This is a genomic window from Acinetobacter sp. ANC_7654 (assembly GCF_056779855.1).
The window spans coordinates 57,672-115,342 of sequence record NZ_JBWYIR010000001.1 but is presented as its reverse complement, the minus strand read 5'-3'; the positions used below and the strand labels follow the sequence as shown (position 1 = coordinate 115,342).

52 protein-coding genes and 1 pseudogene (1 of these 53 only partly in view) are annotated in these 57,671 nt (G+C 39.1%); 24 read left to right on the top strand and 29 right to left on the bottom strand.

Going from position 1 to position 57,671, the window contains the following annotated elements; all coding sequences use genetic code 11:
- Positions 1–55 precede the first annotated feature (55 nt).
- The 11 genes from dnaB to ppsA form a co-directional block, all read right to left on the bottom strand.
- Positions 56–1,501 (bottom strand): replicative DNA helicase, encoded by a 1,446-nt coding sequence (dnaB, locus tag AC1M86_RS00560; RefSeq protein WP_035267619.1) that lies wholly within the window; start codon positions 1,499–1,501, stop codon positions 56–58.
- Between the two features lie 203 nt (positions 1,502–1,704).
- Positions 1,705–2,151 carry a 50S ribosomal protein L9 gene (gene rplI / locus AC1M86_RS00555; protein ID WP_035267617.1) on the bottom strand — a complete coding sequence of 149 codons (447 nt, stop codon included), beginning with the start codon at positions 2,149–2,151 and terminating at the stop codon, positions 1,705–1,707.
- Between the two features lie 9 nt (positions 2,152–2,160).
- Positions 2,161–2,388, bottom strand: coding sequence for a 30S ribosomal protein S18 (gene rpsR, locus AC1M86_RS00550; RefSeq protein ID WP_004719336.1), 228 nt, complete (start codon positions 2,386–2,388; stop codon positions 2,161–2,163).
- 11 nt (positions 2,389–2,399) lie between these two features.
- Positions 2,400–2,786: a 30S ribosomal protein S6 gene (gene rpsF, locus AC1M86_RS00545; protein ID WP_035267614.1), complete on the bottom strand. Its 387-nt coding sequence runs from the start codon at positions 2,784–2,786 to the stop codon at positions 2,400–2,402.
- 305 nt (positions 2,787–3,091) lie between these two features.
- Positions 3,092–3,970, bottom strand: coding sequence for a heme o synthase (cyoE, locus tag AC1M86_RS00540; RefSeq protein WP_481607000.1), 879 nt, complete (start codon positions 3,968–3,970; stop codon positions 3,092–3,094).
- 10 nt (positions 3,971–3,980) lie between these two features.
- Positions 3,981–4,313 carry a cytochrome o ubiquinol oxidase subunit IV gene (cyoD, locus tag AC1M86_RS00535; RefSeq protein WP_171076771.1) on the bottom strand — a complete coding sequence of 111 codons (333 nt, stop codon included), beginning with the start codon at positions 4,311–4,313 and terminating at the stop codon, positions 3,981–3,983.
- Positions 4,310–4,927, bottom strand: a complete 618-nt coding sequence (gene cyoC / locus AC1M86_RS00530; RefSeq protein WP_035267060.1) for a cytochrome o ubiquinol oxidase subunit III — start codon at positions 4,925–4,927, stop codon at positions 4,310–4,312. The genes cyoD and cyoC overlap by 4 nt, the downstream gene beginning before the upstream one ends.
- Positions 4,928–4,931: 4 nt before the next feature.
- Positions 4,932–6,920 (bottom strand): cytochrome o ubiquinol oxidase subunit I, encoded by a 1,989-nt coding sequence (gene cyoB / locus AC1M86_RS00525; RefSeq protein WP_035267062.1) that lies wholly within the window; start codon positions 6,918–6,920, stop codon positions 4,932–4,934.
- A 3-nt stretch (positions 6,921–6,923) separates the two neighbouring features.
- Complete coding sequence (gene cyoA / locus AC1M86_RS00520; protein ID WP_481595475.1) at positions 6,924–7,988, bottom strand: ubiquinol oxidase subunit II; 1,065 nt, start codon at positions 7,986–7,988, stop codon at positions 6,924–6,926.
- Between the two features lie 289 nt (positions 7,989–8,277).
- Positions 8,278–9,039, bottom strand: a complete 762-nt coding sequence (locus tag AC1M86_RS00515; protein WP_481595474.1) for an RDD family protein — start codon at positions 9,037–9,039, stop codon at positions 8,278–8,280.
- A gap of 81 nt (positions 9,040–9,120) precedes the next feature.
- The gene (gene ppsA, locus AC1M86_RS00510; RefSeq protein WP_035267067.1) at positions 9,121–11,499 is read right to left on the bottom strand and encodes a phosphoenolpyruvate synthase; all 2,379 of its coding nucleotides are present in this window, start codon (positions 11,497–11,499) and stop codon (positions 9,121–9,123) included.
- A gap of 155 nt (positions 11,500–11,654) precedes the next feature.
- On the opposite strand from ppsA, the gene ppsR reads away from it, so the two are divergent.
- Entirely contained in the window at positions 11,655–12,491 is an 837-nt protein-coding gene (ppsR, locus tag AC1M86_RS00505) for a posphoenolpyruvate synthetase regulatory kinase/phosphorylase PpsR (RefSeq protein ID WP_035267069.1), read from the top strand.
- A gap of 165 nt (positions 12,492–12,656) precedes the next feature.
- Here the strand turns inward: ppsR and AC1M86_RS00500 are convergent, their stop codons facing one another.
- From AC1M86_RS00500 to AC1M86_RS00480, 5 genes are all read right to left on the bottom strand, one after another.
- Entirely contained in the window at positions 12,657–13,214 is a 558-nt protein-coding gene (locus AC1M86_RS00500) for an NAD(P)/FAD-dependent oxidoreductase (RefSeq protein ID WP_481606999.1), read from the bottom strand.
- Positions 13,215–13,234: 20 nt separating this feature from the next.
- Positions 13,235–14,164 carry a ferritin-like domain-containing protein gene (locus AC1M86_RS00495; RefSeq protein WP_481606998.1) on the bottom strand — a complete coding sequence of 310 codons (930 nt, stop codon included), beginning with the start codon at positions 14,162–14,164 and terminating at the stop codon, positions 13,235–13,237.
- A 289-nt stretch (positions 14,165–14,453) separates the two neighbouring features.
- A complete protein-coding gene (locus AC1M86_RS00490) occupies positions 14,454–15,458 on the bottom strand; it encodes an LLM class flavin-dependent oxidoreductase (RefSeq protein ID WP_481589827.1) in 1,005 nt (334 codons plus the stop codon).
- Between the two features lie 131 nt (positions 15,459–15,589).
- Positions 15,590–16,096 (bottom strand): hypothetical protein, encoded by a 507-nt coding sequence (locus AC1M86_RS00485; RefSeq protein ID WP_092766182.1) that lies wholly within the window; start codon positions 16,094–16,096, stop codon positions 15,590–15,592.
- 201 nt (positions 16,097–16,297) lie between these two features.
- Positions 16,298–16,726, bottom strand: a complete 429-nt coding sequence (locus tag AC1M86_RS00480) for a glycine zipper domain-containing protein (RefSeq protein ID WP_092766183.1) — start codon at positions 16,724–16,726, stop codon at positions 16,298–16,300.
- A gap of 401 nt (positions 16,727–17,127) precedes the next feature.
- Here AC1M86_RS00480 and prfA point away from each other — a divergent pair, with 401 nt between their 5' ends.
- Positions 17,128–18,216 carry a peptide chain release factor 1 gene (prfA, locus tag AC1M86_RS00475; RefSeq protein WP_035267080.1) on the top strand — a complete coding sequence of 363 codons (1,089 nt, stop codon included), beginning with the start codon at positions 17,128–17,130 and terminating at the stop codon, positions 18,214–18,216.
- Complete coding sequence (gene prmC / locus AC1M86_RS00470) at positions 18,216–19,034, top strand: peptide chain release factor N(5)-glutamine methyltransferase (RefSeq protein ID WP_180027643.1); 819 nt, start codon at positions 18,216–18,218, stop codon at positions 19,032–19,034. The genes prfA and prmC overlap by 1 nt, the downstream gene beginning before the upstream one ends.
- A gap of 37 nt (positions 19,035–19,071) precedes the next feature.
- Here the strand turns inward: prmC and AC1M86_RS00465 are convergent.
- The 3 genes and pseudogenes from AC1M86_RS00465 to AC1M86_RS00455 all read right to left on the bottom strand — a co-directional run.
- A pseudogene (locus AC1M86_RS00465) lies at positions 19,072–19,773 on the bottom strand (ABC transporter permease); the annotation flags it as partial.
- 116 nt (positions 19,774–19,889) lie between these two features.
- Positions 19,890–20,861 (bottom strand): aliphatic sulfonate ABC transporter substrate-binding protein, encoded by a 972-nt coding sequence (locus tag AC1M86_RS00460; RefSeq protein ID WP_481606997.1) that lies wholly within the window; start codon positions 20,859–20,861, stop codon positions 19,890–19,892.
- Positions 20,862–21,154: 293 nt separating this feature from the next.
- Positions 21,155–21,508, bottom strand: coding sequence for a hypothetical protein (locus tag AC1M86_RS00455; protein ID WP_180027646.1), 354 nt, complete (start codon positions 21,506–21,508; stop codon positions 21,155–21,157).
- Positions 21,509–21,791: 283 nt separating this feature from the next.
- Here AC1M86_RS00455 and AC1M86_RS00450 point away from each other — a divergent pair, with 283 nt between their 5' ends.
- On the top strand, positions 21,792–22,556 hold the full coding sequence (locus AC1M86_RS00450) for a 3-hydroxyacyl-CoA dehydrogenase (protein WP_481606996.1): 765 nt from the start codon (positions 21,792–21,794) through the stop codon (positions 22,554–22,556).
- A 58-nt stretch (positions 22,557–22,614) separates the two neighbouring features.
- On the opposite strand, the gene AC1M86_RS00445 is transcribed toward AC1M86_RS00450, so the two are convergent.
- Entirely contained in the window at positions 22,615–23,541 is a 927-nt protein-coding gene (locus AC1M86_RS00445; RefSeq protein WP_481606995.1) for an N-acetylmuramoyl-L-alanine amidase, read from the bottom strand.
- Between the two features lie 240 nt (positions 23,542–23,781).
- On the opposite strand from AC1M86_RS00445, the gene AC1M86_RS00440 reads away from it, so the two are divergent.
- From AC1M86_RS00440 to AC1M86_RS00420, 5 genes are all read left to right on the top strand, one after another.
- The gene (locus AC1M86_RS00440; RefSeq protein ID WP_481586996.1) at positions 23,782–24,561 is read left to right on the top strand and encodes a HesA/MoeB/ThiF family protein; all 780 of its coding nucleotides are present in this window, start codon (positions 23,782–23,784) and stop codon (positions 24,559–24,561) included.
- A gap of 39 nt (positions 24,562–24,600) precedes the next feature.
- Positions 24,601–25,899: an ABC1 kinase family protein gene (locus AC1M86_RS00435; protein WP_481586997.1), complete on the top strand. Its 1,299-nt coding sequence runs from the start codon at positions 24,601–24,603 to the stop codon at positions 25,897–25,899.
- A 119-nt stretch (positions 25,900–26,018) separates the two neighbouring features.
- Positions 26,019–26,399, top strand: a complete 381-nt coding sequence (gene folB / locus AC1M86_RS00430) for a dihydroneopterin aldolase (RefSeq protein ID WP_481589834.1) — start codon at positions 26,019–26,021, stop codon at positions 26,397–26,399.
- Positions 26,356–26,793: a 2-amino-4-hydroxy-6-hydroxymethyldihydropteridine diphosphokinase gene (locus tag AC1M86_RS00425; protein ID WP_481606994.1), complete on the top strand. Its 438-nt coding sequence runs from the start codon at positions 26,356–26,358 to the stop codon at positions 26,791–26,793. Before folB ends, AC1M86_RS00425 begins: the two co-directional genes overlap by 44 nt.
- Before the next feature lie 164 nt (positions 26,794–26,957).
- Positions 26,958–27,506, top strand: coding sequence for a DUF2799 domain-containing protein (locus AC1M86_RS00420; protein WP_481606993.1), 549 nt, complete (start codon positions 26,958–26,960; stop codon positions 27,504–27,506).
- A 28-nt stretch (positions 27,507–27,534) separates the two neighbouring features.
- On the opposite strand, the gene coq7 is transcribed toward AC1M86_RS00420, so the two are convergent.
- Together coq7 and AC1M86_RS00410 are read right to left on the bottom strand one after the other, a co-directional pair.
- On the bottom strand, positions 27,535–28,170 hold the full coding sequence (gene coq7 / locus AC1M86_RS00415) for a 2-polyprenyl-3-methyl-6-methoxy-1,4-benzoquinone monooxygenase (protein ID WP_481588376.1): 636 nt from the start codon (positions 28,168–28,170) through the stop codon (positions 27,535–27,537).
- A gap of 4 nt (positions 28,171–28,174) precedes the next feature.
- Positions 28,175–29,494 carry an MFS transporter gene (locus AC1M86_RS00410; protein ID WP_481606992.1) on the bottom strand — a complete coding sequence of 440 codons (1,320 nt, stop codon included), beginning with the start codon at positions 29,492–29,494 and terminating at the stop codon, positions 28,175–28,177.
- A gap of 176 nt (positions 29,495–29,670) precedes the next feature.
- On the opposite strand from AC1M86_RS00410, the gene AC1M86_RS00405 reads away from it, so the two are divergent.
- The 10 genes from AC1M86_RS00405 (at position 29,671) to gltS (ending at position 45,649) form a co-directional block, all read left to right on the top strand.
- Positions 29,671–32,427, top strand: coding sequence for an autotransporter assembly complex protein TamA (locus tag AC1M86_RS00405; RefSeq protein ID WP_481606991.1), 2,757 nt, complete (start codon positions 29,671–29,673; stop codon positions 32,425–32,427).
- Between the two features lie 43 nt (positions 32,428–32,470).
- A complete protein-coding gene (locus AC1M86_RS00400; protein ID WP_481606990.1) occupies positions 32,471–36,994 on the top strand; it encodes a translocation/assembly module TamB domain-containing protein in 4,524 nt (1,507 codons plus the stop codon).
- A gap of 118 nt (positions 36,995–37,112) precedes the next feature.
- Positions 37,113–37,547, top strand: coding sequence for an I78 family peptidase inhibitor (locus AC1M86_RS00395; protein WP_481595461.1), 435 nt, complete (start codon positions 37,113–37,115; stop codon positions 37,545–37,547).
- Between the two features lie 73 nt (positions 37,548–37,620).
- Positions 37,621–37,998: a hypothetical protein gene (locus AC1M86_RS00390; RefSeq protein ID WP_180027655.1), complete on the top strand. Its 378-nt coding sequence runs from the start codon at positions 37,621–37,623 to the stop codon at positions 37,996–37,998.
- A 142-nt stretch (positions 37,999–38,140) separates the two neighbouring features.
- Positions 38,141–38,410 (top strand): hypothetical protein, encoded by a 270-nt coding sequence (locus AC1M86_RS00385; protein ID WP_035267100.1) that lies wholly within the window; start codon positions 38,141–38,143, stop codon positions 38,408–38,410.
- Between the two features lie 290 nt (positions 38,411–38,700).
- Positions 38,701–41,340: a bifunctional aconitate hydratase 2/2-methylisocitrate dehydratase gene (locus AC1M86_RS00380; RefSeq protein WP_481595459.1), complete on the top strand. Its 2,640-nt coding sequence runs from the start codon at positions 38,701–38,703 to the stop codon at positions 41,338–41,340.
- Between the two features lie 121 nt (positions 41,341–41,461).
- On the top strand, positions 41,462–43,579 hold the full coding sequence (locus tag AC1M86_RS00375; RefSeq protein ID WP_481606989.1) for a hypothetical protein: 2,118 nt from the start codon (positions 41,462–41,464) through the stop codon (positions 43,577–43,579).
- Complete coding sequence (locus AC1M86_RS00370; protein ID WP_481606988.1) at positions 43,572–43,838, top strand: hypothetical protein; 267 nt, start codon at positions 43,572–43,574, stop codon at positions 43,836–43,838. The genes AC1M86_RS00375 and AC1M86_RS00370 overlap by 8 nt, the downstream gene beginning before the upstream one ends.
- Positions 43,839–44,057: 219 nt before the next feature.
- On the top strand, positions 44,058–44,303 hold the full coding sequence (locus AC1M86_RS00365; protein ID WP_481606987.1) for a hypothetical protein: 246 nt from the start codon (positions 44,058–44,060) through the stop codon (positions 44,301–44,303).
- 122 nt (positions 44,304–44,425) lie between these two features.
- Positions 44,426–45,649 carry a sodium/glutamate symporter gene (gltS, locus tag AC1M86_RS00360; RefSeq protein WP_481587009.1) on the top strand — a complete coding sequence of 408 codons (1,224 nt, stop codon included), beginning with the start codon at positions 44,426–44,428 and terminating at the stop codon, positions 45,647–45,649.
- Between the two features lie 49 nt (positions 45,650–45,698).
- On the opposite strand, the gene AC1M86_RS00355 is transcribed toward gltS, so the two are convergent.
- Together AC1M86_RS00355 and AC1M86_RS00350 are read right to left on the bottom strand one after the other, a co-directional pair.
- Positions 45,699–46,550 carry an alpha/beta hydrolase family protein gene (locus AC1M86_RS00355; RefSeq protein WP_481606986.1) on the bottom strand — a complete coding sequence of 284 codons (852 nt, stop codon included), beginning with the start codon at positions 46,548–46,550 and terminating at the stop codon, positions 45,699–45,701.
- Between the two features lie 120 nt (positions 46,551–46,670).
- Positions 46,671–47,123, bottom strand: coding sequence for a DUF441 domain-containing protein (locus AC1M86_RS00350; protein ID WP_092766204.1), 453 nt, complete (start codon positions 47,121–47,123; stop codon positions 46,671–46,673).
- 123 nt (positions 47,124–47,246) lie between these two features.
- Between AC1M86_RS00350 and AC1M86_RS00345 the strand changes: the two genes are divergently transcribed.
- Positions 47,247–47,969 (top strand): pseudouridine synthase, encoded by a 723-nt coding sequence (locus AC1M86_RS00345; protein ID WP_481596916.1) that lies wholly within the window; start codon positions 47,247–47,249, stop codon positions 47,967–47,969.
- Positions 47,970–48,025: 56 nt separating this feature from the next.
- Here the strand turns inward: AC1M86_RS00345 and AC1M86_RS00340 are convergent, their stop codons facing one another.
- The 3 genes from AC1M86_RS00340 to AC1M86_RS00330 form a co-directional block, all read right to left on the bottom strand.
- On the bottom strand, positions 48,026–48,469 hold the full coding sequence (locus AC1M86_RS00340; protein ID WP_035264628.1) for a GNAT family N-acetyltransferase: 444 nt from the start codon (positions 48,467–48,469) through the stop codon (positions 48,026–48,028).
- A 121-nt stretch (positions 48,470–48,590) separates the two neighbouring features.
- Entirely contained in the window at positions 48,591–48,893 is a 303-nt protein-coding gene (locus tag AC1M86_RS00335) for a type II toxin-antitoxin system RelB/DinJ family antitoxin (RefSeq protein ID WP_481606985.1), read from the bottom strand.
- Between the two features lie 106 nt (positions 48,894–48,999).
- Positions 49,000–49,923, bottom strand: a complete 924-nt coding sequence (locus tag AC1M86_RS00330) for an RluA family pseudouridine synthase (protein ID WP_481606984.1) — start codon at positions 49,921–49,923, stop codon at positions 49,000–49,002.
- A 116-nt stretch (positions 49,924–50,039) separates the two neighbouring features.
- On the opposite strand from AC1M86_RS00330, the gene tsaE reads away from it, so the two are divergent.
- From tsaE to hfq, 4 genes are all read left to right on the top strand, one after another.
- A complete protein-coding gene (gene tsaE / locus AC1M86_RS00325; RefSeq protein ID WP_481606983.1) occupies positions 50,040–50,507 on the top strand; it encodes a tRNA (adenosine(37)-N6)-threonylcarbamoyltransferase complex ATPase subunit type 1 TsaE in 468 nt (155 codons plus the stop codon).
- An 8-nt stretch (positions 50,508–50,515) separates the two neighbouring features.
- Entirely contained in the window at positions 50,516–52,468 is a 1,953-nt protein-coding gene (mutL, locus tag AC1M86_RS00320; RefSeq protein ID WP_481606982.1) for a DNA mismatch repair endonuclease MutL, read from the top strand.
- A gap of 6 nt (positions 52,469–52,474) precedes the next feature.
- Complete coding sequence (gene miaA, locus AC1M86_RS00315; protein ID WP_481606981.1) at positions 52,475–53,419, top strand: tRNA (adenosine(37)-N6)-dimethylallyltransferase MiaA; 945 nt, start codon at positions 52,475–52,477, stop codon at positions 53,417–53,419.
- An 89-nt stretch (positions 53,420–53,508) separates the two neighbouring features.
- Positions 53,509–54,021, top strand: a complete 513-nt coding sequence (hfq, locus tag AC1M86_RS00310; RefSeq protein WP_035264611.1) for an RNA chaperone Hfq — start codon at positions 53,509–53,511, stop codon at positions 54,019–54,021.
- A gap of 107 nt (positions 54,022–54,128) precedes the next feature.
- Here hfq and AC1M86_RS00305 read toward each other — a convergent pair whose 3' ends face one another.
- Together AC1M86_RS00305 and AC1M86_RS00300 are read right to left on the bottom strand one after the other, a co-directional pair.
- The gene (locus tag AC1M86_RS00305; RefSeq protein ID WP_481606980.1) at positions 54,129–55,427 is read right to left on the bottom strand and encodes a peptidylprolyl isomerase; all 1,299 of its coding nucleotides are present in this window, start codon (positions 55,425–55,427) and stop codon (positions 54,129–54,131) included.
- Positions 55,427–57,671: the 3' portion of an LPS-assembly protein LptD gene (locus AC1M86_RS00300; RefSeq protein WP_481606979.1), read on the bottom strand. 230 nt of this gene lie beyond the right edge of the window; the window shows 2,245 of its 2,475 coding nt (coding positions 231–2,475); the start codon falls outside the window, past its right edge; the stop codon is at positions 55,427–55,429. The genes AC1M86_RS00305 and AC1M86_RS00300 overlap by 1 nt, the downstream gene beginning before the upstream one ends.

The following is a 57,671-nucleotide window of genomic DNA, read 5'->3' as shown; positions in this document are numbered from 1 at the left end:
TAATTGTGGTCAGATCAATTCGTGCGTTCTTAACTAAGAATTGATCAAAGCAAAATTACTCTTCTTCTTGGTTCTGCGCGTAATATTCAGGTGACAAGTTACTAAAACGCGTATATTGACCTTCAAAAGCGAGTCGAACGGTACCAATTGGACCATTACGTTGTTTACCGATAATGATTTCAGCAGTTCCTGCTTCTTTAGATTCTTTGTTATATACCTCATCACGGTAAATGAACATGATCAAATCGGCATCCTGCTCAATTGCTCCAGATTCACGTAAGTCTGACATCACAGGACGTTTATTTGGACGGTTTTCGAGTGAGCGGTTAAGCTGCGAAAGTGCAATCACAGGGCAATGCATCTCTTTCGCCAATGCTTTCAAGCTTCGAGAAATTTCACCAATTTCACCCACACGGTTATCACCCATACCTGGTACTTTCATTAACTGCAGGTAATCGACCATGATGCAACCCAGTTTACCACCGTGTTGTTTCGCGATACGTCTTGCACGTGCGCGCATTTCAGTCGGTGGGAGGGCAGATGAATCATCAATATAAAGATGTTTTTCTTGCAATTGAAGAATCGTTCCCGTGACCTTGTTCCATTCTTCGCCATCTAATTTGCCAGATCGCAAATGTCCTTGATGCACTTTACCAAACGAGGAAATTAAACGCATGGCAATAGAGTCAGCAGGCATCTCCATGGAGAATACGAGAGCAGGAAGGTTGCAATTGAATAGCACACTTTCGACTAAATTCATTGCAAAAGTTGTTTTACCCATTGATGGACGGGCAGCAACGACGATCATATCTCCAGCTTGCATACCTGATGTTTTATTATCAAGCTCCACAAATCCTGTGGTCAGACCTGTAATATTCCCATCAAGTTGTGATAATTCGTTGAGTTTATCGAATACATCTGCGACAACGGTATTAATTGCTTTTGGACCTTGAGCTTTAGCATTGTTATTGTGTTGTTCAGCCAAAGAAAAGATACTGGTCTCAGCTAAATCTAAAATTTCACTGACTTCTCGACCTTTCGTGTCATACGCATTTTGTAGAATTTCATTACCAACTTTGATCATATTTCTCAAAGTTGCAAATTCACGTATTTTATTGGCATAAGTTTCAAGGTTATAAAAGCTTGATGGAGAATCCGCCATCAATTGCATTAAATATTCTTCACCGCCAATCGCATCAAGCAGGTTCTGTTTGATTAACCAATCATTGACCAATACGGCATCATAAGGTGAACTTTCTTTAGAAAGTTTTTCAATTGCTCTAAAAATATATTTATGTCGAGTCGCGTAAAAATCATTCTCGGTTAATATATCGCTGACCTGTTCGAATGACTCAGCTACTGTCATGAGTGCGGCAAGAACAGCCTGTTCAATAGCAAGATTGTGCGGAGGCGTACGAAACTCTTTGAGTGCTGAAGATTCACTCTTTAGCAAATCTAACTCAGTGTTATTCGTATTTTTTTTGGCAGTCGCCTGAGACATATAAAACCTTGATTTACAATAATTACGAAAATGAATAGGGGAGACTTATCTTAATGCAAAATGCACAAGCAAGACAGTGCAACAAATAATATCGATAACAAATAAAAAACTAAGTCTAAATTTCAGCTTGCTAAATCAAATTTTATAATTATTAGGGATAAAAAAAGAGCATGCTGATGCATGCTCTTTTTCTTTGCATAAAATTACTCAGATACGATAGTAACGAGAACTTCAGCAACAACATCATGGTGCAATTGGATTGCGATGTTGAATTCGCCAGTGTGACGAAGTGCACCGTTCGGTAAACGAACTTCAGCACGGTCAACTTCAAGACCAGCATTTGTCAACGCGTCAGCGATGTCACGAGTACCGATAGAACCAAATAGTTTACCTTCGTCACCAGCTTTCGCAGTGATTACGATATTTACTTCGTTCAATTGGTCAGCACGTGCTTGAGCAGCAGCTAATACTTCAGCTTCTTGCTTCTCAAGTTCAGCACGACGAGCTTCAAATGCAGCAGTGTTAGCTTCAGTAGCAGCAACTGCTTTACCTTGAGGGATTAAGTAGTTGCGGCCGTAACCAGCTTTAACTGAAACTTTATCACCTAATTTACCAAGGTTCTTAATGCGTTGTAATAAGATAATATCCACAGCTCAACCTCACTTATGATTGTCAGTGTAAGGAATCAACGCTAAGTAGCGAGCTTGTTTGATAGCAAGAGCTAATTGACGTTGGTAACGAGCTTTAGTACCTGTAATACGGCTAGGAACAATCTTGCCGTTTTCAGTGATGTACTGTTTTAAAGTATCGATATCTTTATAGTCGATATATGTAACGTTCTCAGCTGTAAAGCGGCAGAACTTACGACGACGGTAGAAACGTGCCATTGATGTTCTCCTTATGCTTCAGCAGAGTCTTGAGCTTGTTGTGCTTCTTCACGTTGAGCTTTACGCGCACGTTTTTCTTCAGCACTCTTAGCCAATAAAGACTCTTCAGTGATTGCGTTTTCACGACGAATAATAACGTTACGAAGAATAGCATCGTTGTAACGGAATAATTCTTCCAATTCATTAAGCGTAGTTTGGTTACATTCAACGTTCATTAAAATGTAGTGCGCTTTGTGAATTTTGTTAATTGGGTAAGCCAATTGGCGACGGCCCCAATCTTCAAGACGGTGAATTTGACCTTCAGCATCTTTAATGTGAGAGATATAGCGTTCTACCATACCTACCACTTGATCGCTTTGGTCTGGATGTACCAGAATTACGATTTCGTAGTGACGCATTGTCAGCTCCTTACGGTTTTATGCAGCCCCTAACGCATTTGTTAGAAGCAAGGAGTCACAAATAAATTTTATTGGTTTCAAAAAAACTTAATGTGTCGCAAAAAAATGCGAAGCTGTATTGTAAGGATGTCGGCAGGGGATTACAAGAAAAATAAAGCAAAATATAACGACGAAGAAAATAAATTGGACTATTCAATTTTGAAAATTAACACACTTTTAGAAAGTATTTGAAGGTAGTGTTGAGTATAGATATTTATAGACTGCTTAAAGCGAAGATAAAAAAAAGATAGAGGCTTCTCTATCTTTTAAAAAATGACAAGATTGTTTATTGGTGCAGTAGCAGTAAAACTAAAGCAAATACTGATAATCGTAATTAGGAGAACAGAGAATAAGAAATATTTCTTTGCCCATAATTGATCATGTTCAGCTTTAAATCCAATGATATTTAAATATAGCCAATAAACAGTCAATACATTGAGAATTATACAATAAAGCCAGTTTGCATAGCCAAATACAAATAAAGCGTTCATTGCAATTGCAAATAGCACAATGTAAATCAGCGATTCGATCTTGGTGCGAACAATCGAGCGCGCAACAGGAAGAATCGGAATACCTGCATTTTTATAATCATCAAAACGATAAATTGCAATTCCCCATGAGTGAGGCATTTGCCAAAATGCATAACCCAAGAAAATGAGTAGCGCACCTAAATCGAATTGATTCGCGACCGCTGTATATCCAATGACAGGGGGGGCTGCACCAGAAATACTACCGACCACAGTTTGGTGGATCGTTGTTCGTTTTGTCCATAAGCTGTAAAAACCAACATATACGACAAAACCAATAACTGCGAATAAAAAAGCGTACGCATTTACCCAAAACCATAAAATACCAAAACCGAGTATGCCTAACAGCAAAGCAAAAGCTAATGCAATTTGAACAGAAATGGTTTTCTTAACTAACGCACGATTTTGAGTGCGCTGCATTTTTTGGTCGATGTCTTGATCAATAACGTTATTAACCACACATCCAGATGCAACTACGAGGGTAGTGCCAATGAGGGTAAGAAGCAGGAGAAGGAAATCTACTGAACCTTGGGTAGCTACAAAGTAGCCACCCAAAGTGGTAACAAAGTTACCAAAGAGAATTCCTGGCTTAGTCAGGAATAAGTACTTTTTAAACATGACAATCAGTTTAGATCATCATGTTTGAATGTAAGTAGTTCATGATCCATACAGAACCAACTAAAAGAACAGCAATAGTTAGAATTGTATAGATAAATGCAATCACGTTCCAACGTTGCTCTGAAGATGAGTTCATGTGCAAGAAGTAAACTAATTGTACAAGTACCTGAGCAACAGCTGTAATACCGATAACAGCAATAATTGCACCACGGCTGAAGCTATCAGTATTCATTGCCATGTAGAATGGAACTACAGTCAATAAAACAGAAAGTACAAAACCGATTGTGTATTGCTTTACGTTACCGTGTGATGCACCAGCAGCATTATGATCATGACTCATTATAATACTCCCATTAAGTACACTACGCTGAATACGCAGATCCATACGATGTCAAGGAAGTGCCAGAACAAGCTTAGGCAAGCAAGACGACGAGTATTGATTGTAGTCAAACCATATTTTTTGATTTGAATCATCAACACGATCATCCATACCAAACCAGAAGTTACGTGAATACCGTGCGTACCAACTAAAGTAAAGAACGCAGATAAGAACGCACTAACGCTTGGTCCATGACCAGCATGAACTAAATGATTAAATTCATAAAGTTCCATGCCGATGAAGATTGCACCGAATACAAATGTAACTGCTAACCAAGCTAGAACTTGACCAACATTTTTCTTGTAAGAAGCAAGTACCGCAAAACCAAATGTCACTGATGAAATCAAAAGTGCGAAAGTTTCAGTTAAAACGAAACCTAAAGAATCTGCAAAAAGATCCTTTGCACTTGGAGTGCCAGGTGGAATATGACTGCTTAATACAGCGAACGCGATGAAGAGTGTACCGAATAAAATCAAGTCACTCATCAAGTAAGTCCAAAAACCAAAGACCGTGATGTCTGTATCATCGTGATGATGTTCATCATGCTCGTGGTTTTCGTGATGAAGTACTTCAGCCATATCCTTAGTCCTTCTTCAAGTGTTTTTCGAGTAACGCATAACGTTCGTTTTCAATACGTTCTACTTCAGCAGCTGGAACATAGTAATCCACTTTCTTCGTGAATGAGCTCCAGATAAAGCCGATGATTGCAGAAACGAAAGAAACAATCGCTAACCACCAAATGTGCCAGATAAGTGCAAAGCCCATAACAGTGATGATCAGTGCAATAAGTACACCCGCAGCACGGTTAGTTGGCATATGAACATCTTCATATTTAGCAGGACGTGCGTAAGCTACACCATTTTCTTTGTCAGTCCAGAAGCGGTCGATACCGTTCGCTTGAGGCAATACTGCAAAGTTATAGAATGGAGCTGGAGATGAAGTCGCCCATTCAAGCGTACGTGCATCCCATGGATCGCCTGTAACGTCACGAGTTTGTTCGCGTTGTAAGAAACCAACAATGATTTGCATGATGAAACAAGCAATACCAATTGCGATTAATACAGCACCGAATAATGCGATACCAACATATGGATCCCAGTCTGGGTTGTCATACGAGTTTAGACGACGAGTCATACCCATGAAACCTAGGATATACAATGGCATGAACGCGAAGTAGAAACCAAAGAACCAGAACCAGAAGCATGCTTTGCCCCAGAATTCACTTAACTGCCAACCGAACATTTTCGGCCAGTAGAAAGTAATACCAGCAAACATACCAAATACAACACCACCAATAATTACGTTATGGAAGTGAGCGATTAAGAATAGTGAGTTGTGTACAAGGAAGTCCGCAGGTGGAACCGCCATAAGTACACCAGTCAAACCACCGATACCGAAAGTCACTAAGAAGCCAACTGTCCAGTACATAGGTGATGTGAAGGTAATACGACCCTTATACATTGTGAATAACCAAGAGAAGATTTTCACACCTGTAGGAATCGCGATAATCATGGTCATGATACCGAAGAACGCGTTAACGTTGGCACCTGAACCCATTGTAAAGAAGTGGTGTAACCATACAACGAATGCAAGAACTGTAATCGCGATCGTTGCATACACCATTGATTTATAACCAAACAATGTCTTACGAGAGAATACAGAAGTAATCTCAGAGAATAGACCGAATGCAGGTAAGATCAAGATATAAACTTCTGGGTGACCCCATGTCCAAATCAAGTTTACATACAACATTGGGCTACCACCCATGTCATTTGTAAAGAAGTGGAAACCGAAGTAACGGTCAAGCGTTAACATTGCAATTGTTGCAGTCAACACTGGGAATGATGCGATGATCAAGACTGCAGTACATAAAGATGTCCACGTAAAGATCGGCATATCCATAAGACCCATGCCAGGAGCACGCATTTTAATGATGGTAACGAAGAAGTTAACACCAGTAAGAAGTGTACCAAGACCAGAGATCTGAAGTGCCCAGATATAGTAGTCAACACCAACACCAGGAGAGTATTCGATACCTGAAAGAGGAGGGTAAGCCATCCAACCAGTTGCCGCAAACTCACCAAGCGCAAGAGAAACCATCATCAAACCTGCAGCACCAGCGAATAACCAGAAGCTTAAAGAGTTTAATAATGGGAATGCTACGTCACGCGCACCAATTTGTAGTGGAACAGAAATGTTCATCATACCCACTACAAGACCCATCGCTACGAAGAAAATCATGATTACACCGTGTGCGGTGAAAATCTGATCGTAGTGTTCAGGGTGTAGATAGCCTTCGCCGCCGCCTTTTGCAAGGAACAATTGAAGACGCATCATAATCGCATCAGCGAAACCACGTAATAACATGATCACAGAAACGATAAGGTACATAATACCAATTTTTTTATGGTCTACAGATGTGAACCATTCGTTCCACAAGTAGCCCCATTTTTTGAAATAAGTGATACCAGCAAATACTGCAATACCACCTAAAATCATCATTAACACTGTTACCTGTACGATTGGATCGTACGGGATAGCATCTACACTTAACTTACCTAAGAAGCTCATGTCTTATTCCCCTACAACTGAAGAAGCAGGTTCAGCATTTACATCAGCAGCTACAGCATGACCTTCAGCTTTAGCTGAGTGATCTGCACCGTGGTAGTTTGCCATGTATTTGTTGATAATTGATTCAAACAAGCCTTTTTCAACAGAAGAGTAGTAAGTCACAGGATGAGGATGTGCCTTATATGGACCTTCTTTTTGAGCAATTTCAGCTTGTTGCTTCTCTAGATCGGTTTTAGCGTTACGAACCATCGCAGCGATTTGTTTCTCTGAACGGTTACCATCACGCAAGGTTGCAAATTCAGCTTGGTCTAAAACTGTTTTTTGAACAGCTTCAGGGTTAATTGAAGTACCGTTACCAGCTTTTACTGCAGACACCCATTCAGCGAACTTAGCTTCTGAAACAGAATGAGCTTGGAAGCGCATTTGTGTGAAACCATAGCCTGAATAGTTCGAAGAGAAACCACGGTATACACCTTCATTATCCGCAAGGACATGAAGTTGAGTTTGCATACCCGCCATTGCATAAATCTGACCAGCTAACTGAGGAATGAAGAAAGAGTTCATTGTGAAGTTAGAGGTGATATTGAAATTAATCGGAGTTTTTTCTGGGAAACGAACTTCGTTAACTGTTGCAATTTCTTGTTCAGGGTAAACAAAAACCCATTTAAACTGTTCAGCAATAACTTGAATAGTTAAATGCGATTTCTCTGATTCTAGCGGACGATAAGGGTCATACTTGTGTGAGCCCCACCATGTTAAATACGCTAAAATACCAATAATAATACACGGGATACCCCACACTACGATTTCAATAATAGTAGAGTGCGCCCATGTAGGTTTATAGTCTGCATCTTTATTTGACGCACGATATTTCCAACTAAACCATAAAGCCATTAATGCTGATGGAATTACTACCAATAGCATGAGGTAGATCGCAGTCATCATAAGATCAGACTGACCTTGTGCTACTGGACCTTTTGAGTTTAGAAGTACTATATCACCGCCACACCCTGTTAAGAGCACGGCAAGCGTTGATAAAGACAATACAGCTAAAATTGTTTGTCTCATTTTACAACCTCGGTGAAGAGTCCCATTCCCTAATAAAATTATGGGATAGCGATTATAGTGTCACATGATTGAAAAACAGAAAATGACATTTACTGAATTTCAGTCATATGACACCGCTACGTTGTAGGGCATTATGCCCTATAACGACCAACTAAGCTATATGTAAAGTGCCTTTAAATATAAGGATTAAACCCAATTTGTTTGGTCGGAATTGGTTGAAGAATTAATTACTTTTGGTATGAAAACAGAGGCAAAACAAAGGGGAGCATTTGCTCCCCTAAGATAAAAATTATCGTTTTATGACTTTAGTCTTTGCTAATTTATCGTGCAAAGTTTGTCTTTTTTGACTTAGACCGAAGGCATGATCAATGATGGTAATGAATGGCATAAAGAGTAAATTCAATACAATAAAAATCACACTACGCAATGTGAATGCGCGCATTAAGTTTACTTGCTGTCCATTTTCAGCATCAACAATTTGAATTTTTGCTACTTTTTTTCCTAAACTCTGACCACTTTTCGCAATTAAAAATGCTTGAGCAGCTAGCATTAATACAATGTAAACCAACATTGCTTGCCAAGCTTCCATTGGAATCAGTGTAAATAACTGTTCCTGTAATTTGATTGCTTGATCTGATGAGCTAGCATTCTGCATTTTTTGCTGAAGTTCAGTCAATTGAGCAACTTGTTCTTCCTGCATAAAGAACGAAGGAATCACCATGGCAGGCAACCAAAGCGCCAGATCAACGAGTTTAGCTAAAAATCGAGATCCAATTGAGGCAAGTTCTTGCTGAGCAGTATTTTTTTGAATATTTACATTCGCAATTGAAGGATTTGAATAGCTTTGTTGTACTGGTGGAGTCGGTTGATAGCCTTCAGGTTGGTAATATAATTTTCCTTGAGTGAGTTCACCTAAAGCTTTCCATTCAGTCATACCTTGATGCCAGACCAAGTCTGTGAGTAAAACTTGTTGGCTCGAGAGCATTTGATTTAACTGCTCTACCGTATACGGTCCAGCTTGTTGATTATTTCTCGCCAAGTAAATTTGCATAAACCTAATTTCTCAAAAATTACTAAAAAATAATGGGGTAAAAAAAAGACCCACGAATGGGTCTTTTTTTAACATAGTTTATTAAGCTTGTTTAGTCTTTTCTTCAGATAAGAAGAACCATGTATCTAAAACAGAGTCTGGGTTGAGTGAAACAGATTCGATACCTTGTTCCATTAACCAGCGAGCAAGATCTGGGTGGTCTGATGGTCCTTGGCCACAAATACCCACATATTTGCCTGCTTTACGACATGCGTGAATCGCCATTGAAAGAAGAGCTTTTACTGCTGGATCGCGTTCATCAAATAAATGAGAAACGATGCCTGAGTCACGGTCAAGCCCAAGCGTTAACTGAGTTAAGTCATTTGAACCGATTGAGAAGCCATCAAAATGTTCTAAGAATTGTTCAGCAAGTAGGGCATTGGTTGGTAATTCACACATCATGATCACTTTAAGACCATTTTCACCACGTTTTAAGCCATTTGCAGCAAGAAGTTCAATAACACGTTTTGCTTCAGCAACTGTGCGGACGAATGGGATCATGATTTGAATGTTAGTTAGACCCATTTCATCACGAACTTTCTTCAATGCACGGCATTCTAATTCGAAGCAGTCACGGAAGTTGTCAGAAACATAACGGCTCGCACCACGGAAGCCCAACATCGGGTTTTCTTCTTCAGGTTCGTATAACTTACCACCGATTAAGTTCGCGTATTCATTCGATTTGAAGTCTGACATACGTACGATGACAGGTTTATCAGCAAATGCAGCAGCAAGTGTAGAAATACCTTCAACGAGTTTTTCAACGTAGAACTCGATCGGTGAAGAGTAACCTGCAGTACGGGTCATCACAGCTGCACGTGTTTCGCGAGGTAAGCTGTCAATATTGAGTAATGCTTTAGGGTGAACACCAATCATACGGTTGATGATGAACTCTAGACGTGCAAGACCAATACCTTCGTTTGGAATTTGAGCGAAGTCAAATGCACGATCAGGGTTACCAACGTTCATCATGATTTTGAACGGAAGTGTTGGCATAGATTCAATCGAGTTACGTTGAACTTCGAAATCTAAAGCGCCTTCGTAAATGAAACCTGTATCGCCTTCAGCACATGAAACAGTTACTTCTTGACCATCAACAAGTACTTCTGTTGCGTTACCACATCCAACAATTGCTGGAACACCGAGTTCACGTGCAATAATCGCGGCATGACAAGTACGACCACCACGGTTTGTAACGATCGCAGCAGCACGTTTCATAACTGGTTCCCAATCAGGATCGGTCATGTCAGAAACAAGAACATCGCCATCTTGGACTTTGTCCATTTCTTTGATTGAATTAACAATACGGACTTTACCAGAACCGATACGTTGACCGATTGAGCGACCTTCACAAAGAACTGTACCTTTTTGTTTTAATAGGTAGCGTTCCATTGTGCCGACATTCTCACGGCTTTTCACAGTTTCAGGACGTGCTTGAACGATGTAAATTTGACCATCATCACCGTCTTTCGCCCATTCGATATCCATTGGCGCACCGTAGTGTTGCTCAATGATTAACGCCTGCTTAGCAAGTTCTTGTAATTCTTGATCATTTAAAGCAAATTGTTGGCGTTCAGTTTTTTCAACATCCACAACAACAACTGATTTACCTGCAGAGCCTTCTTCACCATAGATCATTTTTTGGTGTTTAGAGCCGAGGTTACGACGCAATACTGCGTGTTTACCTGCATTTAAAAGTGGCTTTGATAAATAGAATTCATCAGGGTTTACAGCACCCTGTACGACCATTTCGCCTAAACCGTAAGATGCAGTAATGAATACAACGTCACGGAAACCAGATTCAGTGTCCAGTGTAAACATTACACCAGCAGCACCAGTTTCTGAGCGAACCATACGTTGCACACCAGCAGAAAGAGCAACGATGTCATGATCGAAGTTTTGGTGTACACGGTAAGCAATTGCGCGGTCGTTATAAAGTGAAGCAAAAACTTCCTTAATCGCGATTAAGACGTTGTCAATACCGCGGATGTTTAGGAAAGTCTCTTGTTGTCCTGCAAAAGATGCGTCTGGTAAATCTTCTGCAGTCGCAGATGAACGAACGGCAACCGCGATCTCAGGGTTGCCGTTAGAAAGAGTTGCGAATGCATCACGAACTTCTTTTTCAAGTGCTGGAGTAAGCGGAGTATCAACGATCCATTGACGAATTTTAGCACCAGTTTCAGCAAGTGCATTTACGTCGTCAACATTGAGTTGTTTGAGCTCGGCTGAAATTTTGGCATTAAGACCACTTTGCTCAAGGAATTCACGGTAAGCTGCAGCAGTTGTTGCAAAACCACCTGGAACTGATACACCAGCATTTGCTAAATGGCTGATCATTTCGCCTAGAGATGAGTTTTTACCGCCCACGATTTCTACGTCGTGTTTACCTAATTTTTCCAGACCGATTACGCGTGCTTCCAAAGTTGTTACTCCACTTTTGCAGTATTAATCACTATCTTGGCATGATATTTTTCTGTGAAAACTTAGCAAACTTTCATTACTAAGCGACAGTCATGTAAGATCGGTTTACTATAAAGATTATATAGTACTTAGACAAATATTTGAGGATTAATTTAATGGCAGAAAGTAAAGATATTAAACGAAGTGTTTTTTTTATTTCCGATGGTACTGCCATTACGGCTGAAACACTCGGGCATTCTTTATTGGCTCAATTTCCTCATGTCGATTTTGATATTCATATCATCCCGTATATCACTACAGAAGAAGCCGCAATGAACGTCGTTGCAGAGATTAACGCGCGCGCAGAGTCTGATGGCCAACAACCTCTTGTCTTTGATACTCTTGTGGATCCCTATGTTCGGGATATCATCAATACGGCAAATGCGGTTAATTTAGATGTGTTTGAAGGGTTAATTAGTAAGCTATCTGAGGTGCTTGGAACAGCCCCTACAACTTTAGTCGGACAAACGCATGCTGTGACTGATTCTGAGTCTTATAAGGCACGTATTGATGCTGTACATTTCGCGCTGGATAATGATGATGGCGCACGTACAAGACACTATGATAAAGCGGACTTAATTTTGATTGGAGTGTCGCGTTCTGGTAAAACACCGACCTCAATTTATTTGTCATTACAATTTGGTATTCGAGTTGCGAACTATCCGTTAACTGAAGAAGATTTGGATGACAACCGTTTGCCAGCAGTTTTACGTCCACATAAGCATAAATTGTTTGGATTAATGATTGATGCTGATCGTTTGGTGGCAATTCGATCTGAACGCAAAGCCAACAGTCGTTATGCAAGTTTTAGCCAATGTCAGATGGAATTGCGTGCAATCGAAGGTATTTATATTTCTGAAGGGATTAAATATCTAAATGTTTCAGAAATGTCGATTGAAGAAATCTCAACACGAGTATTGCAAATGACAGGCTTGAAACGCCGGATTGGTTAAATCGGTAAATCTAATTTAAAAAAAGAAGCACTAGCTGTGCTTCTTTTTATTAAGAGATTAATCGTCATAAATACTCATAAAATTCAAAAATTATATAATTCAAGTGTCTATAATTTCATCATAAAATATCATTTAGAATCACATTTATCTACAAAATGATGATCACTATTCGTACGTTGTAATAATAATATCTACTAAGTGTTCGATTCCTTCCATACTTTGAACGGCATTTTCAGTAATTTTCACGACTGGCCATGTGATCAATTTACAGTTTTCTCGCTGTAAGGCGTTGTAATAATGATCGGATTTAAAAAACATTTTTTGCGACGAAGCTGGATTTGGCATCAATTGTCTTTTTAACCAAGTATCTGAAATCTGAGAATCTAAATAGCGTATTGCCAATGTTGTCTTAATTCGCTGATTAAATAATCGTTTATTTTTAGCGATGAGGGGATGAGCAATAATTTTTTGAATCCCTTTTTCAGTGTGTGGCAAAACGAAATGAGGTGTTATTTGAAATACTTTGACGAATAGCGCATTTTGACAAACCACATCTAAATGTGAAACTGACATTTGATTGGCACCAATAATCGCGACCTTTAATCCTGAAAAATCGGTTTGTTTGATGTCCTCAGCTGAGATAATTTTTCCTTTAAAGTTGGAAAAATACTCAGCTTCATTATGAAAGAATGAATCCGTGTGGGCTTTATTCCTTTTTTTCATTTCTGTACCTAATTATTGTTTTAGTGGGTTGCTTTTGGTTCTGCAGTTAATTCATATATCCAAGATGGGATTTTAGGTAAAGATTTTTCTGGAATCTTATCAGTCATTTTTACCATAGTGTCGACAGGGATATGAAACCATTTATTACGTCGGTTCATGGCACTTCGTGCATGGAAGTTAATAATTTGATACCAAGGATTACGACGACCTTCTGCAGTACGTCCACCTATTCGAGCAAATTTGTGCATCGCTGCATAGAGCTTTTCTTCTGGCAAGCCTAGTTTAATCACATTATCACGCATTTTATTAATGAGTGGTAAGTAGGCAAGAATACCAAGTAGTAAACGTGGATCTACAACTCGCGCTGCCATTTTAGAAAGCTCAATAAAGGTTTTATTGTAGCCTTGATCTTCCATGACACTAAATCCAACACCTAAATGACGAGCTTCATCACCATTAATCAGTTCAAAAGCTTGATGACAAACTGGGTCTTCTACAGTATCCAATAGGAATGTACAAAGTGCGCCATCAAGAGCGACTTCCAGCATCGGAATGACAGCACCTAGAATATAGAAGGGCATTTCATCAGCATAAGTGTCGAGCCATTCGATGATCAGTCTTAAATTTTTATTGGGTTTAGGAATATCGCCTTCAAGCATACCCCATCTTTTCATCAGTGCCATTTCGGCATTGGCGTGACGCTGTTCCTCAGCGTGGAAAATGGCATATATTTCGCGAAGCGTATCTGTCGGTGCTTTTTTTGACATCGCAGAAAATGCACGAGCACCTACATGTTCGATCCACATTAGATCAGCCATAAAATCTTTAAGCTTGGGCCACTGTTCTGCGGTGACTAATTCTTTGCCAGGAGCATCCCAGTCAATATCCGAGAGTGTCCATTGAGTATGTTTTACTTTATCCAACATTTTTTCTAAGTCGATAGAGGCCATGTTATACATCCGTATTTATTTTTTAATCATGAAATTTTATCGCTTAAAAATGTGATGTGTTTTGCAGAAGTGCTTATTTTAGTTTGATATAAAATGCCAAATTTTAAGTATTTGATTGTGAATAATTAATATTGTTGGTTAAAAGAATTTTTTCATTGGAATAGTCTTTTAGGGACATTTGATGTCATTTACTGCCAATAGTTGTTTGACAAACTCAAGAAATGAAAGAGTAATTAATTATATATTTGAAATCAAAACCATTACTCAATCATTTCAGGATTTTTTTGATCTAAGCATTTTGCTTAATTTGCATTAAATACTCAAAGTTTTGAATGCGTTTGTCTGTATCGTAGATATCACAGGTAAAAATAAACTCATCTACATCATAAGGCACCAGTAGTTGTTCAAGACCTTGTTTCACTGTTTCTGGTGATCCGATTTGAGCCATTGCGTAAAAATTATCAACTGACATCTTTTCTGGAGCAGACCAAATTCCATCCATTGATTTAACTGGAGGTTTGAGTTTTAAGCTTTGCCCACGCATTAAGCCTAATACACGTTGATAAGCGCTAGTAGCCAAGTATTCAGCTTCTTCATCAGTATCAGCTATAACAGTTGGAACGCCCATTGATACATAAGGACGATCCAAATATTCAGAAGGTTCGAAGTTTTCTCTGTAAAGTTGAATCGCTTGACCCAACATACGAGGGGCAAAGTGAGAGGCAAAAGAATAAGGTAAGCCAAGTTTAGCTGCCAATTGTGCGCTAAATAAGCTAGAACCTAACAGCCATACAGGAACATGTGTTCCTTGACCTGGTGTCGCTTTGATTCTCTGATGTGGCGATGGTTCCCCCAAATAGCTCAAAATTTCGAGCACGTCTTGTGGAAATTGATCTTCAGTCTCTTGACGACCTCGGCGTAAAGCACGCATGGTCAATTGATCTGTACCTGGTGCGCGTCCTAGTCCGAGCTCAACTCGATCAGGATAAAGCGTTGCTAGTGTTCCAAATTGTTCTGCTACAACAAGTGGTGCGTGATTAGGCAGCATGATTCCGCCAGAACCTACTTTTAAAGAGGAGGTGTTAGCAAGGATATAGCCTAATAACACAGCTGTAGCTGAGCTAGCGATACCATCCATATTATGGTGCTCTGCAAGCCACAGTCGTTTAAAACCCAATTGTTCGATTTTTTGTGCTAACTCCAAAGCATGCTGTAGTGAAAAAGCAATCGTTTTATCATCACGTACAGGAGCGAGTTCCAATACTGAAAACTCGATATCTTTTAAGCTTCGCATAACTTTCTACTCTTTTGAACACTCATAAAGATGTTAATACGAACTCGAGTATTTGTATATTGAAAAAAAACGATATAAGTGTAAATAAAAAAGCGCTCTAAGTTGAGCGCTTGAATTCTAAGAGTTTGGAATTACCGTTTACCGTTTTTATACCAGCCTAAATGACGACCATTGTCACTTCTGTAATTACGGTCATTATAACGATAGTTTGAATTGCGATAACCGCTTTCACGGCGATCATAACGATCTCTATAGTCATCTTCGCGACGATCTTCAGCCACTTTTTTACCTAAAACTGAACCGCCAGCTGAACCTAATGCAGCCCCAGCATAACCAGCATTTGTTCCGCCCATATTATTACCAACGGTGTAACCACCAGCACCACCTAATGCAGCACCAATTGCAGCAGCATTACGATCTTTTTTGTTCGCTGATGCAGCTGCGCCACCAGCACCACCAATCGCTGATCCGATCATTGCTCCAGTCGAGCCACCCATTTGTTGACCAATCGCAGCACCAACGACTCCACCTAAAGCAGATGTGAGGGCAACTCTGGACGAACTATCAGCATAAGCAGTTGTTGTACTCAAGGCCGCAGTTGCGATCGCAGCAGCAAATAACTTTGAATTAAATTTCATGGTGAACTCCTTGTCGAAGTCTTATATTTGATGGTTTTAATTTAATCCAAATTTCTGCAATCATTTTGGAGAGCAAGTTGCTGGTTTGTATTTTTCTCTCCCTAATTTATCCATAATTAATTTGTTAATAAAAAAATGCGCCCTAAGGCGCATCGAGGTGAATACAGAGTATTCAAAGGGGAAACTATCAATCAGATTATATTAACGACGGCTATGTTTTTTCTTTTTCCATTTACGATCTTGACGTGAATCATAAGCTTTGTCTTTCGCAATTTTGTTACCAAGAGCAGCACCACCAGCAGCACCTAAAGCAGAGCCGATATAACCACCATTGGTTCCACCCATGCTATTACCTACGGTATAACCCGCACCGCCACCTAATGCACCACCGATGGCAGATTCAGTACGGTTACGTTTATTACTGGCAACTGCAGCACCACCAGCACCACCAAGTGCTGCACCTAAAGTTGCACCTGTTGTGCCACCCATGTTTTTACCAATTGCTGTACCTGCTACACTACCTAAAGCACTCGCAGCAGCGACACGCGCTGTACTGTCTGCATGTGCAGATACCGTGAACATTGATGCAGTGGCTAAGGTGGCTGACATTAATAGGGTATTCAATTTCATGTGTGACTCCATGTCCTTGTTCGTGGACGAGTAATAATTCGTTGAGCACAATGTAACAAGAATTGAAGCGCTAAATATGTAGAAGTTGACCTAGAGTTTTACGTTTTGGTTGCACAATGTTGTTTTTATATTACAGCTGATCATTCAATATGCATTATTGGGCTGATTAAGAAGAAACTATGGAGAGTTGATTCCATCAACATTTTTTAAACTTGGCAGTTATGGAGCTAATTTTTGATTATCCATTAATTGGGTGTGACAAGGATTGAAAAATGGTTTTGCAAAGTCATTCTATATAAATATGTTAATTGAATGTCAGAGTCGTTAAACTACTCGCAATTTTAGAAATATTAATTTAAGGCAGTCCTTAAGTTAATCCAGTATTAGAGATTTTATTTAACATGAAAGAATCGTTACGTTTACGATTAGACCAACTTTGTGATCGTCATGAAGAATTAGAAGCGCTATTGGCTGATGTTGAAGTCATTTCCGACAATAAGCGTTTCCGTAATTTGTCACGTGAACACAATGATTTGACTGAAATCACCACTGTTTGGAAAAAATATACCCAAGCGGAAGAAGATATTGTAACGGCTGAAGCAATGTTGTCAGATCCTGACTTTAAGGAAATGGCACAAGAAGAAATTAAAGAAAATAAAGCATTAATTGAATCTTTAGAGGCAGAATTGAATATTCTGATGATTCCGAAAGATCCAAATGATGCGAACTCTGCATATCTGGAAGTACGTGCAGGGACAGGTGGCGATGAAGCTGCGATTTTCTCTGGTGATTTATTCCGTATGTACAGTAAATATGCTGAATCACAGGGTTGGCGTGTCGAAATCCTTTCTGAAAATGAAGGTGAACATGGCGGTTACAAAGAAATTATTTGCTTAATTAATGGTGAAGGTGTTTACGGACGCTTAAAGTTTGAAAGCGGTGCTCATCGAGTTCAGCGTGTTCCTGCAACTGAATCGCAAGGTCGAGTTCATACGTCAGCTTGTACCGTTGCAATTCTTCCTGAAATTGATGTTGATACGACTGTAGATATTAACCCTTCAGACTTGCGTATTGATACTTATCGTGCATCTGGGGCGGGTGGTCAGCACGTTAATAAAACGGATTCTGCTGTGCGAATCACCCATATTCCGACAGGTACTGTTGTTGAATGTCAGGAAGAGCGTTCACAACATAAGAACAAAGCAAAGGCAATGGCATTATTGGCATCTCGTCTTGAGAATGCTAAACGTGCAGCAGCTGATGCTGCGACATCTGAAATGCGCCGTGATTTGGTGGGTTCAGGTGATCGTTCAGAACGTATTCGTACCTATAATTATCCTCAGGGTCGTATGACTGATCATCGTATTAACTTAACTTTATATAAATTGGATGCAGTGATGGAGGGAGATTTAACTGAGCTTTTAGATAGCTTACATCGTGAATATCAAGCGGATCAATTGGCAATGCTTGCACAGCAGAATGGTGGTTAATGAACATTCAACAAGCGCTTGCACTGCGTGGTGAGCCTGAAAGTTATGAGCGTCAAGAAAATGCTTGGTTGCTCGAACATATCACTAAAATCGATTCATTCGATTTGGTGATGAAGAAGGATAAAGAGCTCACTGCAGAACAAGAGCAGGCGTATCGAGAGGCGATTGCTCGGATTAAAGCAGGTGAGCCTTTAGCTTATGTCACAGGTTCGCAACCTTTTTGGACATTGGACTTAAAAGTGACGTCCGATACGTTGGTGCCTAGACCAGACACCGAAGTTTTGGTGGAGACAGTTTTAAAGTTAGAGTTGCCTGAGGATGCGCGCGTTGTAGATTTAGGAACTGGGACAGGCGCCATTGCATTGTCACTCGCTTCCGAGCGTCCTAGTTGGTCTTTAACAGCAACCGATATTTATGAGCCTACATTGGAAGTCGCTAAATTTAATGCTGAGCAACATGACTTAGATCAGGTTCAATTTGTATTAGGCAGTTGGTTAAAACCGTTTGGGCGTCAATTTTTTGATGTCATTGTGTCTAATCCGCCTTATATTGATCCAGCAGATGAACATATGCACAATTTGGCGACCGAGCCTCAACGTGCATTAATCTCTGATAAAAAAGGTTTAGCGGATCTTGAGCAAATTATTTTACAAGCCAAGAAGCATCTGACTGTTGAAGGTTGGGTGGTACTTGAACATGGATATGATCAAGCAGACGCTGTTCAGCATCTATTTCGTCAAGCAGGTTATAAGAAAGTGAGAACCGTTAAAGATTATGGTGGTAACGATCGCGTGACTTTAGCACAATGGCCTCATTAGAAATAAAAAAGCGACTTTAGGTCGCTTTTTTATTGATTCATCTTTTGATGACATCACGCCATAACAATAATTTTGATTCAAATACTTTCATTATGGTATCCGTGATTTTTCCCAATATTGCCAATAAAATAATAGCAATGATCACAATATCTGGACGCGATGTTTCACGTCCATCGCTTAATAAATATCCAATACCTTGCGTTGCTGCAATGAGTTCAGCGGCAATCATGAACATCCAAGCTAAACTCAAACTATTGCGCAAGCCTGTAAGGATAGATGGAGAAGCTGCGGGTAAAACGATTTGGTAGATTTGTTGCCAGCGATTCAGTCTATACACTTGAGCCAACTCAATCAATTTTCGGTCGACACCATGAATACCAGCCACAGTATTGGTATAAGTTGGAAAAAAAGCACCAATCGCAATGAGGGTGATTTTTGAGGATTCATCAATACCAAGCCATAACAAAAGGAGGGGAATCCACGCAAGACTAGGAATTGACTTAATTGCAGAAAAGGTCGGTTCAATAAACTCTTCTACATGGCGATTGAGCCCAACCAAAACTGCAAAAAATAGTGCTAAACCACTACCAATAGCAAACCCTAAAAACACTCGCCATGTACTTGCCCAAATATGTTGACCTAAATCATTCTGAGCAAATTCTTGCAGGGAAACAAATAAGCTACTTGGTGCAGGTAGCAGATAAGGTTCAACTACACCACCTCGAACCAAAATTTCACACAGCAGTACCAGTAATACAGGGAGGAAAATACCTTTCAACCATTTATTTCCTTTTGTCGACAGTTGTGATTGGACATTGATATTCCGATGCTCAATCGCTTTTTCACTGATCGCCATTATTTTGTCACCAATTTTTGAGCGAATGAGGCATTAAATAACTGTTGAACAACTTGATTTACATTTGTTCCTTTACGAACTAAGTCTTCTTCAGTCAAGATTTTGCCGGATTTTTGTAGTGCATTAATATGTTGGGCTGTAGGAATGTTTTGATTAAAGTCAGTACGCTGAAGCTGAAGTTTTGCAACCTCTAAAGGTAGTTTAGCTTCAGTGGCGAGTAACTGCGCCAGTTTATCTGGATTAGCTTTTGCCCATTTACGTGCTTGCTCATACGCTTTAATTACGGCTTCAATTGCTTCTGGGCTAGATCGAGTAAATGGCTCTTTGACGCTTAACACGCTATAACTATTAAAGCCTACATTACGATAAAGCAGTTTTGCACCCGACTGAACTTGAGCTGATGCCATCAAAGGGTCTAAGCCAGCCCAAGCATCCACTTGTTTACGTTCTAACGCCGTTTTGCCATCTGGATGTTGCAAATGAACAAGCTGTACATCTTTTTTATTCAATCCAACGGTATCTAAAGCTTGTAGCGTAAATAAAAATGGGTCAGTTCCTTTTGTTGCGGCAATTTTTTTACCTTTTAGATCTTTTAAGGATTTAATCGGGGAGTCTTTTGGCACGACTAAAGCTGTCCATTCAGGTTGGCTTTGGATATAAACTGTTTTAACAGGGCTACCATTGGCACGACTTAATACAGCGGCAAGACCAGCAGTTGAAGCAAAATCAACATTGCCGCTATTGAGATATTCTAAGGAGCGATTACTGCCTTGACTAAATACCCATTTGATTTTGGTATTGGGTAAAGCCTTTTCTAATAGCTTTTGATTTTTAACCACTAAGCTCGTAGGAGCATAATAGGCATAATCCAGTTTGATTTCCTTAGGAAGTGCGGCATTGGCTCCACTATGAACAACACTAATTGCTAAACCCAACAGTCCTAATTTCAATGGAGATATCGATTTTTTCATTAAAGTACCTGATTTAATTCGCTAAATTTTCGATATAAATAGCCTTTCAGGTGATTTGTGACAAAAAAGAAAATGAGATATTAAAAGAACAAATTTTGATAAAGTTAAAATTATGAGTTAACAAATTGAAATCAGATCAATATTTTATAAATATTGTGGTTTTGTGAAAATATAGTGATTTATCAGAACTTTATATAAATTAATGCAATGAGATGAAGGTCACATAATTTAATATAGCAAGGCTAAGAGTGAAAATGAGACCAAACCATATCAGCTTGATCTCAATACTCACATTATACGAAATACTCAGTTGAAATATCGCTCACTTCAAGAAGGTCTAATGAGTCTGACTCCAAAGCCAAGCATAGCGCTACTACCTTTAAAGTGTCCGAAATTTTTGAAGCATCTTTTAACGCAATACCAGATTTCAGTTCATTAAGACGCTCAGTTGAAATATCTAATGCAAGTGCAGTTTCACTTGCATCTTGAGTGTCTAGGAATTGATTGATTGCATTTTTTAAATCTATTTCAGATGCATTCAGAATGCTCATTTGAAGCTGCTCTGTAATTTGATCTGAATCTTGATTAAGTGCATGGGGGAAAGTTTGAGCAAAATTTTGCTCTAAGACATCGATCATTTTAAACATGATTGAACCTTTAGGAGATATGGCAAACTGCCGAAATGAATAAGATTAAAATAGTCTAAATATTAGCCGAATTCAAAAGAATAACGATGACTGTATGGTTTTTAAATCATGTCACTAAAGCAAACTTAACTGTAATGTGTGATTAATTTTTTATATTAAATAAATATTAAATTATAACTATTTTGAATTATTTAGACCAATTGGTCACTGAATAAATTGAATCCGTATTAGAGGAGGATTACCCTAAAGCCAACTTAAAACTAAAAAAAGGATAATGAGATTTATGAATATTCAAGGAAAAGTGATTGTTATTACAGGTGGCGCTTCTGGGTTAGGTGCGGCGACAGCAGCTTATCTTCAACAGCAGGGTGCTCGTGTGGTAATTGTTGATATGAATGCATCTTTGGGCGAGCAGACGGGTCAAGAAATTGGTGCAGAGTTTATTCAACTAGATGTAACTGATGAAAAAGCAGTTGAATCATTCTTTGCACACATACAAGGAAAATATGGACAATTAAATGGTTTAATCAACTGTGCTGGTATTGCACCATCAGCTAAAGTGCTTGGTCGTGATGGCCTGCATGCCTTAGATATGTTCCAAACAGTACTGAATATCAACGTCAGTGGAACCTTTAATATGTTGCGATATGCTGCGCAATTAATGTCACAGTATGCGCTTTCGGGGGAAGAGGAAGAACGCGGTGTCATTGTGAACACGGCTTCAGTTGCTGCTTTTGATGGTCAAATTGGTCAGGCTGCATATTCTGCATCTAAGGGCGCTGTTGTTGGTATGACTTTGCCATTGGCGCGTGAGTTAGCACGCGAAAAGATCCGTGTTATGACTATTGCACCTGGGATCATGGAAACTCCGATGCTTAAAGGTCTTCCGCAAAATGTGCAGGATGCATTGGGACAGATGGTTCCATTCCCACCACGTTTAGCTAAACCTGAAGAATTTGCGAAACTGGTTGGACATATCTTTGAAAATTCGTATTTAAATGGTGAAGTGATTCGATTGGATGGCGCAATTCGTATGGCGCCAAAATAATATATGAAAATCAGTTTAGTCTTCACTTAAATAGACGACTAAACTGATCTCAGATGCTTTATGGTGTAATCGCCGGACGAGCTACATTACGATACTTCTCAAGTAATGCATCAAGGCGGGCTACAGTTTCAATATCCGCGAAACCATCATATTTCTCAGGATAAAAATGCATTTGGAATGCGGATACAACATTTTGAGTGACTTGATCGTATTGACCAGTGACAGGAATGTTATATCCGTATAATGCCAATTTGCTTTGTAACGAAGCAATATCATTCTTCCAAGGATGATAAGTACGATAATAATTTACAGTGTCGTTATCGTACCAAGCACCGATGTTATAATCTTCATATAAACGTTTCCAAGGAAATAGCGGACCTGGATCAAATTTACGACCTGGAGAAATATCACTGTGCCCCAAAATTCGGTCGGGTCTGATCTCGTATTTTTTAGTAATTTTTAAAATAATATCTGCAAGGACTTCGATTTGTTGTTTTGATGAAAATGGATACCATCGACGTTGCATCAAAGGGAGTTGTTCATCGTCTGCAGGGAAACCGAGATTTTCAATTTCAATGCCGATACTTGAGGCATTCAAACTGCTGTTGGTCTGCCAAGAACTCGTGCCAGCATGCCAAGCTCTTTTATCATCAGGCACAAGACGGTACACAGTAAATTTACCATTGGTTGGTAATTCGGGTACAAAATAGTGACTACTGGCAGGGAAATTAGGATCTTTAAACAAAGCCAATGTTTCGTCTTTAGATACTGCTGTGTAGTGCAGAATCAAGAACATTTGCCGATTGTCTTGATTGGGTGAAGCATTCTCTTCGTCCAGATCATAAAGCGTGCTTTCTATATATTCTGGTTGGGTATCCGAACCTTGATTGACGTATGTAATGTTGGTGATCTTTTCATCTTTACATGCCGTCAGGAATAAACTCGAAACTAATAATGTAGCGAGTGCAAAAATTTTTTTATTCATAAGTATGACTGTCATTTATTGGAGTTAGATGTTTTTAAAATTAATTGCTAGTGAAGCAATTATTGAGATTATGTTTATTAATAGTACAAAATAAAATAAGAAAAATTAAACAAACCTATTCGAATTGTAACAATAAGGTACAGATCTTCTAGGGTAAAAATTATCTTCAGAATTGTATGAATAGACTGCTTATTTATTCGGTATCATAGGCTTATACAAGCATGTAATCAGGGTGTTTAGGTGAGTGATAGCATTGAACTGAGTGATGTTGAGCTACAGTTGTACGCAAGACAAATATTACTAGAGGATTGGGATATTGATGCACAAGAAAGATTAAAGCTGTCCAATGTGCTTATTATTGGTTGTGGTGGAATAGGGTGTTTGACTGCAGAGTTATTGGCGAGAGCAGGCGTGGGTAAATTGACACTCATCGATGCTGATACTGTAGAAATTAGTAATTTACAGCGACAAATTGCCTTTGATCATCATGATGTGGGTTTTTACAAAGCTGAAGTGTTAGCCAAGAAAATTTCTCAAATTAATCCTTATATTAAGATTGAATACATCAATACTAAATTTGATTTTAATAATGCTGCCGCACTGATTACACAGCAAGATCTTGTGTTAGATGGTTGTGACAATTTTGAAACCCGTTATTTGGTCAATCAAATGTGTAAGGATGCGAATGTTCCACTCATTAGTGCATCTGCGATTGGTTTGCAGGGGCAGTTATTTATGGTGGATGGTGAATCAGCATGTTATGAATGTCTTTTTCCTAAAGAAGATCATGCAGATGAGAGTTTAAGGTGTGCAGATTCAGGAGTTTTAGCAACAACTCCTAACCTGATGGCAAGTATGCAAGCACATCATGCGCTATTATATCTGGGGTTAAATTTAACACCATTAAAACAGAAGATCCTTCTATGGAATGGAAGGAACATGCAACAGCGAATTTTGAATTTTGACAAGGATAAAGAATGTCAAATCTGTCACATCAGTCAATCCGCAAAGACAATTTAATTTGCTACACTCAACATATCGAAATTTAATATCGACATTATGAAAAATAATATTTGGTTAGATGGTTTACGCTCAGTGGCCCGTGTAGGTGAAACTGCGGTCATTGCTGCGCGAGCAGGGATTAAATACGCGACAGAAAAACCGAGTAATGCGAAATTAATGCGCGAAACTTTCGAGTCACTTGGTTCAACGTATATTAAGTTGGGACAGTTTATTGCCAGTACGCCTTCATTATTTCCACGTGAATATGTTGAGGAATTTCAAGGGTGTTTAGATCAGACACCTAAACTCCCATTTAGCTATATTGAAAGTGTTTTGAATGCTGAGTTTGACGGTCGCGATTTAGGTGAAATTTTCGCATCTATTGATGAAACGCCATTAGCTTCTGCTTCGATCGCACAAGTGCATGCTGCTAAATTGGTGAGCGGCGAAGATGTCGTGATCAAAGTCCAAAAACCTGGTGTTGAAACTATCCTTTATACGGATTTAAATGTCCTACATTGGGCGACCAAGATTCTAGAGAAGGCAGTTCCTAAAGTAAAATTTGCTTCACTTGCGGATATTGTTGAAGAAATCAAAACACGTATGGTTCGTGAAGTTGATTTTATTGAAGAAGCAAAAAATATTGATGATTTTGTTAATTATCTGCACATTACTCAAAATACTAAAGCGACTGCACCAAAGGTATATCATCAATATTCAACACGTCGTGTCCTGACAATGCAGCGTCTTTATGGCGTGCCGTTGACGGATTTCGATGTGGTTCGTCAAGTTTCTAAAGACCCATCACAGGTTTTGATTACTGCCATGAACACATGGTTTGGTAGTTTGATGATGTGTGAAAGTTTCCACGCAGATTTACATGCTGGCAACCTCATGCTTTTGGATGATGGTCGCATTGGATTCATTGATTTTGGTATTGTGGGACAATTAAAGCCTGAAGTATGGACGGCATGTATTGCTTTCATGGATGCATTGCAAAATACCAATTATCCATTGATGGCAGAAAATATGCTGAAAATGGGCATGACCAATACGCAAATTGATACAACAGTTTTGGCAAACGATTTAGAGCGATTATTCAGTGGTGTACTCACAGCTGATCCTCAGCAAATTCTGTCATCTAATCCAGCCGACTTAAATGACATCATGATGGATATGGTGGCTGTAGGTGAGCGTCATGGCATCCGTTTTCCACGGGATTTCGCATTGTTGTTTAAACAAATGCTTTATTTTGATCGTTTTATGAGAATTCTTGCGCCGTACACTGATATTTATGCAGATCAGCGCTTACAAATGGTACAAACAATCGATCCTAATCTTTTGTTGAAACATTAAATCTTAAACAAGTGTTAAAATATCACAGCAAATCCTCAATAGAAGAGGATTTGCTTTTATCGCCTCCCGTCAAGCGTGCTATCACTGTTTGATAGTTTACGAAAAGGTCATGATTGAAGATGGATTCCATATTAATTGAAGGATTGAAAGTTGAAACAGTCATCGGATGTTTTGACTGGGAACGGCAAATCATTCAACCATTATTGCTTGATCTTCATATTGCGACTGATTTAGAGCAGGCATCAAATTCAGATCTTCTCGCTGATACTTTAAATTATGCTGAAATTTGTGAAATCGCGACTCAGACGATTCAAAAAGCTCAACCTGAATTAATTGAATTTGCTGCAAAAATTGTCCTCAAAGCTTTGTTTGAACAATATCCAGCAATTGAGTCTATCCAAATTACTGTGCGTAAGCCTGCTATTATTCCACAAGCTAATTCAGTAGGAATTCGTCTTGAAAGACACCGTAATGATTTATGCGCTAGCATTGGCGAGTAATAGCCAACCGCACAATCATCTGGTGAATGCATTAAAACAAATTGCGTCATTGGGATGTATTACGCGTTCTCCTATCTATGTCATACCTTGTCGAGATGGTGTTGGACAAGATTATTGGAATGCTGCATGTTTATTAGAATCAAAGCGGCAAGTCAATGAAATTACCAATCTTTTAAAAGCGCTGGAAAAAGCTTCTGGTCGAGTCCGTCCGTCACATGATATTTCTTTGGATGTAGATCTCATTGCATGGGGAAATACGCTCCAAAATATGCAATTTAATCCAAAAAAAATGCCATTAGCCTTAGATGTTAAAATTCCAATGTTTGATATTTGGGAAAATCCATTATTTGAGCATGAAGCGCATCATTTTCCTCAAGTGTCACTAGATGGTTAATTTTCTAAAATAGGATGAGTTTCGCCGAATAGTCCATCGGTAGCATTGATCAAATATGTCTTTGATACGGAAATAGGCTGTGATGTAACAATAATCAGCTTCTTTTAAATGGACTAATTTTTATAATACGCCACTTCAAAATAAATAAGCTCCATATCAAGAAGATGTATAAAATTATTGTGTTAAGCGCAATTTTGGCGTTCCTCTCAGGTTGTGCAACGCTTTCCCCTCAAGAGTGTCGAACTGCTCAATGGTCGGAAATAGGTGAAAAAGATGGAAGCAGTGGTTATTCGTATCGCATTGTTAAACATCAAAAAGCCTGTTCAAAAGTGAATATTGAACCTGATCACAAGTTATATGAAAAAGGTTACCAACTTGGGCTTCGTTCATATTGTCAACCCGAAGTTATTTTCGATGGAGCTTTGGATGGAAGAGGTGGGTATAGGGTTTGTCCATCAGAGTTACATGCCCAATTAGCACCCTTTTATAATGTGGCCGATCAGTACTATCGTTCTAAGAAAGACAAAGATGCTAAAGATAAAGAAATTGAAACTTATCGAGACTACTTACTGGATGACAAAATCACCAAAGAAAAGCGGGAAGAGTATCTTAAGAAAATAAAGTCCTTAAAGCAGGATAAATTGCGGTTAGATTTGAATTTCAATCATGCTGAGCGTGAATTAAATAAGTTTAGACGATTCCATCATCTATAAAAAATGCGGCCCATGAGCCGCGTTTTTTTTAAATATAATAACTTGTTTTGGTCATGAGTTTGGATATACCCGTCATTGCGATTTTGACCGCAGCTGGTAATTCCACACCACCTGCATTTAGTGCAGTATCTCGATGTTGAAGTTCATCCTGATTCATCTGTGTCAAAATTTGACGAGAGCGTTCATCATGCGGTGGGAGTTGGTCAAGATGGTGTTGCAAATGCAGACTCACTTGGCGTTCAGTTTCTGCAACGAAGCCTAAACTGTATTTGTCACCAGCAATACCTGCAATCGCACCCATACCAAAAGAAAGACCATACCATACAGGATTGAGTAGACTTGTATGACTATCTAACTCTTTTAAACGATCTTCACACCATGCTAAATGATCTTGTTCTTCAATCGCGGCATGCTCCATTTCACGACGAACATTAGGCAATTTAGCTGTCAATGCTTGACCGTGATAAAGCGCTTGAGCGCAGACTTCACCACTGTGATTAACACGCATGAGTCCAGCAACATGCCTTGCTTCACTCACTGCGAGATGAGTCTCTGCTTGACTTGCTGGATTTTCACGTTGTGAGGTGGTGGTGCCTGGTACCAAACTACGCAGTGCTTGATCAAATGAATGGATAAATTTATCTAGACCTGTGTAGTGACGCATAACCTTAATCCTCTAAATCAATTTGAGCATTTTTTAACATTGGTTTTAAGCGTGTTAATAACCAAATCGTGTACAGAGCACTCAATATTGCTGTAATACCGAATAGAATCTTAATATCAATACTTAAGATACTTAAAATAATAATGGAGAATATAGCAGAAGACACCATGAATACTGCATTCATAATGTTATTAGCAGCCACTACGCGAGCACGATGTGAACACGGTGAATAGGCTTGCATCATGGCATACAGCGGAACAATATAAAAACCACCACTGATCCCTAATAAAGTAACTGCAATCATCACATGATAATAAATCATACCAGAATTAAACATGTCTGATATGCCAATAAAATCTCCAGTCCTTTCAGGAACAAAGGCTAAACTTCCTGCTAAATAGAAGGCGAAAACGGTTAAGCCTACTGCACCAATAGGCACCATTTTAATATTGACCTCTGAGCCACCAATTTTTCGGCATAGCAATGAACCTACACCAATACCCACAGAAAAAAAGGTAAGGAGGAGGCTAACCACATTTTCGTTGGCATGAAGATTTTGCTGAGTCATTTGAGGTATTTGAGTTAAATATGTCGCGCCATAAAACCAATACCAAGAATTACCCAATAAAATGGTAAAGATGAGGGGTAAGCTTTTTGCATAACGTATGGTTTGAAAACTGGTTCGAAAGAAATTCCAATCGACATTGATATGATTTTCACGGACTTTTTGTTTGAGAATGAAGCGACTACAACTATAACCAAGTATCGCGATGGTCACGACCGTCAGGCTGATCCAAACTAAGTTACCTTCAGAGTTTGAAATCACTACACCACCCAAGATCATCCCCATCAATATTGCAATGGAAGTACCTGACTGGAATAAAGCATTACCCGACATCAATTCATTCGGTTTTAATATTTCAGGGAGAATGGCGTATTTAATCGGTCCGAAGAAGGTACTGTGTGTACCCATGAGGAACAATGCTAATAACAATAGCCATAAATTGCCGAGTAAAAATCCAGCAGTACCAATCAGCATAATCAAGATTTCAAGCAATTTGATATTACGAATCAAGAAAGAGCGTTCGTATTTGTCTGCAATTTGTCCTGCAGTCGCTGAAAAAATGAAGTAAGGTAGAATAAAGAGAAGTGCAGCTAGATTATTCAGTGTGCTTACGCTTGCGGTCTGTTGTTGAATCCAACCATAGGTAATGACGAGCAATAAGGATTGTTTAAAGACATTATCGTTTAAGGCCCCAAAAAATTGAGTCAAAAACATAGGTAAAAAACGGCGCGAACTCAGTAGATGCTCTTGTTTTTGCATGACAATTCAGCTTTTTTAAAAATTATTAAGAAATGTGATGATTTAGTAACAATATCGGAAAATCATGTATCATATTTTCATCCTAAAAATTTTGAAAATACTAGAAATTTGATTCAGTTAGCTTGAGTGAAAAATCTGTATTTTCTATTTAAAATATAAAGTATTCAGAGCGCAGTATGCCATCGAAAACACAATTTAAAAAATCATTACTTTCCCAATGTGTACAGCACACATGGATATCAAATGATATCAATAAATGGTTATATGCAAGTGTTTTTTTAGGTGCGCTTTCTTCACCTGTATTATTTGCAGCCGACACAGTGATTTCAAGTCAGGAGCTTGAGCCTGCGACATCCGTACAAGCCATCGAAAATAATAAACAAAAAATTGAAAACGTTGCGCAACAACAGGGATTATCAAAAGAGAAAATTGAAAGTATTGATCAAAAAATAGATCAGTTGAGTGGGCAAGATGATTTTAATAGTTATGAAATGCTTCAGCAGCAAGAGCAATTGAGTCCACAAGAGCAATTCAAGCCGATAGAATTTGATGATTTGGAGTTGCTGCCTGAGGAGAGTGTGGACCCTCGACTTGCCAATGAAATTTTATCAGTCGCTGAAGAAGCCAAGCAGGAAGCGCAAAATTTCAGATCGGGATTGACGACTCCAGCCATTCAAGTACAAGATCTACCTGCGAATGACATTTCAGAAGCTGAGTTAACAAAAGCGCCAGTCAACATTGATCAGTTGATGCAAAATATTCAGTCTGATCGTCAGATTGAGGTGTCTGAAAATATGGAAGGACGTTCATTATCCGTTCAAACCCAAGAACCTGAAAATAAAGAACCAGAAAAAGTAAATGTGTTTAAACGCATTTTCTACAAAATACGTCCTCCACGTCTTAATCAGCCCGCTGCTGTTCCACGTATTACCGCAGATGTTACGGGCGCACCTAAACCACTCGCGGACAATATCAAAGCAAAGTTATCATCATTCACTGTTGAGTCATTTTCAGATTTCAATGCTGCCGTCCCGCAACTCCGTAATATGACTGTCCAAGCTGCACAAGCCGTAGGTTATTACGATGCTGAATTTAAGTTTGAAAAAGTCAGTGATAACCGAGTGCGTGTCAATGTCACACCTCATAATCCAGTAGTGGTGCGAGAACAAAATATTGAATTTACTGGGCCTGGGGAGAATCTTGCTCAATTGCAAGTGATTCGAGTGCTTCCTGATTTGGAGGTGGGTGATATTTTCGATCATGGTAAATACGAAGCGACAAAAGCTCGAATCATTGAAGCGGCGAATAACAACGGTTTCTTTGATTATTATTGGCGAATGCACGATGTCATGTTGGCCCGCCCTCAAAATCAAGCAGATATAAATTTGAAGATGGAAACAGGTGAACGTTATAAGCTGGATGATGTGCAGTTTAGAATGAGTGATCCATCAAAAAAATTACCGATTCGTGAAGATATTTTAAGAACCTTAGCTCCTTGGCAAGAAGGTGCAGACTTTACCGCATGGCGTGTAAATGTATTAGCCAACAACTTAACCAATTCACGTTATTTTAACTATAGCCTTGTTGACGCTGTTAAACCTGATCCAATTATTAAGCCGCTTGAACTCGCACCTGATTTGCAGGCTTTAGTGGATGAGCAAAAAATTGATAGAAGTTTATTAACAGGTCAAGAAAAGGCTGAACAACAGGCAAGTTCATCAGAAGAAGTCACGCAGAATGTGGCAGATGAAACTCAATTTGCGGGTGGAAATGAACGTCGTACTTTGCAAGAGCGTAATGATGCTGATAATCAAGCGCAAGCCAAGCAGGAAGAAACTGAGCGTTTACAAGCCTTAGCACGTGAAGAGAAAAAAATCCCTGTCATCGTGACATTGAATGCGGATAAATTAAATAGTGTTGAAGCGGGTATTGGTTATGGTACTGATACCGGTGTGCGCTTACGAAGTCAGTACCGCCGTTCTATTGTGAATGAACGTGGTCATTCATTTGATGCAAACTTGGAGTTGTCACAAGTCAGACAATCGATTGATGGTCGCTATAATATTCCATATAAACACCCATTAAATGATTATGTCAGTCTAGTTGGTGGTTACGAGCGTGAAGATCGTGATGAAATTGGGAATGGATTAAATCTCATTGTGGAATCCGCCGTTGCCGGAGCTGACAGAATTATTAAAGGTGCGCGTCGTGATTGGCAGCATATTTTTGGTGTGCGTTATCGTCTAGATCGTATGACGATTGAAGGTGATATTCCTGAGACACTTGACCCAGATACCAATTGGGATGAAATTCCAGAGTTCGTCGTTGCAACGGGTAATGATGAGCAGCAATCTTTATTACTTGGTTATGAAGCCACTAAAGTCACCAGTGATAATCGATTAAATCCGACAAAAGGATTTAAACAAAACTACAAAATCCAATTGGGGAGTGAAAGCCTGCTATCCGATGCTGATATGGCGATTGTAAATGCGAACTGGAAATTTTTATATTCATTAGGCAGTAACAATGATCATCAATTCATTGGTGGGGCAAACCTCGGTTATATCATCACAGAAGATTTTCAAAAAGTGCCCTATAACTTGAGATTCTTTGAAGGGGGTGACCAAAGTCTACGAGGCTTTGACTATAAGAGTTTGTCCCCTGTGGAATTTGGATATAAAGTCGGAGGTCAAGCGCGTGCGATTGGGACTTTAGAGTACAATTACCAATTTAAAGAAGGCTGGCGCGCCGCGTTATTTAGTGATTTTGGTAATGCTTATGATGAAAAATTTACCAATGATACTGAATATAGCATAGGAGCAGGAATCCGCTGGAACTCTCCAATTGGTCCAATTCGTCTAGATGTGGCATCGGGGATATCTGATCCTGGTAAACCGATTCGTCTACATTTCTTTATCGGGCCGCAACTTTAATATTTAAGATAATAAAAGTACTCAATCATTTTTTGGAATAAGTATGGCTGAAGACATCGAGCAGCAACCTGAGCAACAACCTGATCAAAACGTGACGCCACAGCGAAGTTTATTACGCCGTGTATTGCTGATCATTTTATTTATTCTGATCTTTTTTGTGGCTTCGCTTGCCGTAATGTTTTCAACAGACAAAGGCAGTAAATTCTTACTTGACCGTGCTTTGTCCACTCAACAGATTATTCAGTATGAATATGAAGGTGGAAATTTACTTCAAGGCATTATTCTAAAAAATGTATTGGTGACGCTGAAATCAGTTGATGTGAAAATTGATAGAGCTGATGTCACTTTGGGTTGGCGTGCCATATTAGATAAAGAAATTCATTTGAATCGTGCCGATGTCCGAAATTTGCGTGTCATTAACAAGTCACCGCCAAGTGATGAGCCATTTAAGTTTAGTGAAATTAAACTCCCTTTTGTTTTACGTGTTGATCAAGCCGATATCGATCAATTGGTCATTCAGACTTCAAGTTCTAAAGTACAATTTAATGACATTATCCTAAACGAAGCACTATGGTCAGGTACTGAGCTTAAGTTTGAAGATTCGCAGTTTGATATGGGTTATTTGTCTGTAAAAAAAGCAACAGGTCAGATGGATTTTAAAGGTAAATATCCGTTAGATGCGCAAGCGGTTGTAAGACTCCCATCTTTAAAGTCGATCAACGTTGAGGATATTTATGTCCATGCAAAAGGCTCTTTAGATACCATTCAAGCGGGCATTGCCACACGTACCCCTGATTTATTAACAGGTTGGGCAGTGGTACATCCAGTTCGAAAAAATGTACCAATGCAAGGTGCTTTAAACTTTAAAGATTATCACTGGCCTTTAATGCTAGAGCAGGAGCTCTTATCTAAACAAGGAGTTGCTAAGTTTTCTGGAGATATCCAACGTTTGAATTTGGATATTAATACCGATATTTCTGGTAAAAATATTCCTCAAGGACAATATACTGCGCTGGCGCATACAGATCTCGTCAATCAATTGAATATTTCAAACCTCAATGGCCAATTGATGAATGGGGCGCTGAATCTTGCGGGTGTCTTAGGATGGAAGGATAAAGTCACTTGGGATGTGCAAGGTCGCTTAGATAAAATCAATCCAAAAGATAAAGTGATTCCACAAGTGGTGCAAGATTTTCTGCCAGAACGTTTGGATGCCAAAATCGCCTCAGCTGGGTCGTTAGAGAAGGGATTAGCTCTCACAGCACTTATTGATTTTGACCAATATGAAACATGGAATTTAAATCTTAATCAAGCTGAACAAAAAAATAATAAACCGAATCCGATGTTGCTAGATGTCGCTTGGAAAAATATTGATCGTGCTGTTCCGTACATTGGTTGGTTAAGTAGTGAATCTGGGGATGTAAAACTTGCTTTAGTTGAAGGTCAACAAAATATTCATGTGGCAACCGTAGTTGGTGCAAATGAAAAAGGAACTTTACCTGCTGGCAAATACAATGCCCAATTAGACCTTAAAGGGAATGATCTTCATGTTCCTTCATTTATCTATCAAGCAGATGGAAAAGGATCTTTACAAGCAAATGCCAAGGTTGAATTACCATCTGATCAAAGACAGTTGAAGTGGAATGCGGTGCTTAATGCAAAAGACTTTAATCCGCAAACCATCAGTTCTGCTGCTCCTGTAAATTTATTAAATGGACAAATTCAAGCGAGTGGCTTTGCTCGACCTAACCAGCAAATTATTCAGTTAAATCAGATCAATCTTTCAGGTCAACTTGCCAATCAAAATCCACCGGAAACAATTAAGCTGACTGGCTCAAGTACAGCAGCCATTCTTCTACATGATGAAAAGTCGGGTGGTGGCTTTAAAGGCTTCGCAGTAAATTATGATGGTGCATTACATGCAAGCCAACTGCCACAAGGGGATGGTCAGCTTAAAATACGTGTAGCAGGCACACCTCAGCGCATCAATATTTCCGAATTTAAACATCAGGGTGCTGCGGGTCAGATCAATGCCAATGGTTTAGTCAATTTAGCCAATGGAATCGGATGGGACATTAATGCTTCTTTAATACGCTTTAAGCCTCATTATTTTGTTTCAAGTGTTAAAGGGGAAATTTCAGGTAATGTCAAAACGGATGGTGTTTGGTCAGATCGTTTGAAAAAAATTAATATTGATCGACTCAATCTCGCTGGCATGATCAATAAAAAACCGCTGAGAGCAAAAGGTAATCTTGCTGTTATTCTTAATTCGAATCAGACAGGTTTCCTACCACAACAGTTTGAAGCCAATAATTTGTATTTTGTGTATGCGCAGAATCAGATTCAAGCCGAAGGGAATGCTCAGAATCTTCGCGTTAAGATTGACGCGCCTGCATTATTTGAGCTTTATCCTGGTTTACGTGGTCGTGCGCAAGGTTTTGTTAACGTGCAGTCTCAACCGAGATTGTCTGCAACTGCGAATGTGAGGGTGAATAACTTTGGTTTCAATGATCTTGTCAGTATCAAATCACTCAACATCCAAGGGGAATTACCAACTTCAGACACAGTGCCTACTGCATTAACTGCAAGAATGGACAGTTTAAGAAGTGGCAATCGTGAGATTCAAAACGCTGAAGTCTCAATTGCTGGTACACGAAAAGCACATTTATTGAAAGTGCAAGCCTCGAACAAGCTGTCTAAATTTTATGTGCAACTGGCAGGTGGATTTAATCCTGCGAATGATTGGTTAGGTCAAATTCAAAAAGGTGACTTTGACTCTGCACGGGTGCATTTAAAACAGGCCCAATCTGCCCCTGTGATTTATAATACTGCGAAAACAGAATTATTTGTGGGTGCTCATTGCTGGACCAGTAATCAAAGCCAACTTTGCTTTGATCAGCCCTTACGTGTGAGTAAGACCAAAGGTAGCGCTTCATTTATGAGTCGGAATTTAGATCTTGGTGACTTTGCCGCATTTATGCCTGAAGGTTTCGCAATTACAGGTAAATTGGATGGTTATGCTAAAGCGTCTTGGGGGCAAGGCATTCAACCAAAAATCGATGCCAAACTTGTTACGCGTAATGGTGTTGTCGGTCTAGCAGCTGCCGATCCTGATGATATCAGCACTACAATGAACTACGATGAAGTAAGTCTTATTGCGCGAAGTATTCGTGAAGGATTATTACTTCGTGCTGATTTGAAAGCTCCGAATATTGGGACTGGATATGCAAATGTTGTGGTGAATCCATTTGTTGATTCGAAACCAATGCGTGGTGAAGTTGCTCTGAGTCAAGTACAACTGAAAATTTTAAAACCATTCATTTCGGATGTGCGTAAAATCGATGGTAATTTATCCCTTGCGGGTAAAATCAGTGGGACATTGACTCAACCGTTATTTAACGGCGAAATGCGACTTAAAAATGGTTCAATCAGCATGATTTCGTTACCTGTTAATCTCACGAATATTCAGCTGTATTCATCTATTCGTCAAAACCAAGCGACGATCGATGGCGCTTTCAATAGTGGTCGAGGTGTGGGTAAGTTAACGGGTGATATCGATTGGAAAAATGATCCTAGAATTCGTTTAAAACTCAAAGGTGATAATTTATTTATTCGCCAAGCACCATTAATCACAGCTGTTGTGAACACTGAAATGGATTTAGATGCACGTCCTGTCAGTAAGCAGTTAACTTTGAATGGTAAAGTTGAAGTTCCGCGTGCGCTGATTTCAATGCCAGAATCGAGCGCATCCGTAGTGCCTTTATCCGCCGATGTTCGAGTAGTACGTGAAGGTGATAATCAACTCGCGGTACTTAAGGCTGCAAAGCCATGGGATATCCGCGCTGACTTAGAATTAAATTTAGGAAACCAAGTGATTTTCCAAGGCTTTAATAGTCGTATTCCATTGCTTGGGCGAATTTACTTAACGCAACGCGGTTTAGAAACTGCCATGCGTGCCAATGGTGCGATTGGTGTAAGTAAGCGCGTTACTATTGAAGCTTATGGGCAGTCTTTAGAACTAAGTCGTGCAATTGCGCGTTTCAATGGTGCATTGTCTAACCCAACCCTTGAGGTTGAAGCAAGTAAACTCATTTCAGGCAGTACAGTTGGTGTGCGTGTTACTGGAACCGCAAGTAGTCCAAATATCCAAGTATTTAATGATGCGGGATTATCTGAACAAGAGGCGATGAATGCCTTGATTACAGGTCGAATCAATGAAGGTTCTAGTAGCTTGAGTCAAGCAGAAGGCTTTAAATCAGATGTGAACAATACCATTGCTGCAGCGGGGATTAGTTTAGGGCTTGGTGGTACACGTGCTTTAACCAATCAAATTGGACAGACATTTGGGTTAAGTGGTCTTGCTCTTGATGCGCAAGGAACAGGCGATGATACTCAAGTGAGTGTGACAGGTTATCTGACCCCTGATTTATATATCCGTTATGGTGTTGGTGTGTTTACGCCAGTCAATAAATTGACGCTACGATATCAGATGAACCAAAGACTCTATCTGGAAGCAAGTCAGTCTTTAGAAAAAGCCATTGATATTTTCTACAATTGGCGATTCTAAAAGGTAAAAGGGCTTTAATCGAAGCCCTTTTTAATTCACTGTATAAACCGAAATTAAATTTAAGCCCTATTGTTAAAATGCTAGACTTAAAATTTATCGGACAAGAAAGCATTAAAAAATGAAAACAATTGCAATATTCATCGCGATGATAGCGGCAACACTCATGGCGGGCTGTCAAACCACTCAAACTGAGCAACTTACTCCAAAAATTGGAATGGCTAATCCTGCAAGCAAATTTTGTGTTCAACAAGGTGGAAAATTAGAAATACGCGATGAGGCAAATGGTCAAGTGGGTTATTGCCAGTTGCCAGATGGCGTTGTAGTAGAAGAATGGGAGTTATTTAGACATCATCAAAATATTTGCAAACCTGAAGAAGCGAAAAAATTAGTCGGTATGCATAATCTTGATGATCAACAGATTTTGAATAAAACCAAAGCCAAAATTATTCGCCGTGTCGGACCAAATGATCTGGTTACTATGGATTATCGAAATGATCGTATTACAGTAACCGTGGATGATCAGAATAAAATTATTCGCTCAAGCTGTGGCTAATGAACGAGAAATGTCATTACACGATTTCCTATTCGGTTTAACTCGATTATCATAGCCGCAACAGGAGAGATGTATGAACAAATTCGTGATTCTGGGTGCTGTACTTGGTTCAGCCGTTTTGCTCAGTGCTTGTGAAGAAAAAAAGCCACTAACCCCTGAAGAAGTCTGGCATGGTTACTGTACCAGTATTGGTAATGCTGCACGCTCTATTTTGCTAGACCGTCAAAATGGTATCGAGAAAACTGCGGCGGTCGAACATGCTTCTAAACTGACCGATCCGACGACGAAGAAATTCGTAGATGCTCAAATTGAGAAGGTCTATGCTTATCCTGCGAATCAATTAGAATTGGATCGTGATGCATTAATGGCTAAATTCAAAAAAGAAGCAACGGATGAGTGTTTAGCCACTCCTTACGATAAAGATAATCTGCCTGACTACAAACAGTTTTAAGGCGCTACAAAAAGATTGATCATAAAAAAGAGGGAAGCGTAAGTTTCCCTTTTTTTGTTGAAATTAATTACAAATTTTAATTAGCATTAAAATAGAAAAGCTTATATAAAAATAAGATAAATAAAACAAAAGGAGCGGAACAATGGAAGTGGTCGCATACCTGAATAATGCCGATCTTCTGCTTGAAGATGCCAATGGTGTTGCTGTAATTAATGGCAGCCATTACGTCCTAAGTCTAGGGGATCGAGTCTATCTTAAAAATATGATCAATGAACATGCCAAAATTTATCAGGTACACATTAGTTTTGCCTGTGCCGAACACCGCATGCTACATGATGATGAAATTCTGGTCAGATTCGAAGGAACACGAGAAAGTCTGCAACAATATTTAGATCGCACGACTGTCCACTAAGGTTGAATAGTCAAAAAAGGATTTAAAAGGCAACATCTTGTTGCCTTTTATTTATTTCAGATCCGTAAAAGCTTCATGTTAATGTCAGAATTGTTCGATAAAACAACATATTGAGCAATGAGTAATCAGAAGAGAGATCATTTAGTAAGAAAATAATGGTCATCACAAAGAAACACTCTTCTTGCATTAACTTTTAACCGGAATTTTAGTAAAATTTAGCAGTCCATATTATTTGCAGGCTTTATAAGCAGGATATTGCAAGTAATTTTTTAAAGAAGAGGAATAACACCGTGCTAGAAGCTTACCGCCAACACGTTGAAGAACGTGCCGCACTCGGAGTCCCACCGAAGCCACTTGATGACGCTCAAACAGCTGCATTAGTTGAATTATTAAAAAATCCACCAGCTGGCGAAGAAGCATTCTTAGTTGATTTGCTTGAAAACCGTGTTCCAGCAGGTGTTGACCAAGCTGCTTATGTAAAAGCTGCTTTCTTGGCTGCTTTGGCGAAAGGTGAAGCGACTTCTCCATTAGTTTCTAAAGAGCGTGCGGTTTACTTACTAGGTACTATGCTTGGTGGTTACAACGTTGCTCCTTTAGTAGAATTATTAGAAGACGCAGCGCTTGGTGCTTTAGCTGCTGAAGCGCTTAAGAAAACACTTCTTGTTTTCGATGCGTTCCATGACGTTGCTGATAAAGCAAAAGCAGGTAACGAAAACGCGAAAGCTGTTCTTCAATCTTGGGCTGACGCTGAATGGTTCACTAGCCGTAAAGACGTTCCAGAAGAAATCAAACTTACAGTTTTCAAAGTTACTGGCGAAACTAACACTGACGACTTGTCACCTGCGCAAGACGCTTGGAGCCGTCCAGACATTCCGTTACACGCGAATGCAATGCTTAAAAACGTACGTGATGGTATTAACCCAGAAGTTCCTGGTGAAGTTGGTCCATTAAGCCAAATCAAAGAATTAATCGCGAAAGGCAACCAAGTTGCTTACGTGGGTGACGTTGTTGGTACAGGTTCTTCTCGTAAATCTGCAACTAACTCTGTACTTTGGTTCTTTGGTGACGAAATCGCTCACATTCCGAACAAGAAAGAAGGCGGTTACTGCTTAGGTTCTAAGATTGCTCCGATTTTCTTCAACACTATGGAAGACGCTGGTGCGTTACCAGTTGAAATCGACGTTGCTAACATGAACATGGGTGACGAAATCACGTTGAAGATTGACAAAGCGACTGCAAAAGTTACAGCGTTCAAAGATGGCGCTCAAATTGCTGAAGCTGAGTTAAAAACTCCAGTACTTCTAGACGAAGTACGTGCGGGTGGTCGTATTAACTTGATCATTGGTCGTGGCTTGACTACTAAAGCACGTGAAGAACTGGGTCTTCCTGCTTCTGACTTGTTCCGTACTCCAGTTCAACCAGCTGCAACTGGCAAAGGCTTCACGCTTGCTCAGAAGATGGTTGGTCGTGCTTGTGGTCTTCCAGAAGGTCAAGGTGTACTTCCAGGTACTTACTGCGAACCTAAGATGACAACTGTTGGTTCTCAAGATACAACAGGTCCAATGACGCGTGACGAATTGAAAGACTTAGCTTGCTTAGGTTTCTCTGCTGACCTCGTAATGCAATCTTTCTGTCATACTGCTGCGTATCCAAAACCAGTTGACGTTCAAATGCAACACACGCTTCCTGATTTCATCATGAACCGTGGTGGTGTTTCTTTACGTCCAGGTGACGGTATTATCCACTCTTGGTTAAACCGTATGCTTCTTCCAGATACAGTTGGTACTGGTGGTGACTCACATACACGTTTCCCAATCGGTATTTCTTTCCCAGCGGGTTCTGGTCTTGTAGCGTTCGCTGCAGCAACTGGTGTTATGCCACTTGATATGCCTGAATCAGTTCTTGTGAAGTTCAAAGGTAAAATGCAACCTGGTATCACTTTACGTGACCTAGTACATGCGATTCCTTACTACGCAATTAAAGAAGGTGACTTAACTGTAGAGAAGAAAGGTAAGAAAAACATCTTCTCTGGTCGTATTTTAGAGATCGACTTATCAGAAATGGAAACTGACTTAACTGTTGAACAAGCGTTCGAACTTTCTGATGCTTCTGCTGAACGTTCTGCTGCTGGTTGTGCGATCACACTTTCTGAAGAGAAAGTTGCTGAATACCTTCGTTCAAACATCACGATGTTGAAGTGGATGATCTCTGAAGGTTATGGCGATGCTCGTACTATGGCGCGCCGTGTTGAGAACATGGAAAAATGGTTAGCTAATCCATCACTTCTTAAAGCTGATGCTGACGCTGAATACACGAAAGTGTATGAAATCGACCTTGCTGACATCAAAGAACCTATCCTTTGCTGCCCGAACGATCCAGATGATGCAAAACTTCTTTCTGACGTTCAAGGCGACAAAATTGATGAAGTATTCATCGGTTCTTGTATGACTAACATCGGTCACTTCCGTGCAGCTGGTAAACTTTTAGACAAAGTACCTGGTGGTTCTTTATCTACTCGTCTTTGGTTAGCTCCTCCAACTCGTATGGACGAACGCCAATTGATGGAAGAAGGTTTCTACAATACTTATGGTAAAGCTGGCGCGCGTACAGAAATGCCAGGTTGTTCATTATGTATGGGTAACCAAGCACGTGTAGCTCCAAATACAACTGTTGTATCTACTTCTACGCGTAACTTCCCGAACCGTTTAGGTCAAGGTGCAAACGTTTACTTGGCTTCTGCTGAGCTTGCATCTGTTGCTGCGGTACTTGGTAAGTTGCCAACTCCTGAAGAATACCAACAGTATGCTGCTCAAATCGACAGCATGTCTGCGGATATCTACAAGTACTTGAACTTCGATCAAATGAACGACTATACAGACGCTGCTAAAGACGTTGATACGAAGAAAATTGCTGCTGCTCAATTGTCTTAATGAGCTAGGGTAAAGAAAAGCCGAAAGGCTTTTCCCTAGCGCAAGAGTAAATCTATGATTTGCTTGAAAATTAAGCGTTAAGCAATATAAGATAAGGGCTGATTTATCAGCCCTTATTTTTATGCAAAATTATTATGAAAATAAATTCGATGCTTTGTTTTTGAATTTTGGTCCAGAACTAGCAAAAGAAAAAATTGTACAAGAACTTTTGTATAAAAGTTCACAACCCAAACATGGAGTTTTTAAAAATAAATTTGATATGTTCTGGCAATCAAGTTTTATTAAATTACTCACTGTTGATGATATAAAAAGTCAAAATTATATTCTCGCATTAAGTCAATATATTCGTTTAAATTCGATTGATAAAAATATTTGTCTAAATTATTTAAAACTTGATGTTCAAAGTTTTATTTTGGCAGTACGTTATTCAGGGATAATACTTCATTCTGCTCATTATTCATGGTGTCTACTAAGGGAAATTGAACAAGAATTTACAAATGAAACCCTTACTAGTTTTTTTCAGACTGTAGAGTATTTACAATCACAATATACGCATCGATTAGAAATTTATGATGATATTAAGAATAGGCTGAATATCGGTCAAATTACAGCTATGGCTTTTGGCAGTTTATATGCTTATGAGTATTTGATTCCAAATCAAGATTACTTTGATTATTTGCCTTATCAATTTGATAGAAATGAAAATAATTCGGCACAAACAGTGTGGAAAGCTTTTGATGAAATTGTTAAAACATCAAAGAAAAATACTAAAAAATTATCTGAAGAGTCAATTGCTTTAGCATTAAAAAATAAACTTATGCCTTTGTTGATTGAAGACGGGATGACACCACAGCTTCTACAGCAATATGAATTATATAAAAAACTTGTGGCAATAAAAGTTGAGATTATTAACTACCAAAGAAATGTACTTGAGTCATTTTGTTTTGACGAAGATGTAAATTATAAATTCAAAAATTGTGAACTAATTTATACAAATGCAAAAAAAGATAAAGATGTTTGGTTTAAAAAACACTCTTTATTATTAAATTATTGGCTAAGTATAGGTACTAAAAAACTTTTAAACTCAGATGTTGTGTATAGCATTATAAATACTGGTGAGAATTTAGAAGCTAATGCAATTGCTTTATCAAAAGCATTTGGTATCCAAGAACAATTAGATCAGGTCTATGGGATTGTAGACTTCAGTATTAACAATCAAAAACTTGATGCGTATGAAACCATGATTACCATGACTTTATCGCAAGCCCATTATTTAAAAGATCATATTGAAAAATTTATAAGTTTTTTACCTCATTCTCAAAGTAATTTGCAAGCCTTAATGCGACTCACTATGCATGGTTTTATGATCGGTGAAAATAGAATGCCTTTCACATTTGCTAGGCAAGAAGACAAGATTAAAAGAATGTCATCTTGGATAAAAGGTAGTTCAAATTCTGTCAAAAAAAAGAAAATGGAACAAATCTTGAATTTTTGGACTTGTGACTTGTACAGTGAAGATGATTATTCCACATTTCAACAAAAACCATTTTACAAAATTGATGATTTTGTTTTTCAATTTCCATGGCTAACTGCATTTCAAAATGTAAATTCGATGATGATTAATTATGTGCGCAAGCTACATAAAAATCGTTTGGAGCTTAAAAATGAAACAGATAAGATTGAATTAAACTTAGCTGAGAAATTTAAGAATGTTGGATTTAAGGTAATTTGCCAATATCAACCTCTAGATAGAGAAGTTGGCGAAATTGATCTAATCGCAATATATGAAAATTTTGTCATTGTTGCAGAAGTAAAATCAACTTATATTAAAAGTAGTATTCAAGAAATCTATGAATATCGAAACTTCACGTTAAATAAAGCAGCTTATCAACTATCTAAAAAAGTGACCTACATTAGAAATGAATTTTTGAAGCAATATTTTGAAAATTTAGATGATGTAAAAATTCATTCTTGGATTATAGATACAACATTAGAATTTGATCACCAATATTTTGAAAATCATTTAAAAATATCTATGGATGAAATCATTATATCTTTAAATGGAAAGGCTGATTTTATGAACTCCTTCATAGATGATTCATTTGATCTAGAGAAAGAAGCGAATCCTGTTGATGTTGTACAGTTTATTGATGATATTGAGAATGATAGATTTTGGAAAAATCAACTTGGGAATTATGATAATTATATGAATAGTATGCTGAGTAAATTGAATGTTTAAACACCCCCGCTTCCTCTGTATCGGTGGCTTCCTCAACGGAACACAAATTAAAGACCAAGGCGACAGCTTTGTTTGTATGACCAACGGAAAGAATGAAACTTATACGAAGAAGGTCATTTTCCATCAAGAAGCATGGGATCATGACTACTACGTGTTTGAAAACATCACCGACCAACAAGCCAAAGAGTGGGTGTTTCAAAAATATGGAGAAACCGTCATCTACCGAAAAAGAAAGCCCATGAAAAAGCCCCGTAATTAAAAAATTAACGGGGCTAGTCGTACCACTCACGTGATACTCATATAAGGCTCATCTCATACTGCCTGCATTAAAACACATTCACATAGATTCGTCATGCTGAATCGAATATAAATTCAAATCGACTACTGCGAAAATCTTACAACCACGTAACCATAAATAAAACAGACAGCAATAATCTAGAAAGGTGAAATAAATAGAATAAGCAAAAATGAAAACACCATGAATATAATGAAAAGCATACTCACATTAAGTTTAATCAGTCTATCGCTCATTGCATGTTCAAGCGTGGAGATTAAAAATACTGATTCAGAAGAAGACGCACGTTATCAGAAATATAAAGATGAAACAGTAAACATGTCTGAATACGATAAACAGCGCTATTATAATCAGCATCACCTAGGTGTAGTCGAGCCAGATCGAGTTCGCGAATCAATTCGAGAACAAAGAAGAAAACAATCGCAATAAACCAACAGTACAGTACAAATAAATGTACTGCCTGTAAATCATTGAAAAATTACATTTCAATAGCTGAATAAAGCATAATTCTTTGTGAAAATTGATTAAAATTAAAACATTAGGGAAATACAATGAATTTTGAAGTTGATGCCTTTGGCACCATCGTGATTGCCGTATTTTTTCTATTTATTGGGCGCTATCTAGTCAACCGAGTCCAATTCTTTAAAAACTACAATTTACCTGAACCTGTGATTGGCGGTTTGGTCGCAGCAATTACAGCATTCATCTTATTTAAATTCTTTAATATCAGTGCCACATTTGATGCGCAAATTCAAAGCATTTTAATGCTGATGTTCTTTACCTCTGTGGGCTTAGGTGCAGATTTTGTTAAATTAAAAGATGGTGGTAAAGCCCTATTTATATTTTTGTTCTGTGTGATCGGATTTGTGATCGTTCAAAATATTGTTGGGGTGAGTTTAGCGACGGTATTAGGTTTAGATCCGCTCATCGGTTTAATTGTAGGTTCAATCACCTTAACGGGTGGTCATGGCACGGCAGGTGCATGGGGCCAAGTGCTTGAAACCCAGCATGGCATTCAAGGTGCTATTGTATTGGGTATGGCAAGTGCGACCTTTGGTCTGATCATTGGTGGTATCGTTGGTGGTCCAGTTGCTAAATTTTTAATTAAACGTCATCAACTGGCTAACAAAATTGACAATGATCAAAACGAATCACAATTGGATGATCAGTTAAAATCTGCACCATTTGAATATCCAAAAAAGACACGATTAATTACTGCGAGTAATGCTGTGTCGACCCTTGGTATGTTTGCACTTTGTATATTCACGGCAAACTTAATGACAGATTTTAGTCAAGGTAAATGGTTTGAGCTTCCAACCTTTGTTTGGGCGCTAGGTTCAGGTGTGATTTTGAGAAATCTGCTTGAACATGTATTCAAAGTAAATATCTTTGATCGTGCGATTGACGTGTTTGGAAATGCATCGTTATCGCTCTATTTATCTATGGCATTGTTATCACTACAACTGTGGTTATTAGCAGATTTGGCAGGTCCGTTAGTCACGATTCTGATTGTGCAAATGCTGGTATTGATTTTATACACTGCTTTTGTGACATTTAAGGTGATGGGGAGCAACTATGATGCTGCAGTTTTATCAGCAGGTCATTGTGGTTTTGGTATGGGTGCGACGCCAACGGCTATTGCCAATATTCAAGCAGTAACCAATACCTATGGTCCTTCACATAAAGCATTCTTACTCATTCCACTGACAGGTGCTTTTTTCATTGATATTGTAAATGCGATAGTGATCCAGCTTTCCATTGGTATATTGGGATAGAGCAAGTTTAAAAAACCGCCTTTAAGGCGGTTTTTTTACTTATGGAGAGTTAAATATGCAGTTGAGATTCGATCATCGGCCAAATATTTTGATGCGACTGTTTGAACATCATCATGTGTCCGATCGCTTTATGTCCAAGCTCTTTAGGTTTGAGTTCGATCGCTTCAGTAGGTGCATTAGGATACAAACGAAGTAAATCCTGAACATTTGCTTCGGTTGCAATCTCATCATCACTTGCCCAAATGGCCGTGACAGGAATTCGTATCTCTTTGTGATAATCTTGATCTAGGGTAACCGTTTTGCCAATCGCATTAATAACATAGCCTGGTTGACTGCAAAATTGAGCCCAGTCACGTGCAACATCTTTCGGTAGATTTTCCCCCATACCAATGGCTTGGGTAGGGCCGTAACCGAGCATCATACGTGCGAGAGGAAAAATACCTTTAAACATCACAGGGGCAAGTAGTTTCGTACGACCTTTGAGCCCTTTTACATGCCCAGTCGAACCTGCAATTGCAACGACTTTTGCAACTTTATTATGATTTGGGGTAATCCCAATGAGTTGTCCGCCGGCGCTGTGACCAATAAGAATAACTTGCTTGGCATGGGTAAGTTGTAAGAGTTGATCAATCGCAGCGGGAATATCTAACTGTCCCCATTGCACAATACTTGCTTTGGATTGCTTCAATGGGCCATAAAGAGAAGCACCAATACCACTAAAATCAAACACCATTACGGCATAGCCTTGTTGGTTAAGCCATTCGCAAAATCGATGATAAAACTTTTGAGTAATTCCAGTGGCAGGGCACACCAAGACGGGAAGACGCTTTGAATGCTCGGCAGGAAAAAAGGTAGCAGCGAGTTCGTATTGATCCTGACGAATAATTTTAATTTTTTGCATAATTTAAACTGTCCATGTATCCGTAATCAAAATACTTTACTGCAGTTCTAAAAGATCAAACCAACAAATAATGACTGTTGCGTTTGTGAAATGACTGTTCAGTCGTGAAAGCAACCTGTTTCAAGAAGTGCCAATAATAATGGAAAGTATTCCTGCTGCAATTAAAGGTCCAACAGGGACGCCACGTAAAATAGCCACACCTGCTACAGTACCAATCAGAAGTCCAGCGACAATATTTGGCTGATTCGCCATAAGCGTTACGCCACGACCACCTAACCATGCCACCAGTAACCCGATTCCAATAGCTAAAATTGAGTTTAAGCTCAAGAATGATTTGAGGATATCTTTACCCGGAATGGTGCCACTGGCAATTGGCGTGAGTACGCCAATGGTGAGGATAATAATGCCGATATTTAAACCATGCTGTTGAAGCAATGGAAAATACTCGTTTAAAGGGGTGATACGAAAAACAATAAGTACTGCGACTGCAATTGTGACAGCTGTATTTTGACTGAATATTCCACATGCCAATAAAATGATTAGAACGATTAAATTGAGGTCTAATTGAGACATAAAGAAGATCCAGTGCTTATCAGGACAGTACTTGAAAGTTATAATAGTTTAACTGATTTAAAGTCTGCATTCAGATGGCATCCTTTAAATTTCAACGAATATTGTAAGTAATGGAAGTGATTCATGGTTCTGGAAAAAATGTTACAGTCTCAAGGCTTTGGATCACGAAAATATTGTCAACAATTAATTAAAGCTGGTGCAGTGGTCATTGATGGTACTGTGATCACGGACCCGAAATATAAACTGAAGCTTCAAGGTCTTAGCTTCCACGTGTATAACGATGAATATACTTATCGTGAAAAAGTTTATATAGCACTCAATAAACCTGTAGGCTATGAATGCTCGCATCAAGCGACGCATCACTTCAGCGTGTTTGAATTAATCGATGACATATTGTTGCAAAGGGGAGTGCAAACAGTCGGACGTTTAGATCAAGACACGACTGGTATATTGTTACTTACAGATGATGGACAATTTCTGCAAGCGCTGACTCATCCTAAAAAACATGTTCCTAAAGTTTATCAAATGCATACAGCAGATCCAGTCACTGAGCAGCAAATCATTCAATTGGGTCAAGGTGTAGAGCTTCGCAATGAAACAGGATTGTTTCAAGCAACAGACATTCAACTCATAAGCGAACAACACCTACAATTTACAGTGCATCAAGGTGTTTATCATCAAGTTAAACGTATGGTTGCTGCTGTGGGAAATCGTGTTGAATCATTGCATCGACTGCAAATTGGACAATTAAAATTAGATCAGCTTGCTGAAGGTGAATATTGCTATCTCACTGAACAGCAAATACTCGCCGCAAAAAATCAAAGTCCAGATGCTCAACTCCTTTAGATTTAAATCATGAATGCTAAAGACTCTATTCTCAAGACGATATGTTGTGTAATGCCTTAGGATAGAAAGCAATGATAGGTTTGGAATTCATTGTCTTTGACGAAGCCCATCTTTTCGTAAAGTTGGTGAGATTGAAAGTTACTTCGTTGTGTCTCTAATGAAATTCGACTGGCTTTTTCGGATTGTGCAAACAAAATTGCAGTGTCAATGAGTTGTTTGGCTGAACCTTGTCTTCTATAAATTGGAGTGACATATACATCATCTAGAATGTAGTAGCTTGAACAAGCATGGGATGAAAAGCCTAAATAAAGAATCACGAAGCCAGTGATTACATCATTTTTGATGTGAATAAAAATAACACTTTGTTGGTTTTCGAATCGCTGTTTTAGAAAATCATAGGATTGTTGAATATTGGATGATGCACCATAAAACTGTCGGTATTCATCAAAAAGTACAGCGAGTTGATTGAGATCTTCTGTTGTGGCTTTCCGTACTATCACTGTTAAGCTCTCCTCAGATCATTATTTTTAATGTTGTTATGATTAAGAGCTAAACATATTTGCGCAGAGTGCTGTAAATTAAATTGTTTAAAAATACGACAAAGTTAACTTATGTCAAAAATTAATCTTTATCGCTTTCACCCAAAAGTGCATTCAATTCTGCAAAAAAATCGTCGTCATCTAAACTCGAAGTTGTAGTGTTGGAATCTTGATGTTCTTGCTTAAGCTTTTTAAGTTTCAACAATTGATCCATGTTGATCGTTTGATTTTCGATTGCAAAAGGAATGGACTTTGTCAGTACAACTTGTTTGAAAAATAAACGCACTGCTTGCGCTGGTGTAATCCCCAATTGCTTAAAAACTGCAAAGGCTTGTTTTTTTTCTTGTGAGTCAAGTCGGACTTGATAAACTTCTGTTTTTCTCATGAATTAAAACCAAACGACTCTAAATTTAAGTGCTTATTTTAATCTAAGTAAATGTAATTTCAATGTCTGAACGTGAAAATTATATAAATTTGTCATTACAATGAATCTACAATGTCAGTGTTTGCGTGCTTTTAAAGTGCATTTCAATATTTAATATCGGATCAATAAATTGAAGCTCATCAGCAAGTAATTGCAACGGAGCACTGAAATCATCCTCAGCTTTATGCGCGATTACCGGATAAAAAGGATCATGTTTGATTGGAATGTTGAGCGCATTGAGGTGAACGCGGAGTTGATGTTGCTTACCGGTCAGTGGTTTCAAAATATATCGTCCCCACTGTGAATTGTGTTCTATCAGGTCAATTTCAGTGACAGAATTGGTGACGCCTTCACATACTTTCATTATATAAAATGGATTTCCCTTTTCCATGCGCAATTCGACTGTTTGTGGAAAGACTAAATCTTTTGAGTAAGGTGCGATGGCTTGATATGTTTTGGATACCTTTCGATCTGCAAAAAGTTGTTGATAGACTCCGCGACTTTCGACTTTTTTTGAAAATAAAACAACACCTGCTGTTTCGCGGTCTAAACGATGAATCGGTGTGAGATGAGGATTATCAGTGAACTGCTTTAATCTCACCAATAAGGTTTCTTGAACATATTGACCTGTCGGACTCATGGTTAAAAAATGAGGTTTATCCACCACGAGCAGATCATCGTTTTCGTATAAAATTTTTTCCTTAAACGGAACATGAATTTCGTTTGCTAAAAAACGATAATAAAAAATATGAGAATTAGGTTGATACGCCGAGTTGATGGAAAGTTTGTTGCCATCTGCATTATAAATAAGACCATCTTGAAAACGTTGTTGCCACTCCAGTGCGTCTATATGAGAAAAGGCTTGAATGAGAAAATCATAAATCGTAATTGGGGAGATTTGTAGATTTGGAAGAAATACTTTGCTGGCTGTTACACCATTGATCATCGGTGGCGTAAAACTTGGGGCACTTTCTGAATTTGATTTTGGCATAACAAGACAACAGAATAAAAAAATGATCAGATGAATGAGTTTTTGAACAAGTCTAGATAGGCACTGTTCAGGAGCATGCTATTATACCTCTTCAACAGATGTCTAATGTGATCCAGATGCAATATTCTTTTCAACTCAACTTAAATGATGAAGCAGATACTCAAAAATTAGCTGCATGTTTAGGGCAGTGTATTGAAAAGGGTATCATATACCTCATTGGAGATTTGGGTGCGGGTAAAACCACCCTGACGCGTTATTGGCTACAAAATTTAGGTCATCGTGGTGCGGTTAAAAGCCCGACTTATACACTGGTTGAACCCTATAAAATCAATCAGCAGGATGTCTTTCATTTTGATTTGTACCGTTTGAATGATCCTTATGAACTTGAGTTGATGGGTATTCGTGATTATCTGGATATTGCTGATGCGCTATTCTTGTTTGAATGGCCCTCTAAAGGTGGTGACGAAATTCCAAATGCAGATGTTATCTTGAATATTGAGAAATCTGATGATGAATCAGTACGTCATGTCACGATTTCTTCAAATGATGAAGCTTTACTCGCAAAATTAAAGACACAGTTTTAAATAATTCTATGGCGCATGATCTTAGCTTGAATCGAATTCAAACCTTATCTCCTGCATTAGCAAACCAAATTGCTGCGGGAGAGGTAATTGAACGTCCTGCATCAGTGGTGAAGGAACTTCTAGAAAACTCCATTGATGCAGGTGCGACTGAATTAATCATTCGAGTCGAACAAGGCGGTAGTACGCTGATTGAGATTATCGATAATGGCAAAGGAATTCATCCTGAGGATCTTCCGCTTGCGGTCATGCGTCATGCGACCAGTAAAATTCAAACTGCTGAAGATTTACATGCAATTGTGAGCTTAGGTTTTCGCGGAGAAGCCTTGGCTTCCATTGCTGCTGTTTCGCGCTTGACCTTGACCAGTAGTCGTGATGATTCAGGAATTGGTTATCAGGTCGAAGTAAACGGCACGGCCTTTGATCATCAAGAGATTCAAGCTGTTGCTACTCAGCAAGGCACACACATACGTGTACAAGATTTATTTTTTAATGTGCCAGCAAGACGAAAGTTTTTAAAAAAGCCAAATACGGAATTTGGTCACATTGAAGAAATCGTACGGCGCTTAGCCTTAACGCATTTCGATATTCGGATTGTGCTGGAACATAATGGTGCTATTCGTTTAAATTTGCCTGTCGCAGACAGTGGTCAACTCAGATTTCAACGTGTACAGCAGCTTTTAGGTCGACAATTTACGGAAAATGCGTATTGGATCGATGCTGATAGTGTCAATATGCGCTTATCAGGATGGTTAGGTCATCCTTCTGATGCTCGAGCACAAAGTGATTTGCAGTATGTGTACGTGAATGGTCGTATCGTAAAAGATAAAACAATCTCTCATGCTTTGCGAATGGCCTATGATGGCATCTTGCATGGGCATCAACATGCAGCTTATTTGTTGTTCTTAGAAGTTGATCCTGAATTTATTGATGTGAATGTGCATCCGACTAAACATGAAATTCGATTTTTGAATCAACGTGAAGTACACGAATTTGTACGTCATTTTGCCAAAGATACTTTGTCGCAATTTCAAACTGCGACTGCGGATTTAGCCCAGGCTTTAAAGCTTGATCAAGATGTCATCGCACCATCAGTACAGTTACCACGTTATCAAGAGCAATTTAATCTGCATCAAAATGCTCCAGCATCGTCCCCTATGTCCCAGACGTTGCAGGAATCGAGTCATGCGGGGTATTTAACAGATTTTAGTGTTAAACAGCCTCAGTCAGTTCAATATAGTGCGCCGAGCCAGCCTTATTCAAATTCTAATATCAGTAATGCACTCAAGTCTTATTTGGCACCTTTGAAAGAAACGTCATCTAATTTTGAAGTTCCTCATGATGCTGAGATGGAATCAACATCGTCTAGAGTTGATGAATTCCCCTTGGGGATTGCAATTGCACAACTTCATGGAATTTATATTCTGGCGCAAAATTCTGAAGGTTTGATCATTGTGGATATGCATGCTGCGCATGAGCGAATCTTGTTGCAGCAAATGAAATCTGCTTGGAATAAACCTGAATTTTGGACATCACAGCAGTTGCTGATTCCAAAAGTGATTTCAATTACACGCATGCAAGCCACGCGTATCGAAGACCTTAAGCCTCAGTTGGCGCGGCTTGGTTTAGAAATTGATCAATATGGCGATGAGCAAGTGATAGTGCGAGGTGTGCCTGCTATTTTGCACAAAGCTGATTTTAATGCATTAATCCCAGAACTTTTGAATGATCTTGATCCCAATGATGAGGCCAGTGCTTTACAACAAAAAAGAGACCATATCTTGGCAGGGATGGCATGTCATGGCGCAGTGCGTGCGCATCGAATGTTAAGTATTTCTGAAATGAATGCACTGTTGAGGCAGATGGAACAAACTGAGTTTGCAAGTCAATGTAATCATGGACGACCGACTTGGAGAGCTTTTCCACTTAGTCAATTAGATAAATTATTTGCTCGAGGAGAGTAATTGTACATGTCAAATCAAATGCCAGTCATCAACTTAATGGGGCCGACTGCGAGTGGGAAAACTGCTTTGGCATGCGAGCTATATGAGCGCGGTAATTTTGAAATTGTTTCAGTGGATTCTGCGTTAATCTATAAGGACATGGATATCGGTTCGGCAAAGCCATCAAAAGAAGAGCAGGAACGATATCCACATCACTTGATTGATATTATTACACCGCTCGAGGTTTATTCGGCAGCTCAATTCGTTGAAGATGCATCGCTGCTGATTGATGAAATACATTCACGCGGTAAGACCCCAATTTTGGTGGGTGGGACGATGTTGTACTACAAAGCACTGTTGGAAGGCTTGGCAACGAATCTCCCTAATGCTGATGAAAAGGTACGTCAACAAATTGAAAATGAAGCCATGGCATTGGGTTGGGAGAGCGTCTACGAAGAGTTAAAACGTGTCGATCCTATGGCAGGTGAGAAGTTTAAAGTGAGTGATCGTCAGCGCATTATACGTGCGCTAGAGGTCTATCGTCTGACAGGTCGACCTATCACTGAGCTTCAAGCTGAACAGCCTAAAAAACAGCCATATCGTTACAATTTTCATAATTATGCGCTATTACCTGATCGTGTAGAATTACACAAAAGAATTGAACTGCGCCTAAAAATAATGTGGGATATCGGTTTTTTAAATGAGGTGGAGTATCTGATTGAAAAATACGATTTAAACGATAATTTGCCATCGGCGAGATCTGTTGGATATCGCCAAGCTTTAGATTTTCTTAAAAATAGTGATAGAAGTCTCAAATCTAAGCAAGATATGGAAGGCAAGTGTTTGTTTGCAACACGACAACTTGCTAAACGTCAATACACTTGGTTACGTTCTTTGCAAGAAGCGCACAGTTTTCAAACTTTTTTGACGATAAAGCAAGCTCAAGAAGACTTGCGAAACTTATATGGATAAAGCAAAATTTACTCACTATCTTTTTTATAAATTTTAATTGAAAAATAAAGATAGTTTTTTTGCGCTGATTTTATTTTTTGGAGTATAACATGTCTAAAGGTCAAACTTTACAAGATCCGTTCTTAAACTCTCTCCGTAAGGAACGTATTCCAGTTTCAATCTTTTTAGTCAACGGTATTAAATTACAAGGTCATATCGAATCATTTGACCAATACGTTGTATTATTAAAAAACACGGTAAGCCAAATGGTTTACAAACACGCTATTTCAACAGTTGTACCTGCACGTAATCCACGTCCTGCTGGTGCTCCTGCAGGCGCTCCTGCTGGTGCTCAAGGCGGCTTCGGTGGTCAACAAGGTGGCTTCGGTGGTCAAGGTGGCTTCGGTGGTCAAGGCGGCTTCGGTGGTCAAGGTGGCTTTGGCGGTCAAGGTGGCTTTGGCGGTCAAGGTGGCTTCGGTGGCGGTCAAGGTTTTGGCGGTCAAGGTGGCTTCGGTGGTCAAGGTGGCTTCGGTGGTCAAGGTGGCTTTGGTGCGACTTCTACACCAAACTTTGATGGCGAAACAAAATTTGATGATGCTCAAGAAGACGATAACAATCGTTAATTTTTGAGTAATCAAAAAGGCACCTGATGAAGGTGCCTTTTTTTATATGAACAGCCTAAAAATTAAAATTAAAGCCCCCATAGTGGAGGCTCTCAATTAAGAAAAAATTAGTTTTGGTTGGGTTGTTTAATTTCAACGTATGTACTTGCGCGAAGCTCTCTTAACCAGCCATCTAACTCTGCATCAAATTGACGGTCACCAAGAATTTGGCGCGCTATGCGTTTTTGCTGTTCCTGAGTCATGTCTTGCTGACGTGCATCAGTAACTTGCAAAATATGCCAACCAAACTGTGTTTCAAAAGGTTCACTGACTTCGCCAATTTTCGCAGTCTGCATTTTTTGATCAAACTCTGGCACCATCATACCTGGTGAAACCCAACCTAAGCTACCACCATCACGTGCAGAACCCGGATCATTTGAATAAGTTGCAGCAAGGACTGCAAAATCATCACCTGCCTTTACACGGCTATAGATACTGTCAATAGTGTGTTTGGCATTTTCAGGGCTCACCACTTCAGAAGTCTTAATCAGAATATGGCGAGTTTGGTATTGTGGCACAATTGTCTTTTTCTCATTTGACTTGCGCTCTAAGAGTTTCAACAAGTGGATGCCATCTCGAGCCTGAATTAAATCAGTAGTATTGCCTGGTGAAACTAAAGCGATACTCGATGCAAGTTCTTCTGGAATATCTGCGATTGAGCGCGAGCCCATATCTGCACCTTCAACTTTAATTGTAGATGTAGAAAATTGTTTCTGTATCACATCTACATCATTCGAAGCTTGAAGTGCATCTTGAACTTGTTGCGCGACTTGAGTGAGTTCTTGTTGAGAGGCTTCACCAGAAATTCTGAAGTGAATCACGTGAGCTTGAGTACCCACAGCAGCTTGACCTTCCGGTGATTTGAGGAAGTTTTCAACATCTTGGTCGCTGATTTTGATGCGTGACATCACTTGTTGTTGACGTAAGCGCTGAATAGCAAGATCATCAGCGACTTTAGCACGTAGGTTTTCATAAGTGCCTGGAGCCATACGGTCAAGCTTTTGCTGGAAGTCTTCTAGGCTATTGCTGTTCGACTGGCGAGCAACATTAAGTACAGCATCATTTAAAGTTTTTTCATCAACTTGAATGCCATAGCGTTTTACTTGTTCAAGTTGCGCATTTTGGATGATAAGTTTATTCAGAGCTTGATTTTCAAGTACCTGAAGTGGTGGTACATCCTGTTTTTGAGCTTTAAGCTGATGTTGTAGCTCAGCGACACCTTGTGCAATATCACTTTTTAAAATGGCACTTTTGCCAACAATAGCAACGATTTGATCTGATGGGTTTGCATAACTTGACACTGATGCAGAAATAACAAGTGCTAATGCTGAAGCTTTAAAGAGTTGTTTTAAATTTTGCATCTTCATTAATTCGTCCAATTTTGTTTAACTTTATCGAAACCCAAGATTCGATTTTCCAGTAAAGAGCTTAACTTACTGTTTAAGCCACCAAGTCCTTTAAGTGTAAACTCTGCCATTACAGCACGTTTTTGTTTGGTATCTGGTGCATTAACATCATCTAAGTCATTGTAATAAGAGCGACCATAGACCGAAACACCCCAGCAGCACGACTCATAATTAATACCTAAAAGGTACTCGCGTGCAACACTGTTGTCTAGATCATATTGCATATGACCCATCAAATTCCAATTACCTTTCACAGGTTGTATAAAGGATGCTGTAACTTGGTCATAGTGGTCTTGACGATCTTCAAGTCGCTTACGATTAAAATAACCAAAGTTGTATAGGTTACCTTGATCACCTGTGTAATACACTTGTAGATCACGTTGAGCATTATCTCCGTTAGACATCCACATTGAGTTTGCATTCACAGTAAAGTTCTGAGAAAGCTGGCTGGCAATGCTGATCACAGGACCAGTTTGACGCTCAGTATTAAATGGGTCATTTTGACTATTATTCAAAGTCACCTTACGGTCTTCAAAATAGTAACTTTGTCCGATGCTGGCACGTAAACGTTCTAATCCGATTGTATCAAAGAGGCTGTAACTTACCCCGAGTGATAAGAAGTTATTATCTTCTAGGCGGTCGTGGCCATAAAAGCGACGTGGATTAAAGAGTTGATCGTAATTCAGGGACGCTGCGGTTGAGTCAAAGTTCGGTGAACTGTTTTGATTTCTGTGTGGTGCATAAGCATAGAATGCACGTGGTGTGATGGTTTGTAAGAATTTTCCATCTTTTTCAAAGATAAGACCTGCATCCAAAGTAAACTCTGGAACTATAACTGCATTGTCTTTGGTATTTTTTCTTTGTTCTTCAGTGATACGATCAATCGTATTTTGATCAAAGAAAGTATTTATAGAGCGAACTGATGCTTGTGGTATAAAGAATGACCACTGATTGCGGAAATTATATCGAGCAGAAAACTCATTATAAAGACGTGTACCACTTGGTTGATAAATGGTGTCCATATTTGAGTTGTCTGAAGCATTTAAGTCATTAATATCTTTTTGGAAATATGCTGTATCGTTATTAAATTCGTATTCCAATCCTTGCGGGTTGCCAGTGATATAATTGACGAGCAATTGCGGTAGTCGCGCATAGGGGCGATCAACATCATCAACATCAGGGTCTAGCGTCTGGAAGTCTTCAACTTTGAGTTGCGCGCGCAACCCTGGAATTCCATTGGCGTAATTAAGATCCCAAGCGCGGCGTTGGTTTAACTCTGTTCTTGTATTCGGGTTGCTGTCTAGATCGGCAAAGAAGTCTTTATCAGAAACATAGTTGTATTCTAAATTGGTCGTCCATTGGTCATTGATTTTCCAATTGTGCAAGAGGTGTAAATCTTTACGATCTTCATCATCATATTTACGATCTTGTGCTAAATAACCACCCCAAATACGGCCACCACCATATTGTTCAGTCAGATACCTGAACTCACCTTCAGCCATGAATCCACGACCGCCAATGAAACGTGGGGTTATAGTTGCATCATAATTGGGTGCTAAATTGAGATAAATTGGCGCTTCAAGTTCTAAACCACCATCGTTTGTATAACCAAAACCTGGGTTTAATAAGCCAGTGGTACGACGATCATCAATAGGGAAATTGAAATATGGCACAGCCAGCACTGGTGTGTTTTTAATATATAGTTTAGTGCCTTTGGTCACGCCACGCCCAGTGTCTTGATTTAACTCAATCGAATTGGCTTGAATCTTCCACGTTGGGCTTTGCTCAGGTGGACACGTGCTATAAGTTGCATTCTGAAGGAGTAAAATATTGGGTGAGGTGCGCTCAATATTTTCTGCACGACCATGCCCATGTGTCGCTTCTGAAATATAAAAGCTGTTATTGAGGCGTCCCGTTTGGGTTTTTAAATTGTAGTCAATTTGATCACTTTGAGCCAATAAACCCGCTTGTGCTAACTGTACATTGCCAGAAGCTTTGGCATGGGTCTGAGTATTGTCAATTTTAATCTTATCTGCACGAACCATACGACCTTGCTGATCGATGATGACATTGCCTTCTAATTCTGAATCACCATTTGGATTGTAATATGCACGATCAGCGGTGATGATCGATGTTGCTTGCTCAGGATCAACTGCTTTAGTATCAGGGCTGATTGGTGTCAACCAAGTTTGAGCACAAAATTTC

Excerpts from the sequence above, each read along its gene's own strand:
- dnaB (WP_035267619.1), bottom strand. The coding sequence starts at position 1,501 with ATGTCTCAGGCGACTGCCAAAAAAAATACGAATAACACTGAGTTAGAT.
- rpsR (WP_004719336.1), bottom strand. The coding sequence starts at position 2,388 with ATGGCACGTTTCTACCGTCGTCGTAAGTTCTGCCGCTTTACAGCTGAG.
- rpsF (WP_035267614.1), bottom strand. The coding sequence starts at position 2,786 with ATGCGTCACTACGAAATCGTAATTCTGGTACATCCAGACCAAAGCGAT.
- cyoE (WP_481607000.1), bottom strand. The coding sequence starts at position 3,970 with ATGTTTAAAAAGTACTTATTCCTGACTAAGCCAGGAATTCTCTTTGGT.
- cyoC (WP_035267060.1), bottom strand. The coding sequence starts at position 4,927 with ATGGCTGAAGTACTTCATCACGAAAACCACGAGCATGATGAACATCAT.
- cyoB (WP_035267062.1), bottom strand. The coding sequence starts at position 6,920 with ATGAGCTTCTTAGGTAAGTTAAGTGTAGATGCTATCCCGTACGATCCA.
- cyoA (WP_481595475.1), bottom strand. The coding sequence starts at position 7,988 with ATGAGACAAACAATTTTAGCTGTATTGTCTTTATCAACGCTTGCCGTG.
- AC1M86_RS00515 (WP_481595474.1), bottom strand. The coding sequence starts at position 9,039 with ATGCAAATTTACTTGGCGAGAAATAATCAACAAGCTGGACCGTATACG.
- ppsR (WP_035267069.1), top strand. The coding sequence starts at position 11,655 with ATGGCAGAAAGTAAAGATATTAAACGAAGTGTTTTTTTTATTTCCGAT.
- AC1M86_RS00500 (WP_481606999.1), bottom strand. The coding sequence starts at position 13,214 with ATGAAAAAAAGGAATAAAGCCCACACGGATTCATTCTTTCATAATGAA.
- AC1M86_RS00495 (WP_481606998.1), bottom strand. The coding sequence starts at position 14,164 with ATGGCCTCTATCGACTTAGAAAAAATGTTGGATAAAGTAAAACATACT.
- AC1M86_RS00490 (WP_481589827.1), bottom strand. The coding sequence starts at position 15,458 with ATGCGAAGCTTAAAAGATATCGAGTTTTCAGTATTGGAACTCGCTCCT.
- AC1M86_RS00485 (WP_092766182.1), bottom strand. The coding sequence starts at position 16,096 with ATGAAATTTAATTCAAAGTTATTTGCTGCTGCGATCGCAACTGCGGCC.
- AC1M86_RS00480 (WP_092766183.1), bottom strand. The coding sequence starts at position 16,726 with ATGAAATTGAATACCCTATTAATGTCAGCCACCTTAGCCACTGCATCA.
- prfA (WP_035267080.1), top strand. The coding sequence starts at position 17,128 with ATGAAAGAATCGTTACGTTTACGATTAGACCAACTTTGTGATCGTCAT.
- prmC (WP_180027643.1), top strand. The coding sequence starts at position 18,216 with ATGAACATTCAACAAGCGCTTGCACTGCGTGGTGAGCCTGAAAGTTAT.
- AC1M86_RS00460 (WP_481606997.1), bottom strand. The coding sequence starts at position 20,861 with ATGAAAAAATCGATATCTCCATTGAAATTAGGACTGTTGGGTTTAGCA.
- AC1M86_RS00455 (WP_180027646.1), bottom strand. The coding sequence starts at position 21,508 with ATGTTTAAAATGATCGATGTCTTAGAGCAAAATTTTGCTCAAACTTTC.
- AC1M86_RS00450 (WP_481606996.1), top strand. The coding sequence starts at position 21,792 with ATGAATATTCAAGGAAAAGTGATTGTTATTACAGGTGGCGCTTCTGGG.
- AC1M86_RS00445 (WP_481606995.1), bottom strand. The coding sequence starts at position 23,541 with ATGAATAAAAAAATTTTTGCACTCGCTACATTATTAGTTTCGAGTTTA.
- AC1M86_RS00435 (WP_481586997.1), top strand. The coding sequence starts at position 24,601 with ATGAAAAATAATATTTGGTTAGATGGTTTACGCTCAGTGGCCCGTGTA.
- folB (WP_481589834.1), top strand. The coding sequence starts at position 26,019 with ATGGATTCCATATTAATTGAAGGATTGAAAGTTGAAACAGTCATCGGA.
- AC1M86_RS00420 (WP_481606993.1), top strand. The coding sequence starts at position 26,958 with ATGTATAAAATTATTGTGTTAAGCGCAATTTTGGCGTTCCTCTCAGGT.
- coq7 (WP_481588376.1), bottom strand. The coding sequence starts at position 28,170 with ATGCGTCACTACACAGGTCTAGATAAATTTATCCATTCATTTGATCAA.
- AC1M86_RS00410 (WP_481606992.1), bottom strand. The coding sequence starts at position 29,494 with ATGCAAAAACAAGAGCATCTACTGAGTTCGCGCCGTTTTTTACCTATG.
- AC1M86_RS00405 (WP_481606991.1), top strand. The coding sequence starts at position 29,671 with ATGCCATCGAAAACACAATTTAAAAAATCATTACTTTCCCAATGTGTA.
- AC1M86_RS00400 (WP_481606990.1), top strand. The coding sequence starts at position 32,471 with ATGGCTGAAGACATCGAGCAGCAACCTGAGCAACAACCTGATCAAAAC.
- AC1M86_RS00395 (WP_481595461.1), top strand. The coding sequence starts at position 37,113 with ATGAAAACAATTGCAATATTCATCGCGATGATAGCGGCAACACTCATG.
- AC1M86_RS00390 (WP_180027655.1), top strand. The coding sequence starts at position 37,621 with ATGAACAAATTCGTGATTCTGGGTGCTGTACTTGGTTCAGCCGTTTTG.
- AC1M86_RS00385 (WP_035267100.1), top strand. The coding sequence starts at position 38,141 with ATGGAAGTGGTCGCATACCTGAATAATGCCGATCTTCTGCTTGAAGAT.
- AC1M86_RS00375 (WP_481606989.1), top strand. The coding sequence starts at position 41,462 with ATGCAAAATTATTATGAAAATAAATTCGATGCTTTGTTTTTGAATTTT.
- AC1M86_RS00370 (WP_481606988.1), top strand. The coding sequence starts at position 43,572 with ATGTTTAAACACCCCCGCTTCCTCTGTATCGGTGGCTTCCTCAACGGA.
- AC1M86_RS00365 (WP_481606987.1), top strand. The coding sequence starts at position 44,058 with ATGAATATAATGAAAAGCATACTCACATTAAGTTTAATCAGTCTATCG.
- gltS (WP_481587009.1), top strand. The coding sequence starts at position 44,426 with ATGAATTTTGAAGTTGATGCCTTTGGCACCATCGTGATTGCCGTATTT.
- AC1M86_RS00355 (WP_481606986.1), bottom strand. The coding sequence starts at position 46,550 with ATGCAAAAAATTAAAATTATTCGTCAGGATCAATACGAACTCGCTGCT.
- AC1M86_RS00350 (WP_092766204.1), bottom strand. The coding sequence starts at position 47,123 with ATGTCTCAATTAGACCTCAATTTAATCGTTCTAATCATTTTATTGGCA.
- AC1M86_RS00345 (WP_481596916.1), top strand. The coding sequence starts at position 47,247 with ATGGTTCTGGAAAAAATGTTACAGTCTCAAGGCTTTGGATCACGAAAA.
- AC1M86_RS00335 (WP_481606985.1), bottom strand. The coding sequence starts at position 48,893 with ATGAGAAAAACAGAAGTTTATCAAGTCCGACTTGACTCACAAGAAAAA.
- AC1M86_RS00330 (WP_481606984.1), bottom strand. The coding sequence starts at position 49,923 with ATGCCAAAATCAAATTCAGAAAGTGCCCCAAGTTTTACGCCACCGATG.
- tsaE (WP_481606983.1), top strand. The coding sequence starts at position 50,040 with ATGCAATATTCTTTTCAACTCAACTTAAATGATGAAGCAGATACTCAA.
- mutL (WP_481606982.1), top strand. The coding sequence starts at position 50,516 with ATGGCGCATGATCTTAGCTTGAATCGAATTCAAACCTTATCTCCTGCA.
- miaA (WP_481606981.1), top strand. The coding sequence starts at position 52,475 with ATGTCAAATCAAATGCCAGTCATCAACTTAATGGGGCCGACTGCGAGT.
- hfq (WP_035264611.1), top strand. The coding sequence starts at position 53,509 with ATGTCTAAAGGTCAAACTTTACAAGATCCGTTCTTAAACTCTCTCCGT.
- AC1M86_RS00305 (WP_481606980.1), bottom strand. The coding sequence starts at position 55,427 with ATGAAGATGCAAAATTTAAAACAACTCTTTAAAGCTTCAGCATTAGCA.